This window comes from uncultured Thalassospira sp. (assembly GCF_963976115.1).
In the GTDB taxonomy this organism is placed as follows: domain Bacteria; phylum Pseudomonadota; class Alphaproteobacteria; order Rhodospirillales; family Thalassospiraceae; genus Thalassospira.
In genome coordinates this window covers 1-57,671 of the sequence record NZ_CAXBJJ010000013.1, presented here as the reverse complement: position 1 = coordinate 57,671, position 57,671 = coordinate 1, and the positions used below count along the sequence as shown (strand labels likewise).

50 protein-coding genes are annotated in these 57,671 nt (G+C 52.4%); 32 read left to right on the top strand and 18 right to left on the bottom strand.

Annotated elements, in window-relative coordinates; all coding sequences use genetic code 11:
• Positions 1-152 precede the first annotated feature (152 nt).
• Positions 153-851: a Tim44/TimA family putative adaptor protein gene (locus AAC086_RS17115; RefSeq protein ID WP_339780506.1), complete on the bottom strand. Its 699-nt coding sequence runs from the start codon at positions 849-851 to the stop codon at positions 153-155.
• A 294-nt stretch (positions 852-1,145) separates the two neighbouring features.
• On the opposite strand from AAC086_RS17115, the gene AAC086_RS17110 reads away from it, so the two are divergent.
• Both AAC086_RS17110 and secB read left to right on the top strand, forming a co-directional pair.
• The gene (locus AAC086_RS17110) at positions 1,146-1,745 is read left to right on the top strand and encodes an FxsA family protein (protein ID WP_339780504.1); all 600 of its coding nucleotides are present in this window, start codon (positions 1,146-1,148) and stop codon (positions 1,743-1,745) included.
• 415 nt (positions 1,746-2,160) lie between these two features.
• Positions 2,161-2,655, top strand: coding sequence for a protein-export chaperone SecB (secB, locus tag AAC086_RS17105; RefSeq protein ID WP_339780502.1), 495 nt, complete (start codon positions 2,161-2,163; stop codon positions 2,653-2,655).
• 226 nt (positions 2,656-2,881) lie between these two features.
• Here secB and hemJ read toward each other — a convergent pair whose 3' ends face one another.
• From hemJ to hemE, 3 genes are all read right to left on the bottom strand, one after another.
• Positions 2,882-3,310, bottom strand: a complete 429-nt coding sequence (hemJ, locus tag AAC086_RS17100) for a protoporphyrinogen oxidase HemJ (protein ID WP_339780500.1) — start codon at positions 3,308-3,310, stop codon at positions 2,882-2,884.
• A 36-nt stretch (positions 3,311-3,346) separates the two neighbouring features.
• Positions 3,347-4,441: a ferrochelatase gene (gene hemH / locus AAC086_RS17095; protein ID WP_339780498.1), complete on the bottom strand. Its 1,095-nt coding sequence runs from the start codon at positions 4,439-4,441 to the stop codon at positions 3,347-3,349.
• Between the two features lie 168 nt (positions 4,442-4,609).
• Positions 4,610-5,647 (bottom strand): uroporphyrinogen decarboxylase, encoded by a 1,038-nt coding sequence (gene hemE, locus AAC086_RS17090; RefSeq protein WP_339780496.1) that lies wholly within the window; start codon positions 5,645-5,647, stop codon positions 4,610-4,612.
• 529 nt (positions 5,648-6,176) lie between these two features.
• On the opposite strand from hemE, the gene AAC086_RS17085 reads away from it, so the two are divergent.
• From AAC086_RS17085 to AAC086_RS17015, 15 genes are all read left to right on the top strand, one after another.
• A complete protein-coding gene (locus tag AAC086_RS17085; RefSeq protein ID WP_339780494.1) occupies positions 6,177-7,007 on the top strand; it encodes a pyruvate, water dikinase regulatory protein in 831 nt (276 codons plus the stop codon).
• The gene (locus AAC086_RS17080; protein ID WP_339780492.1) at positions 7,004-7,600 is read left to right on the top strand and encodes a nucleoside triphosphate pyrophosphatase; all 597 of its coding nucleotides are present in this window, start codon (positions 7,004-7,006) and stop codon (positions 7,598-7,600) included. Before AAC086_RS17085 ends, AAC086_RS17080 begins: the two co-directional genes overlap by 4 nt.
• A gap of 50 nt (positions 7,601-7,650) precedes the next feature.
• Positions 7,651-8,517, top strand: a complete 867-nt coding sequence (locus AAC086_RS17075) for a shikimate dehydrogenase (protein WP_339780490.1) — start codon at positions 7,651-7,653, stop codon at positions 8,515-8,517.
• 20 nt (positions 8,518-8,537) lie between these two features.
• Positions 8,538-9,140 (top strand): dephospho-CoA kinase, encoded by a 603-nt coding sequence (gene coaE / locus AAC086_RS17070; protein ID WP_339780488.1) that lies wholly within the window; start codon positions 8,538-8,540, stop codon positions 9,138-9,140.
• 1 nt (position 9,141) lies between these two features.
• Positions 9,142-9,840 (top strand): DNA polymerase III subunit epsilon, encoded by a 699-nt coding sequence (dnaQ, locus tag AAC086_RS17065; RefSeq protein ID WP_339780486.1) that lies wholly within the window; start codon positions 9,142-9,144, stop codon positions 9,838-9,840.
• A gap of 21 nt (positions 9,841-9,861) precedes the next feature.
• Positions 9,862-10,728 (top strand): transporter substrate-binding domain-containing protein, encoded by an 867-nt coding sequence (locus tag AAC086_RS17060; protein WP_339780484.1) that lies wholly within the window; start codon positions 9,862-9,864, stop codon positions 10,726-10,728.
• A gap of 276 nt (positions 10,729-11,004) precedes the next feature.
• Complete coding sequence (locus tag AAC086_RS17055) at positions 11,005-11,793, top strand: (Fe-S)-binding protein (protein ID WP_339780482.1); 789 nt, start codon at positions 11,005-11,007, stop codon at positions 11,791-11,793.
• A 3-nt stretch (positions 11,794-11,796) separates the two neighbouring features.
• Positions 11,797-13,227, top strand: coding sequence for a LutB/LldF family L-lactate oxidation iron-sulfur protein (locus tag AAC086_RS17050; protein WP_339780481.1), 1,431 nt, complete (start codon positions 11,797-11,799; stop codon positions 13,225-13,227).
• Between the two features lie 15 nt (positions 13,228-13,242).
• The gene (locus tag AAC086_RS17045) at positions 13,243-13,980 is read left to right on the top strand and encodes an LUD domain-containing protein (protein ID WP_339780480.1); all 738 of its coding nucleotides are present in this window, start codon (positions 13,243-13,245) and stop codon (positions 13,978-13,980) included.
• A gap of 227 nt (positions 13,981-14,207) precedes the next feature.
• Positions 14,208-14,840 (top strand): Smr/MutS family protein, encoded by a 633-nt coding sequence (locus AAC086_RS17040; protein ID WP_339780479.1) that lies wholly within the window; start codon positions 14,208-14,210, stop codon positions 14,838-14,840.
• On the top strand, positions 14,837-15,196 hold the full coding sequence (locus AAC086_RS17035) for a helix-turn-helix domain-containing protein (protein WP_339780477.1): 360 nt from the start codon (positions 14,837-14,839) through the stop codon (positions 15,194-15,196). The genes AAC086_RS17040 and AAC086_RS17035 overlap by 4 nt, the downstream gene beginning before the upstream one ends.
• A 237-nt stretch (positions 15,197-15,433) precedes the next feature.
• Complete coding sequence (locus tag AAC086_RS17030; protein ID WP_339780475.1) at positions 15,434-17,491, top strand: nitrate- and nitrite sensing domain-containing protein; 2,058 nt, start codon at positions 15,434-15,436, stop codon at positions 17,489-17,491.
• Between the two features lie 59 nt (positions 17,492-17,550).
• The gene (locus AAC086_RS17025; RefSeq protein WP_339780473.1) at positions 17,551-17,679 is read left to right on the top strand and encodes a hypothetical protein; all 129 of its coding nucleotides are present in this window, start codon (positions 17,551-17,553) and stop codon (positions 17,677-17,679) included.
• A 262-nt stretch (positions 17,680-17,941) separates the two neighbouring features.
• Positions 17,942-19,207, top strand: a complete 1,266-nt coding sequence (gene rho / locus AAC086_RS17020; protein WP_339780471.1) for a transcription termination factor Rho — start codon at positions 17,942-17,944, stop codon at positions 19,205-19,207.
• Between the two features lie 275 nt (positions 19,208-19,482).
• On the top strand, positions 19,483-20,037 hold the full coding sequence (locus AAC086_RS17015) for an HD domain-containing protein (protein ID WP_339780470.1): 555 nt from the start codon (positions 19,483-19,485) through the stop codon (positions 20,035-20,037).
• A gap of 192 nt (positions 20,038-20,229) precedes the next feature.
• On the opposite strand, the gene AAC086_RS17010 is transcribed toward AAC086_RS17015, so the two are convergent.
• A complete protein-coding gene (locus AAC086_RS17010; protein WP_339780468.1) occupies positions 20,230-20,727 on the bottom strand; it encodes a methylated-DNA--[protein]-cysteine S-methyltransferase in 498 nt (165 codons plus the stop codon).
• 222 nt (positions 20,728-20,949) lie between these two features.
• Positions 20,950-23,004, bottom strand: coding sequence for a thioredoxin domain-containing protein (locus AAC086_RS17005; protein WP_339780466.1), 2,055 nt, complete (start codon positions 23,002-23,004; stop codon positions 20,950-20,952).
• A gap of 289 nt (positions 23,005-23,293) precedes the next feature.
• Here AAC086_RS17005 and AAC086_RS17000 point away from each other — a divergent pair, with 289 nt between their 5' ends.
• From AAC086_RS17000 to AAC086_RS16970, 7 genes are all read left to right on the top strand, one after another.
• Positions 23,294-23,542, top strand: a complete 249-nt coding sequence (locus AAC086_RS17000) for a DUF6489 family protein (RefSeq protein WP_339780465.1) — start codon at positions 23,294-23,296, stop codon at positions 23,540-23,542.
• A gap of 6 nt (positions 23,543-23,548) precedes the next feature.
• Positions 23,549-23,878, top strand: a complete 330-nt coding sequence (locus AAC086_RS16995) for a (2Fe-2S) ferredoxin domain-containing protein (protein WP_339780464.1) — start codon at positions 23,549-23,551, stop codon at positions 23,876-23,878.
• Positions 23,879-23,957: 79 nt separating this feature from the next.
• Positions 23,958-25,349 (top strand): tRNA uridine-5-carboxymethylaminomethyl(34) synthesis GTPase MnmE, encoded by a 1,392-nt coding sequence (mnmE, locus tag AAC086_RS16990; RefSeq protein ID WP_339780462.1) that lies wholly within the window; start codon positions 23,958-23,960, stop codon positions 25,347-25,349.
• Positions 25,350-25,507: 158 nt separating this feature from the next.
• Entirely contained in the window at positions 25,508-27,394 is a 1,887-nt protein-coding gene (mnmG, locus tag AAC086_RS16985) for a tRNA uridine-5-carboxymethylaminomethyl(34) synthesis enzyme MnmG (protein WP_339780461.1), read from the top strand.
• A gap of 208 nt (positions 27,395-27,602) precedes the next feature.
• Complete coding sequence (gene rsmG, locus AAC086_RS16980; protein WP_339780460.1) at positions 27,603-28,244, top strand: 16S rRNA (guanine(527)-N(7))-methyltransferase RsmG; 642 nt, start codon at positions 27,603-27,605, stop codon at positions 28,242-28,244.
• The gene (locus tag AAC086_RS16975; protein WP_339780458.1) at positions 28,241-29,056 is read left to right on the top strand and encodes a ParA family protein; all 816 of its coding nucleotides are present in this window, start codon (positions 28,241-28,243) and stop codon (positions 29,054-29,056) included. The genes rsmG and AAC086_RS16975 overlap by 4 nt, the downstream gene beginning before the upstream one ends.
• Positions 29,053-30,288 carry a ParB/RepB/Spo0J family partition protein gene (locus tag AAC086_RS16970; RefSeq protein ID WP_339780456.1) on the top strand — a complete coding sequence of 412 codons (1,236 nt, stop codon included), beginning with the start codon at positions 29,053-29,055 and terminating at the stop codon, positions 30,286-30,288. The genes AAC086_RS16975 and AAC086_RS16970 overlap by 4 nt, the downstream gene beginning before the upstream one ends.
• Positions 30,289-30,440: 152 nt before the next feature.
• Here AAC086_RS16970 and holA read toward each other — a convergent pair whose 3' ends face one another.
• The 4 genes from holA to AAC086_RS16950 form a co-directional block, all read right to left on the bottom strand.
• A complete protein-coding gene (gene holA, locus AAC086_RS16965; protein ID WP_339780454.1) occupies positions 30,441-31,472 on the bottom strand; it encodes a DNA polymerase III subunit delta in 1,032 nt (343 codons plus the stop codon).
• A gap of 18 nt (positions 31,473-31,490) precedes the next feature.
• Positions 31,491-32,000, bottom strand: coding sequence for a hypothetical protein (locus AAC086_RS16960; protein ID WP_339780452.1), 510 nt, complete (start codon positions 31,998-32,000; stop codon positions 31,491-31,493).
• 4 nt (positions 32,001-32,004) lie between these two features.
• A complete protein-coding gene (locus AAC086_RS16955) occupies positions 32,005-32,421 on the bottom strand; it encodes a hypothetical protein (RefSeq protein WP_339780450.1) in 417 nt (138 codons plus the stop codon).
• Positions 32,422-32,753: 332 nt separating this feature from the next.
• Complete coding sequence (locus AAC086_RS16950) at positions 32,754-33,317, bottom strand: DUF3576 domain-containing protein (protein ID WP_339780448.1); 564 nt, start codon at positions 33,315-33,317, stop codon at positions 32,754-32,756.
• A gap of 142 nt (positions 33,318-33,459) precedes the next feature.
• On the opposite strand from AAC086_RS16950, the gene AAC086_RS16945 reads away from it, so the two are divergent.
• Positions 33,460-34,638, top strand: coding sequence for a porin (locus tag AAC086_RS16945; RefSeq protein ID WP_339780446.1), 1,179 nt, complete (start codon positions 33,460-33,462; stop codon positions 34,636-34,638).
• 821 nt (positions 34,639-35,459) lie between these two features.
• On the top strand, positions 35,460-36,527 hold the full coding sequence (locus AAC086_RS16940) for a porin (protein ID WP_339780444.1): 1,068 nt from the start codon (positions 35,460-35,462) through the stop codon (positions 36,525-36,527).
• A gap of 84 nt (positions 36,528-36,611) precedes the next feature.
• Here AAC086_RS16940 and AAC086_RS16935 read toward each other — a convergent pair whose 3' ends face one another.
• Both AAC086_RS16935 and AAC086_RS16930 read right to left on the bottom strand, forming a co-directional pair.
• Entirely contained in the window at positions 36,612-37,856 is a 1,245-nt protein-coding gene (locus AAC086_RS16935; protein WP_339780443.1) for a lipopolysaccharide heptosyltransferase family protein, read from the bottom strand.
• A gap of 181 nt (positions 37,857-38,037) precedes the next feature.
• Positions 38,038-38,661 (bottom strand): thiamine phosphate synthase, encoded by a 624-nt coding sequence (locus AAC086_RS16930; protein WP_339780442.1) that lies wholly within the window; start codon positions 38,659-38,661, stop codon positions 38,038-38,040.
• 50 nt (positions 38,662-38,711) lie between these two features.
• Between AAC086_RS16930 and AAC086_RS16925 the strand changes: the two genes are divergently transcribed.
• Positions 38,712-39,425 carry a YggS family pyridoxal phosphate-dependent enzyme gene (locus AAC086_RS16925; RefSeq protein ID WP_339780440.1) on the top strand — a complete coding sequence of 238 codons (714 nt, stop codon included), beginning with the start codon at positions 38,712-38,714 and terminating at the stop codon, positions 39,423-39,425.
• A gap of 249 nt (positions 39,426-39,674) precedes the next feature.
• Here the strand turns inward: AAC086_RS16925 and AAC086_RS16920 are convergent, their stop codons facing one another.
• Positions 39,675-40,364, bottom strand: a complete 690-nt coding sequence (locus AAC086_RS16920) for a response regulator transcription factor (RefSeq protein WP_339780438.1) — start codon at positions 40,362-40,364, stop codon at positions 39,675-39,677.
• Between the two features lie 240 nt (positions 40,365-40,604).
• On the opposite strand from AAC086_RS16920, the gene ribA reads away from it, so the two are divergent.
• Entirely contained in the window at positions 40,605-41,741 is a 1,137-nt protein-coding gene (gene ribA / locus AAC086_RS16915; protein WP_339780436.1) for a GTP cyclohydrolase II, read from the top strand.
• Positions 41,742-41,944: 203 nt separating this feature from the next.
• Complete coding sequence (locus AAC086_RS16910) at positions 41,945-43,405, top strand: hypothetical protein (protein WP_339780434.1); 1,461 nt, start codon at positions 41,945-41,947, stop codon at positions 43,403-43,405.
• 81 nt (positions 43,406-43,486) lie between these two features.
• On the opposite strand, the gene trpS is transcribed toward AAC086_RS16910, so the two are convergent.
• From trpS to mutS, 4 genes are all read right to left on the bottom strand, one after another.
• Positions 43,487-44,488 (bottom strand): tryptophan--tRNA ligase, encoded by a 1,002-nt coding sequence (gene trpS / locus AAC086_RS16905; protein WP_339780432.1) that lies wholly within the window; start codon positions 44,486-44,488, stop codon positions 43,487-43,489.
• Positions 44,489-44,668: 180 nt separating this feature from the next.
• Positions 44,669-46,219, bottom strand: coding sequence for a murein biosynthesis integral membrane protein MurJ (murJ, locus tag AAC086_RS16900; RefSeq protein WP_339780430.1), 1,551 nt, complete (start codon positions 46,217-46,219; stop codon positions 44,669-44,671).
• Positions 46,220-46,622: 403 nt separating this feature from the next.
• On the bottom strand, positions 46,623-49,367 hold the full coding sequence (locus AAC086_RS16895) for a [protein-PII] uridylyltransferase (RefSeq protein WP_339780429.1): 2,745 nt from the start codon (positions 49,365-49,367) through the stop codon (positions 46,623-46,625).
• Positions 49,368-49,601: 234 nt separating this feature from the next.
• Positions 49,602-52,322, bottom strand: coding sequence for a DNA mismatch repair protein MutS (mutS, locus tag AAC086_RS16890; RefSeq protein WP_339780665.1), 2,721 nt, complete (start codon positions 52,320-52,322; stop codon positions 49,602-49,604).
• 137 nt (positions 52,323-52,459) lie between these two features.
• On the opposite strand from mutS, the gene AAC086_RS16885 reads away from it, so the two are divergent.
• From AAC086_RS16885 to AAC086_RS16875, 3 genes are all read left to right on the top strand, one after another.
• Positions 52,460-52,963, top strand: a complete 504-nt coding sequence (locus AAC086_RS16885) for a hypothetical protein (RefSeq protein ID WP_339780427.1) — start codon at positions 52,460-52,462, stop codon at positions 52,961-52,963.
• A gap of 332 nt (positions 52,964-53,295) precedes the next feature.
• Positions 53,296-55,563, top strand: coding sequence for an NADP-dependent malic enzyme (locus AAC086_RS16880; RefSeq protein WP_339780426.1), 2,268 nt, complete (start codon positions 53,296-53,298; stop codon positions 55,561-55,563).
• 154 nt (positions 55,564-55,717) lie between these two features.
• A complete protein-coding gene (locus AAC086_RS16875) occupies positions 55,718-56,170 on the top strand; it encodes a hypothetical protein (RefSeq protein WP_339780425.1) in 453 nt (150 codons plus the stop codon).
• A gap of 123 nt (positions 56,171-56,293) precedes the next feature.
• Here AAC086_RS16875 and AAC086_RS16870 read toward each other — a convergent pair whose 3' ends face one another.
• Positions 56,294-57,283, bottom strand: a complete 990-nt coding sequence (locus AAC086_RS16870; RefSeq protein ID WP_339780423.1) for a glucosaminidase domain-containing protein — start codon at positions 57,281-57,283, stop codon at positions 56,294-56,296.
• Positions 57,284-57,671 lie beyond the last annotated feature (388 nt).

Here is a 57,671-nt window from a genome sequence, read left to right as displayed (position 1 = left end):
ACACAGGCGCAAAGATCACAGTGTCGGTTAAAACGGTTAAAAAACCAGAAGCACGAGGTAAAGCATGTTTCCTTTAAACCGGCCCCCAAAAAAGGCGGTTTCACCTGCCGGGAAACCGCCTTTATATAATCTTGTCACCGCATAATGCGATATCAGCTTGCATCATCCGGTATTTCGGTAGCAACAAGCTGCCAGTTCGGATCCGAACTTTCCAGATTGCGGGCAAATGTCCACAAATCTTCGGCCTCGATCACGTTGTTTGGATCCCCCGAAATCACATCGCCCGCCTTGTTGCGCACAATTGAAACTTCCTCGGACACAAATTTAATCGTGATATAGGCGGTCCGTCCTTCCACCGTGGCATCATGAATTTCGGCAGTTTTAATGCCAACCAGGGTGGTTTCTTCATGTTCATCACGCGAGGCACGATCATCAATCGCTGTGGCGAAGTTTTTATAAACCTCGGTCGAGAGCAATGATTTCAGCGTGTCCTTGTCGCCCTTGGCAAAACTTTCGACGATCATTTCAAACGCCATGCGGGCCCCGTTAAGGAAATCCTGCTGGCTGAAAGATTTGTCGGCAAGCTGGATCTGCGTCAAGGCCGGTTTGGATACCGGATTTGCAGTTTCATTTGAGCGGCCGGAATCGGGCAGGCGATAAACATTGTCATCACCAGACGAAGCAGCCACTTCTTTCTGACCAGGACCGGACATATCGTCATGGGTACGCCGGCCGAAAACATCGGTTGGCCCCTGTTTTTCATTGCCGGTTTTGCGGCCCAGCACACTCCGCAGGCGCAAAATCAGAAAGACGGCGATCAACGCAAAAAGAATAATATCAAAATATTGCAATTCCGGACTCTTGTTTTGGGGTGTCGACGGACGGCAACCGCCACCATACAGCCTATGTTCGTGAAATGGTATGACCTTATCTGAATGCAAGGGCAACTATCGAACACAGAAAAATGTGATCAACTTCACCAGGACGCGTCCAAACATGTTAAAACCGGGCTGTGTCGCTGGCACGCTGCCGTATTTTCGTCCAGTTATGTCGGTATCGCACCAGCTTAATATCATTTGACGCAGAAATTCGCCTTTCGGCCAATTCTGTTTATTTACAAATAGCCAGCGCCAGACGGAGCAATTATGGGCTTTATTCTTTTTGGCATTTTTGTCGTAATGCCGATCATCGAAATCGCCGTCTTTATTCAGGCGGGGGAATTGATTGGTCTGTGGCCGACCATCGCAATTGTTGTTTTAACCGCAATTCTGGGCACATCGCTGATGCGTTCCCAGGGGTTAAAAACCCTGGCCCGTGCCCAACAGGAACTTGATCAGGGTAAAATGCCCATCGGACCGATGTTTGATGGGGTTTGCATCCTGGTTGCCGGGGTTTTGTTGCTGACCCCCGGTTTTGTGACCGATACAATGGGCTTTTTGCTGTTAATTCCACCACTGCGCCGCGTTGTTGGCGCCGGATTGATCCTGAAAATGATGAAATCGGGAAAAATGCGCATGTCTTTTGGCGCACGCAGTGCAAGACAAAGCTATCACCAAAATGATCCGTTCGGTGGGCCAGGCAATGGCAGCAAAGGTGCGTCTCGTGGTTCTGGTCGCGGCCCTGTCATCGATGGTGATTATGAAGATCTTGATCACCAAAAAAACACGACGGATCGTCATCCTGATACCGATGCGGATAGCAATACCAATGACGACAACAACCGCAATCTGCCGCCGCGCCGATAGGTCAATCGACGCCATCTTGTTTGAAAAATCCATCCAAAACCGCTTACACCTGTCAAAAGCCGGGGATATTTCGCCCGGCTTTTTGGTGCAAAACAGTCACAAGCAGACAAATATAAAATCAAACAACACCATGCAGGCTGGAAAAACCCGCCTTATCCCTGCAAATCCTGGGTAAAAATGATATGGCCGTTGCCTTGATCTTGCCCGCCTGTTCCATCCATGCTAGGCCATCAGGCGTTATTTTCGTGGTATCAAAACCCGGGAACCGAACCGCACGGTGTCAGAAAAAAGCCGCCTTCATTCAAAATTTCAGTGTGCCCAATCGGAAAAATTTTCGGCCACCGGCACCTGGTTTTATCCGGACTGAACGGCTTTTTCCTGACCAAATTCCAAGATCTTAGGGAGTTATCTTTTAATGGCTGAAAATACGACCGGTGCAGAAGGCACGGAAGCAGCGCAACAGCAAGCTGGCAATCCGATCACCATTCATGCCCAATATATCAAGGATTTGTCCTTCGAAAATCCGAATGCGCCGGAAAGCGTTGCCCTGCAACAACAGCCGAAAATCAACATTGATGTTGATGTCCAGGCCCGGACCACCGAAGACCAGCGTTTGCACGAAGTTGTTCTGAAAATTGACGTTAAAGCCGAAATTGCCGACAAAGTCGCCTTCGTCGTCGATCTGCAATATGGTGCCGTTGTAACGCTAAATGTTCCTGATGAACATCGTTTGCCGGTTCTGTTGATCGAAGTGCCGCGCCTGTTATTCCCCTATGCCCGCAAGATCGTTGCCGATCTGACAGCCGATGGCGGCTTCCCGCCCTTGATGATGCACCCGATCGATTTTGCCGATCTGTTCCGCAAAAAATATGCTCAGACTGCTGAAAGCACTCCGGCTGGAAACGCCTGATCATACAAGTTTATCTGATTTTAAAATCAGATGGATAACCTAATATCTAAAAACCCCGCCAAAATGGCGGGGTTTTTTTGTATTTTGGATAATATTAAAGATAATATCAAAAGCCGAATGAGGGCCTTGTTAAGTCCTTGGCAATCGCTTCACAGGCCACGCTGTGGCATCATGCGTAAAACCGGTTCTCGATAAGTTATTCTGATCAGGAACTGGCATTACAAGATCAAAACGGCTTTCCGATCACCATGAAAACAATGATGATCATGAGGATTGTCGGGACTTCGTTGAAAACCCGATAAAATTTTGCTGATTTGGTATTGGCACCTTCGGCAAAGCCCCGACGATATTTTGCCAGCATCATATGGGCAATGGTCATCAGAACCACACACAGAAGTTTCACATGAAACCAGCCTTCCATCATGGCACCGCTGGCGCTGATCAGATAGCCGCCAAAAATCCAGGTTGCGATCATTGCCGGGTTCATAATGGCGCGCAGCAGGCGCCGTTCCATGACCTTGAATTTCTCGTCTGCCTCGGAACCTGGCGTTACATCGCAATGATAAACGTAAAGCCGGGGCAGATACAGCAGACCCGCCATCCAGGCAATAACGCTGATGACGTGCAGGGATTTGACAATGCTATATAAATCCATCGATCTCTCGGTTGTGATTTTTAAAAAGCAGGCTGATCAGCGCGCAGAACCCGGTTGCAGGGCCGTTGCACAAACGTGATCATCGGGACACCACCAGCCACGGGTTTGAGCACTATCGTTATCAATACCGTTTTGGTCGAGTTCTCTCTGGGTTTCTTCAATCACATTTGCGAGACCGGCAATGAATTTTGAATGTGAACACACAGTTCGCACCCGTTCATAAACCGGAATTTTCAAATGGTCGGCAATTTCACGATATTCAATATCAAGTTCGACCAGTGTTTCGGAATGTTCGGTTACAAAGGCGATCGGAACAATCACCAAAGGCACGCCATCCTTGCCAGCTCGTTTAATTTCGTCTTCGGTTGATGGTCCGATCCATTCCATCGGCCCAACCTTACTTTGATAACAGACTATCCAGTCTAACCCGGGAATGGCCATTTTATCGACAACGGCCTGGGCCGATTTTTCAATTTGTGACTGGTAAGGGTCCTGGCGTTTGGTAATAACCGCCTTGGGCACACCATGAGCAGAAAACAAAAGGCGCGGGGCTCCTTTATTCTGATCCTGGGCGCGTTGATACCCTTCCTTCACCATATCGGCTGTTGCATCGATGAAGCCAGGATTGGTGGGGTAACAGCAGGCCGTTTTCATTGGCGTGGTTAAACCGATTTTACAACAGGCTTCTTTCCAGTCCCTGACCGATGACCCGCTGGTCGTGGTTGAAAATTGCGGGTAAAGCGGCAGCAAAATCATTTCATCAGCACCCCAGGATTTAACCTGTTTTGCTGTTTCATCGGCAAAGGGTTTCCAGTACCGCATGGCAATGAAACAGCGGTTTTCAAAACCATTGTCACTGTCATTCAGGGTGGTTTGCAGAGCATTGGCCTGATCCTGGGTCAATTCCAGCAAAGGAGATTTGCCACCAAGATGCGCATAAATTTCCTGGGCAACCGGTGCCCGGCGCGATGAAATCAGTTTTGCCAGCAAATACCGAAACGGATTCGGCAGGCTGATAATGGCCGGATCATTAAAAAGATTGAATAAAAACGGTTTTACAGCATCGGGACCATCAGGACCGCCAAGGTTGAACAAGATGATGGCACGTTTCTTTTTAACTTGATCGGACATCGAAAAATCCTTTTGGCATTCCAGAAAACCGGAAAACACATCTGAGTCGTAAATCACAAAATCCGTCCCGTCCCTGTGGTTAAGGATGACGGGGGAAAACCCTAAAAGCAATGAAGTTAACCTTCATTACGAATTGATTTTTCCAATGGATTTCATAGATGAAAGAAATCATTCACCCTTGCGAATGAAATCAACCAGCTTTCCGACATTTTCCGGCGGTGTTTCCGGCGTAATCCCGTGACCAAGATTGAAAATAAACGGACCATTGCCCAGCGTGGTTAAAATCCGGCGCGTTTCAGCCAGCATTTCATCACCACCGGTAATCAGATACATCGGATCAAGATTGCCCTGAACCGGACCCAGTTTTTGCAGATTTTCTGCCACCCATTTAAGGGGAACGCCACTATCAAGCCCCACCGCATCGACACCGGTCAGATTTTTAAAATCCAGTAAATGCAAACCGGCTCCCCTTGGAAAGCCAATAATCGGCATATCCGGGTATTCAGCCTTGATGTTTTGAACGATTTTGCGGGTTGGTTCTATCACCCAGCGATGAAAACCGTTTTCAGACAAAACCCCGCCCCAGGTTTCAAACAGCTGAATGGTTTCAGCCCCGGCCTTGATCTGGGCCAGCAGATATTGGCTGGTTGCTTCGACCAGAATGTCGATCAATGTTGAAAAGCCTTCGGGGTCGCCATAGGCAAACCGGCGAATATTGGCAAAATCCTTGCTGCCTTTGCCTTCGACCATATAGGTCGCAACCGTCCAGGGGGCACCGGCAAAACCGATAAGTGTGGTATGATCGGGAATGGCAGAAGACAGTTTGGCAACCGTTTCGTAAATTGGCCCCAGCACATCGTGAATATTATCGATATTCAGGCGTGTAAGGCCAGCCTGATCACGTATGGGGTCCAATTGGGGGCCTTCCCCCTGCTTGAATGCTAAATGCTGCCCCAGCGCTTGTGGGATGACCAGAATGTCGGAAAACAAAATGGCAGCATCAAAGTCATAGCGGCGCAAAGGTTGCAGGGTAACTTCGCAGGCAAGATCGGGGTTATAGCAAAGATCGAGGAATGAACCTGCTTTGGTACGGGTTGCCCGATATTCGGGTAAATAGCGACCAGCCTGACGCATAAGCCAGATCGGTGGCGTTGGCAGGGTTTCACCGGCTAACGCACGCAGAAACAGTTTTTTTTGATGAGGCATATATCTGTCCAGTTCCTGTTTTTCGATCCCCGGTCCACGGTGCCCAAAATGGGTCGTGGCCTATCCATGCGTTTTTTCCACCGTCTCTCTAACAAAACCACTTTAAATAAAAAAGGATGTTGTTTGTTAGTGGATGCCTGTGGATAACCGGGATTAAATTTGGTGCACATCTTATCCACATTGCGACTCGGATAATTTGATCCGTCGCAATCGATCTTGGGGAAAACTGGGGACGACTCCGAACGACTCTCAGAGTCTGCCTTGGGAAAAGACGATTTTGCATAATGGGGATAACGGGGATTAAACTGGTTCTGTGCTCGTTATCCCTGCTATCAGGAAAAAAATTTTCCGGTTATCCATAGCGGGACAAGTAGTTTGAGGAAAATTGTAAAGGGTTGAGGATAAAATTCGTCTGATGAATTTTGCCGGAGTCGCACCCGTTATGCACATTTATCCACAGGCGCGACTCCTGATTTGAAAAAAGCGATTTTTAAGTGCGTAAAAAACAGGCATTTCCAACGGAGCAGATATGAGCGACCAAACCAGTATTTTTCATCTGCACCTTGTTTCTGATTCCACAGGTGAAACGGTAGACGGGGTTGCAAGAGCCTGTGTTGCGCAGTTTCCCGACGTTCATGCCCATGAACATGTCTGGCCGCTGATCAGAACCGATGCCCAGCTGGCACGTGTCCTTGCCGATATTGAACGCCATCCGGGAATTGTTCTTTATACAGTTTTTAACAGTGAAATTCGCCGCAAGCTGGAAGAAGGGTGCCGACGCATGCAGGTTCCGCACAGTCATGTGCTTGATACCACCATCACCATGATGGCGGGCTATCTGGGCCAGCAATCACGGGGGCGCATTGGTGCCCTTCATAAAATGGACGAGGATTATTTTAATCGCATCGAAGCGATTGATTATGCCCTTAGCCATGATGATGGACAGGCGACCTGGGATTTGGAAGAGGCTGATGTGGTGATTGTCGGGGTATCGCGGACGTCAAAAACGCCGACATCGGTTTATCTGGCCAATCGCGGCATTAAGGCGGCGAATATTCCGTTTGTGCCAAGCTGCCCGTTACCCCCGGAACTTGATCAGTTAAAAAATCCGCTGGTGATTGGATTGATCAAAGATGTCGATCAGCTGGTATCTATTCGTAAAAATCGTTTACGTCAGATAGAACGGGGCGAGGGGGGCGATTATGTTGACCCGGTTGCGGTTCGGGCCGAGGTTTTTCAGGCGCGGCGGTATTTTACCGAACGCAACTGGAAAATTATCAACGTCACCCGCAGATCGATTGAAGAAACAGCAGCAATGATCATGGCAACATTGAATGATCGCCGGGAGGAAAAAGAATGAACCGTCTTATTTTGGCATCAAGCAGCAAGGCCCGGCAGCAAATGTTGCAAAATGCCGGTATTGAATGCGAAGCCGTTGCCTCGATGATTGATGAAGACGGATATAAACAGGCGATGAAATCTGAAGGGGCATCGGCGATGGAAGCTGCCGAAACCCTGGCGGAAATGAAGGCCTTGCGCATGTATCGCCAACGTCCCGAAGCCATCGTGATTGCTGCCGACCAAATGCTGGAATGCAATGGTGTATGGTTTGACAAACCGGTGGATCGTGATCAGACACGGGCGCAATTGCGGGCCTTGCGGGGCAAGCGCCACCAGTTGGTATCGGCGGCGGTTGTCTATAAGGAAGGATCGCGGATTTGGGGCAAAATTGATACAGCCCATTTAACCATGCGCAATTTTAGCGATGAATGGCTGGAATGGTATCTTGACCAGGCAGGAGAAGACATTTTCCACTGCGTTGGCGGATATCAGCTTGAAGGATTGGGCGCGCAATTGTTTACCGAGGTTAAAGGTGATTATTTCACCGTTCTGGGGATGCCGCTTTTGCCCCTGATCGGCTTTTTACGCGATCACGGGGTATTAAAAGCGTAGTTAGATATATCTGATTACCTGAATTTGCCAAAAACAGCGGAAATTGATTTATGAGCAATCTGGTTGCTATTCATACATTGTCCGGGACATCGCGATTGGCCGGTGTGATGGGCTGGCCTGTTTCCCATTCAAAATCCCCGCGGTTACAGGGCTATTGGCTGGCGAAATACGGGGTGGATGGCAGTTATATGCCCCTGCCTGTGGCACCCGAAAATTTCGCAGCATCGGTGCGTGCCTTGCGCGATCTGGGATTTGCCGGGGTTAATGTAACCATTCCGTTCAAACAGGCTGTTTTTGCCGTTTGTGACGAATTAAGCGACCGGGCAAAACGCATCGGGGCGGTAAATACCGTTACATTTTCGGCAGATGGTAAAATTCTGGGCGATAATACCGATGGATTTGGTTTTATCGAAAATTTGCGCCAATCTGTGCCCGATATTGATTTTTCATCAGGCCCGGCCGTTATTTTGGGGGCCGGTGGTGCATCGCGGGCGGTGATTGTTGCGTTGTTAGACGAAAATTGCCCGCAAATACGCCTGATCAATCGCACAGCCAAGCGCGCACACGACCTTGCCGATGAAATTGGCGATGACCGCATTACGGTGGTTAACGGGCCAATTGGCGATGCTGATCTTTGTGATGCCTCACTGCTGGTGAATACCACCAGTTTGGGCATGATCGGCCAACCGGCGCTGGAAATTGATTTGGCCGGGATGGCGCAAAACACCATCGTCACCGATATTGTCTATGCGCCGCTTAAAACCGATTTTCTGCTTCAGGCCGAAGCACGGGGAAACCAGGTGGTGGATGGCTTGGGCATGTTGCTGCATCAGGCAAGGCCGGGTTTTCATAAATGGTTTGGTATTGATCCTGTTGTGACATCTGCGTTGCGTGAATTTGTTCTTTCGCCGGTTTAAGGATAAAGGTTATTTCCAAAATGGATATTCTTGGCCTTACCGGATCTATCGGAATGGGGAAATCGACGGCGGCGGGCATGTTTCGTTATCTTGGGGTGCCGGTTTATGATGCCGATGCCGATGCCCATTCCCTGACAGCACCGGGTGGGGCGGCGTTTGACGATATTGCTACCGTCTTTCCCGATGTGATTGTGAAGGGTAAAATTGACCGGCAATTGTTAGGTGAACAGGTTTTTGGTGACAGGGTGGCGCTGGCCCGGCTGGAAGGTATTTTGCATCCGCTTATCCGGGCGAAGCGCGATGACTTTATCCGTAATTGCCGACGGGCAAAATACCGTGTTGTGGTGCTTGATGTACCATTATTGTTTGAAACCGGTGGTGACAAACAATGTGATTATGTTGCGGTGGTATCTGCCCCGGCCTTTATCCAGCGCCAGCGTGTATTGCGGCGTGCGGGCATGAGCGAACAGAAATTTGCCGGGATTTTGCAAAAACAGCTGCCTGACTTTGAAAAACGCCGCCGGGCGGATTTTATTATTCCCACCGGGCTGGGTCGTGCGGTGACATTCAGGGCGATTCAGTCCATTATCAAACAATTGAACAATCGGAATAAACGGATCTGAAATGCGCGAAATCGTTCTCGATACAGAAACCACTGGCCTTGACCCTTATGCCGATCATCGGCTGGTTGAAATTGGTTGTATCGAACTGATCAATCATATGGCGACGGGCGAGCACTATCACCAATATATCAATCCGCAGCGCAGTATGCCCAAGGAAGCCTTTGATGTGCATGGGTTGGGCGATGAATTTTTGGCAAAGCAACCGGTTTTTGCCGAAGTGGTCGATGATTTTATTAAATTTATCGGCGATGATTCAAAATTGATCATTCACAATGCCGCATTCGATATGAAGTTTCTGAATGCAGAGCTGGGATGGTTAAACAAACCGTTGATCGCCAAAGACCGCGCGATTGATACAGTACAAATGGCGCGCAAAAAATTTCCCGGCTCGCCGGTCAGCCTTGATGCGTTGTGCCGTCGCTTCAAGATCGACAATTCCAATCGTACCTTGCACGGCGCCTTGCTTGACTCGGATTTGTTGGCACTGGTTTATCTGGAATTGTTAGGTGGGCGCCAGCACGGGTTGATCCTTGATCCCAATGCGCAGGCGCAGTCTGACAAAGACCAGGCTGTGCGGGCAGGGCAATCATCCAAACCGTTTCGGGCACCACGTCCTCATGTGGCAAAACCCGAAGAAATTGCCGCGCATCAGGCCTATATTTCTGAAAAAATTACAGATGCGCTCTGGTTAAAAGAATAAACATCAGTCGGGGTGGCGTTGATGGGGCAGAAAAAAGGACCGTTGTTCTGTCTGACAAAATGGATGTGTTGTGGTCTTGTTCTTGGTGCATTTGGGATCGGCGACAGGGCCAGGGCCGGAACACCGCCGGTATCAGCCACCACACCTTATATATTGCATCAAAGTTACCCGAAAAATGGTGAAGAAGGCCGACCCGAACAGCTGTTTTTTGACGCGTTGACGCGGTTACTTTTTAAAAAGGCCGGATTACGGTTTACAGAGCAGGTTCAACAACCCTGGAAACGTGCCTATCAGGAAACCCTGTATGGTCCCCGGCATGTTCTTTATCCCACCACCCGAACGGCGGCCCGTGAAGATCAGTTAAAATGGGTTGGCCCCATTAGCCGGACGGTGTGGAATTTATATGGCATAAAAAATGCCGGTTGGGCAGGTCGGAAACTGGGCGATATTTTTGCATCTGCCCGTATCGGTGTGGCGATGGGATCGGCCCGCGAGGATTATCTCAAATTACGCGGTGCAAAAAATATCGTTGCTGTTCAACACGATGATCAGCTTTTGGCGATGTTGCTAAGTGACCGGTTAGATGTTGTCGCCATGGGGGCTGCACCATTAGGCGCAGCTGTCAGCAATAATGATGTCAGAGACGGTGTTAAAGATGTTGGCCGCCTTGCCAGTTACCGGGTGTGTTATCTTTATTTTGCGCTGAGCAAGGATAGCCCGCAAAGCGATGTGGCAAAATTGCAAACCAGCCTGGAAGAGCTGTATCGCGACGGGCAGTTTTTAGAGTTGCGCCGTGATTTTAGCCTGAATGCCGACCCGGAGAGCGATTTTATTTCGTCATTACATGACCCGGCAAACCATAATGTTGGCTGTGTCGATATGAATTGATGGATAATCCCAAAACAGGATTATTTGCTGATATCTATATACAGATAACTCTTGAAAATTGATCCCATCGCCTTGCTCTGCCGTCAAGGGGATGGGTGAAATCAATCAATATCGTGCGGCGATTGTTTGGGGTCGTTAAAGATATCGGTCCCCTCAATCATCAAATACTGGACCATGGTTTTTAAAATTGGTAATACCAGTTAGATATTTTTGGCAAAAGAGCAGACATATCCCGCAAATCCATGTCTGCCAGCGCCTATCAGAGAGGGAACCAGGATGTCTTTCGCGCCGTCGTCCACGTCCAAACCACGGGTTGGTCTGTTTGTGACCTGTCTGGTTGATATGTTTCGCCCAACGGTCGGTTTTTCGGCGGTCAAGCTGCTTGAGGAAGCCGGTTGTGTTGTTGATGTGCCGATGGAACAGGTTTGTTGTGGCCAGCCTGCTTTTAATGCCGGTGATCTGGCATCGGCGCGCAAGGTGGCAAAGCCCCTGATCGCGATGTTTGCCGACCATGATTATGTGGTTGCACCGAGTGGTTCATGTGCGGGTATGATGATCAGGCATTTTCCCGAACTGTTTGCCAATGACCCTGAACTGGGCGAACCGGTAAAGGCGCTGGCGGAAAAAACCTGGGAACTGGTATCGTTTTTGACCGATGTTATGAAACTCGAAGGGGTTGCCGCCGCCTTTGATGGCAGCATCACTTATCATGACAGCTGTTCGGGCCTGCGCGAATTAAAGGTTAAGGACCAGCCGCGTAAATTGCTGCGTTCCGTCAAGGGACTGTCGATTAATGAATTGCAGGAAGCCGAAACCTGTTGTGGTTTTGGTGGTACTTTTTGCGTCAAATATCCTGAAATTTCGGGGAAAATGGTGGGCGACAAAACCACCGATATTAAAAACAGCGGTGCCGATATGCTGCTGGCCGGGGATATGGGCTGTTTGATGAATATGGCTGGCAAGCTGCGCCGTGAAGGGTCGGATATCGAAGTTCGCCATGTGGCCGAGGTTTTGGCCGATATGACAATGGCGGCCCCGGGCATTGCCGGATCGGAAAAGGGGTAAGTCATGGAACATTCGACATCGCCCAATTTCAAACAAAACGCCCATGATGCCTTAAACGATGCCAGTTTGCAGCGCGCCCTTGGCCGTTTGAAAACCGGATTTAAGGATAAACGGACTGCCGCCATTGCCCAAATGCCGGAGTTTGAGCAATTACGTGATGCAGCGCGCGATATTAAAAACCATACCCTGGCCAATCTCGACCATTATTTAACGGCGTTTGAAGCCAATGTTATTGCCAATGGCGGCCATGTGCATTGGTGTGCCGATGCCGAGGAAGCCCGGCAAACGGTTTTGAAAATTTGCCAGGATAAGGATGCCAAATCGGTTCTTAAGGGCAAGTCGATGATTTCCGAGGAAATCGGCCTGAATGCCTTTTTGGAAAAGCAGGATTTGAAGGTCGTTGAAACCGATCTTGGTGAATATATCATTCAGCTGCGCCATGAACCGCCCAGCCATATTATTGCCCCGGCCATTCATGTTCATAAAGAACAGGTCGCCGAGAGCTTTCGCCAGACCCATAAAGGGCGCGATATTAACCGCCCGCTTGATGAACCGCGCGAATTGCTTGATGAAGCCCGCGAAGTCATGCGCGAGCATTTTTTTGCCGCCGATATTGGCATAACCGGGGCCAATTTTCTGATCGCGGAAACCGGCACCTCGGTGATTGTCACTAATGAGGGAAATGGCGATTTAACCCAGACCCTTTCGAAGGTGCATATCGCGATTGCCAGCCTGGAAAAGGTGGTGCCAACCCTTGAAGATGCTTCGACAATTTTGCGGGTTCTCGCACGGTCGGCCACCGGGCAGGAAATGTCATCTTATACCACATTTTCAACCGGTCCCCGCCGGAGTGAAGACCTTGACGGGCCAGAAGAATATCATGTGATTTTGCTTGACAATGGCCGGTCCAACATGTTGGGCACTGAATTTCAGGACATGTTGCGCTGTATTCGCTGTGCCGCCTGTATGAACCATTGCCCGGTTTACGGGGCGGTGGGCGGTCATGCCTATGGCTGGGTGTATCCGGGGCCGATGGGGTCGGTTTTAACACCGTCGCTGATCGGGGTGGAAGAAGCCGGGCATTTGCCCAATGCATCGACCTTTTGTGGCAAATGCGAAGAAGTGTGCCCGATGCGCATTCCTTTGCCGAAAATGATGCGCCATTGGCGCGAACGCGAATTTGAAAAACATCTGGGTCCGCAATCGATGCGGTTCGGGATTCAGGCCTGGGCCTGGATGGCCAGCCGACCAAAACTGTATCAGTTTGCCACCGGTTTTGCCGCCAGGGTTCTAAAATCAATCGGCGGGCGCAAGCGGGCCATTCATAAATTGCCGCTGGCCCGTGGCTGGACTGATATTCGCGATTTGCCCGCCCCGCAGGGTAAAACATTCAAACAGCTTTGGGCGGAACAGCAAGCCGCGAAAAAAGCCTGATCCCGGAGCGTTAAAATGACCCAGTCATCCTCGTCGTCATCCCCGTCGCGAAATGCGATTTTGGGGCGTATTCGTAAAAATCTGGGCCGGGATTCCGGCCCGCAGGATGCCCCGGCCGAAATTGTTGCCCGGCTTGGCAATCCGCCGCGCAATGTTATTCCCGCCCGGGCACAAATCCCCCATGATCAGCAGGTAAACCTGTTTGTCAAAATGGCCGAAGACGTGAATGCCAGTGTTCGCCGGATTGACAATAACGATGCCATTGTTGGCGAAGTATCGCGCTATCTTGCCGAGCATAATCAGCCTGCGGTGGTGCGCCTGGCATCGGATTCGTTTATTGCCGGGCTGGATTGGAATAAAACGACGCTGGAAATATCAACGGGCATTGCCAGGCCGCAGGATCTGGTCAGTGTGACGCCGGCATTTGCCGGTGTGGCCGAAACCGGCAGTCTGATGCTGCGATCCGGCCCGGAGCAGCCCTATACGCTTAATATGCTGCCTGACACCCATATTGTGGTTATCCGTGCCAGCCAGATTGTTGGCACCTATGAAGACGTGTGGGGGTTGCAACGGCAAAGCCAGGGCCGGGGCACCATGCCCCGCACGTTTTTGTGGGTGACCGGCCCCTCGCGGACGGGCGATATTGAACAGACCTTGCAGCTGGGGGCGCATGGCCCGCGCCGTCTGCATATTATTCTGGTTGATGATGCCGGGAATGTTACGGCGGAAAAGGCGGTTGACAAGCCGGTTTAACGGATCTTTGCCTGTTCGTGTCTGATGCCGGTATTTATCCAGGCCGGTGCCAGATTTTAAGGGCCGGGGGCCTTGCGCCTCCGGTTTTTTATTGGATGTGGGCTGTTTTGATCGGATTTTTGGTAAATTTCGCATGATTTACCTGTTTCCCGGCGGTGCATTTTTAAATCAATGCGGCTATATGTTAGCCAATGACAGATCGAAAAAACCACCGAAAGCGCCGCGCTGTGACAGACTCGGAGAAAGCCCTTTGGCAGGCTTTCACGCAGGATGTCGTGCCTTTGCGCGCGCGTCGTAAAGGTTGGCGTGATGAAGATGCCCAGGCGTTTGAGGATGGGCTTGGCAGAGATGCCCCCATATCGGGGGGTGAAACGGCCTTGCCGCCAACGGCATCGCTGGGCGATGAAATTGCCCGCTCCGAGGCGGCCCGTCTGGCGCGTAATTTGCCATCTGCCCGCGATGCCGACCGTAAACCCGGTGCCAAGGCCAAGGGTCTGGAAGAATTACAAACCGGCAAAACCGCCGGGATTGATAAATCGACCGCCGATAAATTTAAAAAAGGCCGCATGGCGATTGAAGGCCGGATCGATTTGCATGGCATGACCCAGGAAGTGGCCCACCACGCCCTGAATTCTTTTATTGAGATGGCGTGGCGCAGTGACAAGCGTTGCGTTCTGGTCATTACTGGCAAAGGCAGCCGCGCAGATGAATATGGCCGCACCGGCCTTTTGCGGCAGCGTTTGCCACAATGGTTAAGTGCACCGCGTTTGCGCCCGCATATATTGGCAGTAAGCCAGGCGCAGATCGGGCATGGCGGGGCCGGTGCCTTTTATGTTTTGTTGAAACGGAGACGCGTGTGACACCTTTTGGCAATCGTATTCGCGAATTGCGAACGCGCCAGAATGTAACCCTGACCGAAATGGCAAATGCCCTGCAATTGTCGCCTGCCTATCTTTCGGCATTGGAGCATGGGCACCGGGGGCGGCCAAGCCCCGGTCTTGTGCAGCAGATTTGCGGTTATTTTAACCTGGCATGGGACGAGGTGGACGAAATCAAACGTCTTGCCCAGCTTTCTCATCCAAAAGTTACTGTTGATACCGCAGGGCTTGATCCGGAAGCCACCGAATTGGCCAATCTGTTGGCCGAACGCATTGCCGGGTTAAGTGATGATCAACTTACTCGTATGCTCAATATCATTCGCGAATATCCAGAATAATCGCGTTCCGGCAATGATAAATCGTAATCGGGTCTAAACACAAAAATAGGTTCATGTCTGCTTGATTGATAATTTTGCATCATAATATTTATTTCACACCGCTTTATGGTGTTAGATCAAATACATAGAATTTTAATAATTATATAAAGGCTATCGGAACCGGCTTGCCTTGCCGGGCGGCAGCGATTTTCGCTGTCTGATTTATAATCAATATTATTTTCGTTCTGGGGAAATAAGATGTTTAGCGACATTCGTATCGGATCGAAACTTGCCATTTCACTGGTGCCGCCAGTAATCGCCCTGTTGGTATTGTCGTTGTTTGTGATTGGTGCGCGTTACCAGGAAATGAACGAACTGAGTAAAATTCGCGGGCTGGCTTCGTTGGCTGGTGAAATCGGAGAGACGGTTCATGAATTGCAAAAAGAACGCGGTGCGTCGGCTGGTTTTATCGGCTCGCGTGGGCAAGAATTCGGCCTCCAGCTCAAAGAGCAGCGTAATCTTTCGGATCAGAAAATCGACGCCTTGCATGATGCCCTTTCTGATTTCGACATGGACCGTTACGATTCTGAATTTAGATCAAAAATTACGGCCTTTTCCCGGCTGATAGATCAGATTCCCAAAACACGAAGTGCAGTTGATGGTCTTGATCTTCAGGTGCCTGATGCCGTTCGCTTTTACTCTGGGATCATCACGAGCATGCTGGCAACTGTCAATGCTGCCGGGCAGCTTAGCAATGACCCTGAAATTCTGCGTTTTATTGCTGCCTATAATAATTTCATGCAGGCTAAGGAACGTGCGGGGCTGGAACGTGCAACCGGTGCGGTCGGCTTTGGCATGGGGAAATTCGAATCGACCTTGTATCGCCACTTTGTTGAATTGATTACCTTACAAAATGGTTATCTGTCGGTGTTCAAGGAATTCGCCAATCCCGAACTGAGCAGTTTTTATAATAAGACGATGGATGATCCGGCGGTTGCAAAGGTAGCCGATTTGCGTGCTGTTGCCCTGGATTATCCGGTGACAGCTACGACAAATGGCATTTCCGGCTCCGACTGGTTTGCCACTATTACTCGGAAGATTAATCTTTACAAGACAGTAGAATATCATATTGCGAGCCAGCTCGTGCTACGTGCGGATGATAAGCTTGCCATCGCGCAAACCTTTTTTTATGCGACACTGGCTGGTCTTTTTCTGGTCGTCGCGCTTGCCTGCGGGTTGGTATTTGCTGTGGGGCGCAGCGTTACAATTCCAATCCGGGATATGATAGAATGCATGACTGCTCTTACTGCCGGTAACCTTAGCCAGAAAGTTACCGGCCAGGATCGGGGCGATGAAGTTGGCGATATGGCGCGTTCGGTCGAATTCTTTCGCGTAAATCTTGAAGAAAACCGCGACATGGTTCGTCAACGTGAAGCTGAACAGGCCGCGCGACACGCTCATGCCGCACGAATTGAAAGCCTGACCGGTGCTTTCCACACCAACGTTGATAGCCTGCTTGGTGCGGTTGGGCAGGCAAGTAATGATTTGCGCGCTACATCAATCGAAATGAACAACGCCGTTTCTCAAACTCGTGACCGGGCTGTTATGGTTGCCAGCAACGCTGAAGAAGCCTCAAGCAACGTTTCGGCGGTCTCCGCTGCGACCGAGGAACTTGCGAATTCGATCCTTGAAATCTCTCGCCAGATTGAAGCTGCTTCCAGCGCGACGTCCGAGGCAGCCAAGGATGCGCGTGATGCCGATGGCATTGCCAATACGCTCAGGGAAGCGGCTAATAGAATTGGCGAAGTCATCGGCCTAATTGGAGATATTGCCAATCAGACCAATTTGCTGGCGCTGAATGCAACGATTGAGGCTGCTCGTGCGGGCGAGGCCGGCAAGGGTTTTGCGGTGGTTGCTGGCGAGGTTAAAAATCTTGCTAGTCAGACGTCAAAGGCTACTGGCGAAATCACTGGTCATATCAGCAGTTTGCAAGCTGCAACCGAAGACGCTATCAGCGCTTTTCACCGTATCGGATCACGGATTGAAGAACTTGATACCACCTCTGCTTCGCTGTCGGCTGCGGTCAATGAACAACAGGCTGCCACATCTGAAATTGCTTGCAATGTTGAACGCGCTGCGAGCGGCACAGGTGAGGTCTCGCGCAATATCGCCGATGTCAGTGCCGCAACCGAACAGGCTGATCTTGCGGTAAAGAACCTTATGCGGGCATGTGAAAGTGTGACAGGTGTCTCGACTGACCTGCGCACCGAGATTGAGGGATTTCTTAAATCTGTAGCTGAGGACAAAGTTGTTTGATCCTTTCGCAATCGATCGGAAATCTGATATTGGGACAGGGCAAGGGGCCCTTTCCCAAGGTGACAGTTGATAGTCCTGGTCGTGAACCCGTAGCGACCGAACTTGCCAATTTGCGGGTCGAACGCATTGCGGGATTAAATCAGGATCAAGTGACGCGTATTTTGCGAATTATGCAGGAACGCGGTTGAAAAAGTCCGTCAATGTGACCTCAATCACATTGACAACGGGTGTTTTGCTCAAACCGGTTTGACTAATCGTTGAATCGGCGTTATCAGTTTCTCGTGTTTCAGTATTCTTGCACGAAACATTCCTACCTTACGCAATCAGCGGTTTATTTTCGGTCTCTCAACGGCGTATTTTTTAATACGTCACAGGAAACTGCACTCAAAAATCGCCCCTCCTGACCCATTCGCCCTTATCCCCGGCAATCACAGATCATCATACGCACATATGCATCTCCAGGACCTGAAACTTAAATCTCCGACCGAGCTTCTTGCCCTTTCGGAAGAGCTCGAAATCGAAAATGCCAGCACCTTGCGTAAGCAGGAGCTGATGTTTGCCATTCTCAAGCAGCTTGCAGAAAACGACCATGCCATTTATGGCGAGGGCGTTCTGGAAGTATTGCCTGATGGTTTTGGCTTTTTGCGGAGCCCGGAAGCCAATTATCTGGCCGGACCGGATGATATTTATGTCTCACCAAGTCAGGTTCGCCGGTTTGCTCTGCGCACCGGTGACACGGTGGAAGGGCAGATCCGGTCCCCGAAAGAGGGCGAGCGTTATTTTGCCCTGCTGAAAGTCGACAAGGTCAATTTTGATGCGCCGGAAAAAGTCCGTCATCGCATCAATTTTGATAATCTGACCCCGCTTTACCCTGATCAGCCCCTGAAAATGGAGCGTAATGTCGATCAGGACGGCAATAACAGGGACATCACCAACCGGGTGATCGAACTTGTGTCGCCGTTGGGTAAAGGTCAGCGTGCCCTGATCGTGGCACCGCCGCGCACCGGTAAAACCGTGATGCTGCAAAATATTGCCCACGCGATCGAGGAAAACCATCCGGAAGCCTATCTGATCGTTCTTCTGATTGACGAACGCCCGGAAGAAGTGACCGACATGGACCGGTCGGTAAAAGGCGAAGTGATCAGCTCGACCTTTGACGAACCGGCACAGCGCCACGTTCAGGTGACCGAAATGGTCCTGGAAAAGGCCAAGCGCCTGGTTGAGCACAAGCATGATGTTGTCATCCTGCTCGATTCGATTACCCGTCTGGCGCGTGCATACAACACCGTTGTGCCTAGCTCAGGCAAGGTTTTGACCGGTGGTGTCGATGCAAATGCCTTGCAACGGCCAAAACGTTTCTTTGGTGCTGCGCGTAACATCGAAGAAGGTGGATCGCTGACGATTATTGCAACCGCCCTGATCGATACCGGCTCGCGCATGGATGAAGTCATCTTTGAAGAGTTTAAAGGTACGGGGAACTCCGAACTTATTCTCGATCGCAAACTGGCGGATAAACGTATCTTCCCGGCGATTGATATCCTTAAATCGGGTACCCGTAAGGAAGAATTGCTGGTTGGCAAAAGCGAATTGTCCAAAATGTGGGTTCTGCGCCGTATCCTCAACCCGATGGGTCCGCAGGACGCGATGGAATTCCTGCTTGGTAAACTTAAATCGACCAAGAATAACGACGATTTCTTCGATTCAATGAACGGGTAAACCGGTGGGGCTGGAATATCCGGCCTGTTGATCAGAATGAATTAAAACGGGGTCTGGTTTGGGCCCCGTTTTTTTATGTCTGGATTTTGGCAAATTGTTTCACGGGAAACATTTTGCGATGTGATCCGCCAGGTTACAATGTCAAAGGTCATAGTTTAAGGACAGGGTGAGGGGGATTATAAGCGGTATTGCGTTGCGCACGCAGATCGGCACTTGCAGCATTTTAAAAGTCGTGGGACGTTAACAGCTATGTATTCACAATGACCGTCAGGACGATGCAGCTTCTTTTAAAATCTGTTGACTTTGCCGCCCGTGCTCATCGCGATCAGCGACGCAAGGGGCCGGCCCGGGAACCCTATATCAACCATCCGATTGAAGTGTCGCGTTTGATCGTTGAATGCGAACCAGCTACCGCCGAAGATGTGCTATGTGCTGCCATATTACATGACGTGATCGAGGATTGTGGCGCGACGCACGGCGAAATTTTGGCCTGTTTTAATGAAAACATCGCAAATATCGTTTTGGAAGTTAGTGATGATAAAGCCCTGCCGCGTGATGAGCGCAAGGCGATGCAAATTCAAATGGCACCGAAACTTAGCAACGATGCCAAGCTGGTCCGTTTGGCCGATAAAATTGCCAATGTGGGTGCGATGTTGACCGATACGCCGATTGGTTGGGATCGGTCACAGATTTTGCAATATGCCGACTGGGCTGAAAATGTTGTTGCCCCGTGTCGCAGTGTCAGTCAGGGGTTAAGCGACCGCTTTGATGCGATCATTCGCGATGTGCGGGCATGGCATGCGGGCGAGGCCGAAAGAACTGGTTCTTAAGGTGGTGAAAGGGAACGGGCTTGGTAAAAGCCCGTTTACGCGCTGAAGATGGCGGTTGTGGCGGTTACAGTTTCTGACTAATGAAATTTGGCATTAGATGTCTATATATGATCAAATTTAGCCAAAACTGCTTGAAACCGACGTGCTATATTGCTTTTTAAGCCAAAACAGGCTGCTTCAAAATTAGCCGCATCAAAGGTCAAAGGCGGTTTGTTTGCTGGTTTTTGATGCGGGATAAAGATCAACCCCTTCAAGTTTAAGCAACATTTCCTTGGTTTCCAGCCCGCCATCGCCGGAATATCCCCCCGGTTTCCCCCCGGCTGCCAGCACACGATGGCAGGGGATGAGAATGGGGATGGGGTTTTTGCCACAGGCCATGCCGACTGCGCGAAATCCCTTTGGTGATCCGGCAGCACGGGCCAGATCCTGATAGGTGGCCGTTTGGCCCAGCGGAATGTCGCACATCGCCGCCCAAACGGCGGCTTGAAAAGCGGTGCCACCCGGGGCCAGAGGCAAGTCAAAACGCAGCAGTTTTTTGGCAAAATAGGCGTTGATCTGCGATTTTGCCTCGTCGAGCACCGGGCTGGTTTCCATCTCTTCGACAAAACCCCAGTCCAGCGACACAATCTGATCGTCAAATTCAAAGACGGTCAGTGCACCGACCGGGCTATTGATGGAAATCTGGGGCATTGTTGTGGCTCCTGTCGGTTGAAAATCAGGGCATTCAAGTCACTGTGATCCCATTTATATGCCGTTTTTAAGATCGGCCTTGCAAGCGATTTGCGATGGTTATGCCCAATTACGACCACTGGTATGATCTGGCCTTTTGCAGCTCAAAAATTTTCTGTGGCAGTTGCAGAAAATTACCGGATTTAAGAAAATCCGGTAATCTGTAATCGTAAAAAAACCAATTTATTTGCCTTGGTCTTTGCCTTTGGCGATATCATTTAGATGATTTACCAATGCATCTATATCGGTAATCGGGGCGGAGCAAACCGACCCCTGGCAGATATAGGCGGTTGCTTGGTTATCAATTCGGGTTTTACCAAAGGCAGGATGGCTTTGGGGCAGGTTGTTATCTTCACCCAGAAGGGTTAATGCCCGGTTTGGCAGATAGGTGGCAAAGACGGCCCGGCGCATTTCATATAAATCGGCACTGCCAATGGGGGCCAAAATAACGATCTGGACCGGGTTTTGCAGCATTTCTGCGCCAAGCAGCAGCCCTGGCATCGAGGGGAACTGGTCGCGCAGGCGGCCGCCAAAGCAGGCCAGGGTGGTTTCAGCCCGGGTTTGATAGCGGGTATCACCGGTTAGCGCATAAAGCCGCGCCAGATTTTGCACCATAATGCCATTGCCCGAAGGAACCGCACCATCCGTAACCGGTTTGCCGCGCACAACCAGATCATTGCTGTTGGCCGCAGACTGGAAATAGCCCCCTTGTTTTTTGTCGGCAAACTGGTTTTCGACCTGTTCGCTCCAGCTGATGGCGTCGTGCAGACAGGATGCGGAACCTGAAATTTCATAAAGTCGCAAGGCCGCGCGGATCATATGGGCATAGTCTTCGAGCATTCCGGCATGTTGCGCTCGGCCAGCCCGATAGCTGTGTAATAATCCGTCCTCATTGCCAAGGGTTTGCTTGATAAAATTATAGGCCAGTTTGGCATAATCCAGCCAGTCGGCACGTCGAAATGTCATTGCCGCTTCGCACAGGGCGGCAATCGTCATTGCGTTCCAGTCCGTCAGGACCTTGTCATCCCACCCCGGACGAATGCGTTTGGCGCGGCTTGCCAGCAGGGTTTGGCGCATTTTGGCAAGGGCCGTTTCGGTTTCGTCATCGGCCAGCGTTAATCCCGATGCCGTGCGGTTGAGGATGGTGTGTCCTTCCCAGTTGCCTGCGTCGCTGACATCGTAATAGCGATTAAACAGGGACGCTTCCTGTGCGCCGAGCAGATTTTCGATGTCGGATACGTCCCAGACATAAAACTTGCCTTCTTCGCCTTCGCTATCGGCATCAAGGCTGGCGGCAAAGGCCCCGCCCGAAACCCGCATTTCGCGCAGAATCCAGCTTATCGTTTCCTCGATCCGGCGCGCATAAAGCGGATTGGCCGTAATACGCCAGGCATCGCACAGCATTTCGATCAGCAGGGCGTTGTCATACAGCATCTTTTCAAAATGCGGCACCAGCCATTGGTCATCGACGCTATAGCGGGCATAACCGCCGCCCAGATGGTCGTAAATGCCCCCTTGCGACATGCGATCCAGCGTCAGGGTGACGGCATTTTGCAGGTTTTCGTCGCCGGTGCGCGAAGCGATACGCCATAAAAACGCCAGCAGGGTCGGTTGGGGAAATTTGGGTGCGCCTTTGGTGCCACCATTTTCCAGATCCATCAGCTGCAGGCTGCTTTTACCAAATTCGTCGATGGTTTCAAGCAGAGGAACGTCGCCGCTACGTGTGTTGTTCAGGCGTAAAAGGGCGGTATTGATCTGCTTGACGTTATGGGTGACGTTGTCAGGCTCGCTGGTATAGATATTGGCGACGGATTTTAAAACATTGTCAAATCCCGGGCGCCCATATTTGGCCTGCTTGGGAAAATAGGTTCCCCCCCAAAAGGGGTCGCCTTTGGGGGTCAGGAACATGGTGAGCGGCCATCCGCCCTGTTGTCCCAGCAATGCCAGTGCATTTTGATACAGGGCATCAAGGTCTGGCCGTTCTTCACGGTCAAGTTTGATATTGATGAACAGGTCGTTCATCAGCGCGGCGATGTCGGGGTCCTCGAAACTTTCGTGGGCCATGACATGGCACCAGTGGCAGGCGGCATAGCCAACCGATAGCAGGATCGGTTTATTGGCGGCTTGTGCGGCGGCAAGGACCTGTTCGGACCAGGGTTGCCAATGAACCGGATTTGTCTGGTGTTGCAAAAGATAGGGACTGGTTTCCTGCCCCAGATTGTTGCGTCCAATATCCATAATCACGCGCTGTCCCAAGCTGTTCGGATTGCGTTTAGCGTTCCTTCGCACGATGGCGGCGATGTGGCGATGTCGCGCCGGAAAGGTTAAATTCGCAAATTCTTATTTTCATAAAATAGGGCCAAAACTATTGAAAAGAAAGGAAAATGCTATGCACAATTGCCATATAAGACAAATGCGACGAAGATGAAGGATGCTGAAAGCCGGGGAATGCAGAAATAATGCGGCTTTCACGATTTATACAGCAGCAGTGTCATAGAATAAAAACGACCAATCAGGAGGTTTGGATATGAAAATTTCAGTTGATATCGATTGCAGTCCGGAAGAGTTGCGCACATTTTTTGGGCTGCCGGATGTTCAACCCATGCAGCAGGCCCTGATGAAGGAAATTGAAGACCGGATGCGGGTCAACCTGCAGGCGATGGACCCGGAAACCATGTTAAAAACCTGGCTGCCACAGGGGATGCAAAACTGGGAACAGATGCAAAAGGCATTCTGGAACCAGTTTAACAATGGTGGCCCCATGAAAAAGGATTGATCGAGCTTGAGCGACACAGAACATTTTTATCAGTCCCATATTTTTGTTTGCCAAAATGAACGCCCGGAGGGACATCCGCGCGGATGTTGCCAGGCCGCCGGGGCAACCCGGTTGCGCAATTATATGAAGGTGCGGGTCAAGGAACTGGGCTTGCCCGAAACCAGGGTGAATACCGCAGGCTGCCTGGACCGGTGCGAACTGGGACCGGTGATGGTCATTTATCCGCAGGGAACCTGGTACCGGTATGAAAATCAGGATGATATTGAAGAAATTCTTCAGACCCATCTGATAGAAGGCCGGGTGGTTGACCGGTTGCAATTGCAACCTGATCAGTAAGATTTACCAAGGCCGCCCGTCAGGCGGCCATTTTTACACTGCCAATATACGGAATATGGTTTTGCACGGTCCCACTCATATGATTGATACGATATTTGCCTTGTCCAGCGGTGCAGGGCGCGCAGGCGTTGCGGTTATTCGCCTGTCGGGTCCACAGGCGTTGCCGGTCTTATGTGCGCTTCTGGGCCGTAAAACGCCGCCTAAACCGCGTGTGGCTGTTTATGCGCCCATTGCCGATCCGCAAAGTGGCGAACGGCTGGATGATGCCATTGCCTTGTATTTTGTCGGCCCGGCCAGCTTTACCGGCGAAGATGTGGTTGAACTGCATGTGCATGGCGGACGGGCCGTGATTGAGGGGGTGCTGGAATGCCTTGGCCGTCAACCGGGTTTGCGATTGGCTGAGCCGGGGGAATATAGCCGCCGTGCCTTTCAGAACGGTAAAATGGACCTGACCGAAGCCGAAGGCATTGCCGATTTGATTGATGCCGAAACCGCCGCCCAGCGCCGACAGGCCGTGCGGCAAATGGCCGGGGAACTGGGCCAGCTTTATGAAGACTGGCGCTTGCGTCTGATGCGGGCCCTGGCCCATATCGAGGCCGATATTGATTTTCCCGACGAAGATCTGCCCGATGGCATTGTTGCGGTTTTGCGCGGCGATCTGGATCGGATCGGCGGTGAAATTGCTTCGCATCTGGCCGATAACCGCCGTGGGGAGCGGCTGCGTGAAGGGTTCCAGATTGTTATTCTTGGCGCACCCAATGCCGGAAAATCCAGTTTGTTAAACCGTTTGGCCCGGCGTGATGCGGCGATTGTTTCTGACATAGCTGGTACCACGCGCGATGCGATTGAAATCCATCTCGATCTGGGAGGCTTCCCGGTGACAATGGTGGATACGGCAGGCCTGCGCGAAACCGGCGACGCGATTGAAACCGAAGGTGTGCGCCGGGCGACCGAGCGGGCGGAAAACGCCGACCTCCGGCTGGTGGTTGTTGCCCGTGGCGATTGGCCGAACATAGACGCCGAGGCCGCACGGTTGCTTGATCGCAACACGGTTATTCTGATCAACAAGGCGGATCAGGATGCGGACGTTATCATCGCCGCCCCGTCACAGGATCAGCCCGCCGGACATGTATGGTCGGGTGTGGACGCTGCGGGGGCGGCGCTGGAGCTACCGGTTTTGGCGATATCGGCTATGACCGGGGCGGGGATGGAAAGCCTCTTGCAACTGCTGGAAAGTCGCGTAAAAGAGGGGCTCGATTTTGCCGGGCCTGTCCCGCTGACGCGGATGCGTCATCGTCGCGCCCTTGAACAGGCGTTGTCCCATCTTCAACGAGGTTTGGGGACCGATATTGCCGAACTGGCTGCCGAGGATATTCGCCTGGCAGTGCGGGAAATCGGAAAGATTACCGGACGTGTAGATGTTGAAGATTTGCTCGATATCATCTTTGGTGATTTCTGCATTGGCAAATAATTATCTGGCAATAGGTTTAATCGATTATGTTTCACGTGAAACAGTATCGATTCCAATGCCAGAAAAATACTTGATTAAGTTGACCGTAAAAGCAATCCGGAAAATTCGTTCTATGGATTGCATCGCTGGAAACCGCCCGTTGCGGGCATGAGGAACTGATGTCGCAGAACCGTTTTGATGTGATTGTGGTCGGTGGCGGCCACGCCGGATGCGAGGCCGCCGCGGCGGCGGCGCGCATGGGGGCTAAAACGGCCCTGGTCACGCATCGTGCCGACCGTATTGGCGAAATGTCCTGTAACCCGGCAATTGGCGGGTTGGGCAAGGGTCATATGGTGCGCGAGGTGGATGCGCTTGATGGCGTGATGGGCCGTGCGATTGACCGTGCCGGTATTCAGTTTCGGATGCTTAACCGCTCCAAGGGGCCTGCTGTACGCGGCCCGCGCGCACAGGCCGACCGCAAGCTGTATCGCAATGCTGTACAGGATATTCTGGCCGGGCAGGAAAACCTGATGGTCATTGAAGCGGCAGTTGAAGATTTGGTTATTGATGAACATAACCGGGTCGGCGGCGTTATTACCGGTGAAGGAACACCTTATCTGGCCGGGGCGGTTGTGTTGACGACCGGGACGTTTTTACGCGGTATAATTCATATTGGCGAAGAAACCATGGCGGCGGGCCGTATGGGCGATGCCCCGTCTATGGGCCTGTCCGATACGCTTGCCAAATACGAATTTGCCTTGGGCCGTCTTAAAACCGGGACACCGGCCCGGCTGGATGGCCGGACGATTGACTGGAAACGGCTGATTGAACAGCCTGGCGATAACCCGCCAGAACCGTTTTCGTTTCTGAATGACACGATCACGGTGCCGCAAATTTCGTGTTATATGACGCACACCACCGAAGAAACACACAAAATCATTCGCGATAATCTTCATCGTGCGCCCATGTATAGCGGCCAGATCAGCAGCAGCGGTCCGCGTTATTGCCCGTCGATCGAGGATAAGGTGGTTCGGTTTGCGGATAAATCCGAGCACCAGATTTTCCTTGAACCCGAAGGGTTGGACGACCCGACGGTGTATCCCAACGGGATTTCAACATCACTGCCAAAGGATGTTCAACTGGCGTTGTTGGCCAGCATCCCCGGGCTGGAAAAGGTCGAAATTTTCCGTCCCGGCTATGCGGTCGAATATGATTTTGTCGACCCGCGCGAGCTGCGCCATACCCTTGAAACCAAGAAAGTTGCCGGGCTGTTTTTTGCCGGGCAGATCAATGGCACCACGGGCTATGAAGAGGCCGCAGGGCAGGGACTGATCGCCGGGGTTAATGCGGCCCTGGTGGCGGATGGCGGTGATCAGCAATTTGTTCTCGACCGGGCTGATGCTTATATTGGCGTGATGATTGACGATCTGGTGACCCAGGGCACGCGCGAACCTTACCGGATGTTTACCTCCCGCGCGGAATATCGTTTGATGTTAAGGGCCGATAATGCCGACCAGCGTTTGACCGGGATGGGCATGGCGATTGGCTGCGTCGCATCGTCACGTCAACATGCGTGGACGGATAAGCGCGATGCCTTGGCAACTGCCAAGCAGCGGATTGGCGATTTGGCCGAAACCCCCAATCAATTGATCAAACACGGGATTAGAGTTAACCAGGACGGTGTGCGCCGCAGTGCCTTTGACCTGCTGGCCTACCCGGATATTTCCTATGATCAACTGGCTGACGTTTGGCCGGAGCTTCGCGATGTTGCCCCGGCGATCCGCGATCAGCTTGCCATTGACGCGCAGTATAAAGGTTATCTTGATCGCCAGGCCGCAGATGTCGCGGCGTTCCGTCGTGATGAAGAACTACGCTTGCCGCGAAACCTGGATTATACGCGGATCGGTGGGCTGTCGACCGAGATCAGGTTGAAGCTTCAGCAGATCATGCCGGAAACTATTGGTGCCGCGTCGCGCATTCCCGGTGTGACCCCGGCGGCGGTCACCGCTTTGCTGGGGCATATTCGATCACACCGTCATCAGGCGATTAATCAAAAATCTGCTTGATCGCTTATAAAAAGACTGGTTCAGGGTAGGGCGCGGCCATCGATACCCGGAATAAGAGGCCATCTGGCGCATAGAAATTAAGCCGCCCATGTTTCACGTGAAACATAGGCGGCTTTTTTTATGGAAAAATTTGGAAATAAATGCGTTAAACCCGCGTTTGTTAAAAACAACGCTGGCGTGGCGACCCATCCGGATTTATAAGCAATTTATGCAAACAAATACTGAATCCGTCAAAAAGTGGTTTGAGACCGAACTTCATGTTTCACGTGAAACACTGTCTCACCTCGAGCATTATGCCGATCTGGTGGTGAAGTGGCAGCCAAGCATTAATATTGTGGGCGCCAGCACTGCCGAAGACGTTTGGGCACGTCATTTACAGGATTCGGCGCAAATTTGGCCGCATCTTGCCGATATTGCCCAAAAACCCGATGCGAAAATTGTTGATTTTGGTTCCGGCGCCGGATTTCCGGGTGTGGTTTTGTCCATTTTGGGCGCAAGTCATGTAACCATGATGGAAAGCGTTACCAAAAAAACGGTCTTTCTGAGCGAAGCCTGCCGGGTTTGCGGTTGCCTGGGGAAAACGCGTGTTGCCCGGGAGCGAATCGAATCTGCAAAGCCGGAAAACGCCGATATTATTACTGCCCGGGCTTTTGCGCCTTTGCCAAAATTGCTGGAAATGGGGCAGCGCCATTTAAAACCGGGTGGAAAATATGTGCTGCTCAAAGGACGTGCCTTCGAAAGTGAACTGGCCGACGCGCGGGATGCCGGATGGCGTTTTTCTGTAACAACCTTTCCGGGACTTGTTGATCCGGAAGGCGTGGTGATGATCCTTGAGGGAGTGGTGCGATGACAGATGTGATTGACTTGCCCGTAAATACCGGTGGAAAACGCCCCCGTATTATTGCCATTGCCAACCAGAAAGGCGGGGTGGGGAAAACCACCACCACCATCAATTTGGCAACGGCGCTGGCGGCTGTCGATCAGCGTGTTCTGATTGTCGACCTTGACCCGCAGGGCAATGCCAGCACTGGTTTGGGGTTGCGGCCATCGGAACGCGATATCAGTTCTTATGACGTGCTGATTAACGGCGCCAGTTTGATGGAAGCCCGGCGGCCAACTGCCATCCCGCGGCTGAATATTGTGCCATCCGGCATGGATTTGTCCGGGGCCGAGATTGAGCTGGTTGATTTTGAACGCCGGGAAATGCAGCTTAAAGAATCTTTGTCGCGTCTGCCGCAAGATGTTGATTATGTGCTGATCGATTGCCCGCCGTCTTTGGGGTTGTTAACGCTTAATGCCCTGGTGGCATCTGATGCTGTTTTGGTACCGTTGCAATGCGAGTTTTTTGCGCTGGAAGGGATCAGCCATCTGGTGCGGACCATCAAGCGGGTCAAAAAGGCGTTTAATCCCAAGCTGGAAATTCAGGGCATCGTGCTGACGATGTATGACAAGCGCAATAATTTGTCGGCGCAGGTAGCCAAAGATGTCCGCGATTATTTTGGCGATGTGGTTTATCGAACCGTTATTCCCCGCAATGTGCGTGTTTCCGAAGCACCCAGTCACGGGGCACCGGTTCTTGTCTATGACATTAAATGCCCCGGTTCGAAGGCATATCTGAATTTGGCAAGTGAAGTCCTGAAACGCGAAGGAGTGAAGGCATGAGTGAGATAAAAAAACGCGGTTTGGGACGGGGCCTTTCTGCTTTGTTGGGCGAGGAAGACGAGGAAGTGGGGGCTGCGGTGAGTGGTGGCGATGCCGCGCCAAGCGAACCTGTGCATCCCGGCCCTGGCGGGACGACGCAACTGGTTGCGATTAGCGATTTAGCGCCGTCACCGTTTCAGCCGCGCAGCAATTTTGATGACGAGGCCATTGACGATCTGGCGGCATCTATCCGCCAGAAAGGGATTATCCAGCCGATTTTGGTGCGCGCATCTTCGACCGGTGCGACGGTTTATGAAATTATTGCCGGTGAACGGCGCTGGCGTGCGGCTCAGCGGGCCCAGTTGCACGAAGTGCCGGTCTTGGTGCGGGAGTTTGACGACCGCGAAACGGCTGAAATTGCCCTGATCGAAAACCTGCAACGTCAGGATTTGTCCGCCCTGGAAGAGGCCGAGGGCTATAACCGCTTAATGGCGGAATTTTCACATACCCAGGAAGCTCTGGGGCAAGCGCTGGGTAAAAGCCGTAGCCACATTGCCAACAGCTTGCGGTTATTGTCGTTGCCATCGCCAATCAAACAAATGCTGTCGGACAAGGTGTTAAGTGCAGGGCATGCACGCGCGTTGCTCGGTGCTGATAACGCGGTTGAGCTGGCAACCCAGATTGTTAAAAAGGGCCTTAATGTTCGCCAGACCGAAAAGCTGGTTAAAACGGACGGCGGCAAGGCATCGCGGCCCAAGCGGGAAAAAGGTGCATCCGGCCCGCAGAAAGATCCCGATACGGTTTCGCTGGAACGTGACCTGAGCAATATGCTGGGTCTTGCTGTCAGCATTGATTTTGACGGGGCGGGCGGCCGCCTGTCGGTTCGTTACGATACGCTTGAGCAGCTTGACGATATTCTTCAGCGCTTGACGCATGGTCGTGCGGAGAGTGTTTCTGCAAACGATGGCGCTATCGTTTCAGGCGATTCCGATACGGGCGACAACGAATTCGACTCGATGTTTATGGATGATTCGGGTGATGTCGAAGAAACCGGTCAGGCCGAAGATGACATTACCAAAGAGCTCGAGTCGATTGCGGATACATCCGGGATCTCGCTTGATCTTAGCAAAGATGATGACGAGAGCGAAGATTACGCGGCAGCACCGGAGGCTGATGCCCCCATGTCTCGCGAGGAAGTGGACGAGGCCGTTTTTGCTGACGTTGTTTCCGAGCGCAACAAGGCTGGTTCGTAACTGCAAAATAAAAATGCTGCACTGCAATAAAGCCGGTATTCCTCGGGGATCCGGCTTTATTTTATTCAGATCCGTAACGTGGCAGGCAGGTCATATCTGGATGTTTTGGCAACATGCGAAAGCAGGCTCGAAAAGCATTCGACATTCGATGTTTAGCGTCGCCCTTGTTTCTGCCGGGCGACAGTCACCTTGATCATGGCGCGGTGTGCCAGTGTTTCGGGAATGGCCAGGCCGCTTTTGCAATCTTTTTCGGCTTCAAGAAAAATTTGCAAGGCCCGCTGGATATGGGGCAGCGGCCAATAGGATAAATTGGCGCGAAACTGGTCTGCTGCCTTAAAAAATAACGGCGGGCGCAGGGCTTTCATGGCCTGTTCAACCGACGTGCCCTGGGTGATCTGGCCCTTGACCAGATGTAATTTCTGAAAATAACCGATCATCATGCGCAGGGCGCCGACGGGGTTTAGGCCTTCTTCGACCAAACGTGTCAGGGCCGTATCCAGATTGGCGACATTGCCGGCCGAAACGGCCTGAAGCACATCATCATAATGGCGGGCGGAACTGTCACCAATGCAGGCCATGGCATCGGCCAGCGACACCCGTTGTTGTTTTAAGGCATAGAGGGCGAGCTTTTGCAGTTCGTTACGTGAAATCATTCTGTCGCTGCCGAGATTGGCAATCAGATAGCGCACGGCATCGCGTTCGATCTGAAGGTTATGCTCGTCCATAACCGATTTGATCAACCCTTCCAGATCCCGGCCCGAGTCGGCATAGCAGGGCAGGGCCATGCCATTGCCGGCCTTTTCAACTGCCTGACGCAGCTTTGAGCGGGAAGGCAGGCCGCCAGCCTCACATACGATCAAGGCGTCGCCAGCGGGGTATTGCAGGAAGTCTGCGATGGTGGCGGCCTGGGCATCGCCAATATCGCGCAGTCGCACCACACGCCGTCCGCCGCCAAAGCTGATGGCAGCGGCTTCATCGCGCAACCGTCCACCGTCTTCTTTTAACTGTGCCGGGCCAAGTTCAACAACACGAAAGGGATCTTTGAGATCTTCGACAACGGTTTTCGCCAGCGTGGCACCGCGTTCGCGCACCAGCCCTTCATCCTCGCCATAGATCAGGATGATCTGTGCCTTGGCATCGGGGGAACGTAAAAACGAATCGACCTGGGCTGCTTTGAGTTTCATAGAATTTCAGTACTGAAATTAATCAGCATTGTTGACGCCAATCGCAACCTGGTTTGCGATTTGCCGTGCAAGATTGCGCGCAGCATCTTCGCGGGCGGCGGATTTTGCTTCAAGGCTGGCGAAATCGGATTGGACAATGTTGAAACTGGTGCGTGCACGCAAGGTACCGCTGCGCATTGTTTTGGTATCGGAAATCCGGATCAGTTTGTAATTGCCAGATAGAATGTAGTCAGAAATGGTTGCTTCGTTTTGTTTGGTGAAGCCCAGATCCGTGGTGCTTTCGTTTAGCTCTACGACCAGTTCATATTCTGCATTTGTCGGTGACCCTTTTGGGGTCAGGTTTTCCAGCAAAACATTTCGGGTCAATTGGCCGACTCGATTTTCAATCAGGTCAATTTTCACCTTGGACAAGGCATCAGATGTCGCTTCGCCTGCGTTATTTTGTCCATATAATGGATGAAATCCGCAAGCACCCAGGGATGGCACTGCCAGACAAAGAAATAGCGACATGATAGGGCGCAGCAACATCGTTTCAGGACTCCGGTTGGTCAGGCTGGTCGACTAATCCATAGCGATACAATAATTCATGCCCGATGTAAGGGCAAAACAAACACAACAGGTGCAGAAACTGCAATTGTGCCTGACAATGACGGTTGGCGGGCGTTTTTCTTATGTCCTGAAACAATGTACGCATTTCGGCTATGGCGATGTTATAGCGCGATTGGCGGATGTTCTGAACAATGCCCGCGCTGTTTGCGATAGCAGGATCGATTTTAACGCGTGCGCGCGTCGCACAGCTATCTTCGACCTCGCAGGAAAACTGCCATATCTGCCTTAACCAGCGCCAGTGGCTGACCAGATCCTCAAGTTCAAGTCGGCGCGGTCTGTGCAAAGGTACGTCTGAGAGGACAGACAGTGCCACAATATCGAGGCCGACCTCGTCTATCAAGGTTGGCAGGTCCGATATACCATCTTGTAAAATGATCGGGCCGACGCAATTTTTATCGGGTTTAATCGTTTCAAAGGACCCGTTTTCAGTTTGGGTGTCACGGGGCAGACCGAGAATTGTCGGCAGGTTATTTTGGATGCAGTGATCAAGATGTGTGCGAAAGCCCGGCGTTTTGCCGTCTTCTTTTAAACAGGCCGACATCGCGACATTGCGACCCGATAAAAACAACCCCCATCGGCGTTTCAGCGAATGGGGATTGTATGTTGGCGAGCCATATCGGGTGTTGGCACCGGTTAAGCACATGGGCAATATTATTGGCTGTTGGTACTGTGTTATTGGCTGTTGGCACTGTCGATACGTAATTGGCGAGCCCGTGTCAGAATGGAATCTTCCATTTCGGTCACCGTTTTCGGATCAACGACAGCATCGGCCCATTCATTTCCACCCGCGCGGACTTGACGGAAAATGGAGACTTTGACCGCGTCCGAGCGCAATGCGGTGCCAAGGATGTAGCCGGTAATTTTGAAACGTTCATTCGGGGTTTCAGCCGGGCTGTACCAGTCGGTAATGATGACACCGCCAAATGGATCGGCTGAATTAAGCGGCATGAAAGACAGCGTATCAAGGGTGGCGCGCCACAAATAGCTGTTTACGCCAATGCCTGTGCCACCTTGCTGCTTTTTACTGTCGCTGCCAAAAATGTTCAGGCCTTCGTCACCAAAAACACTTCCCTGTTTTTTCATGTCAGCCCGGGTTGCCGAACGGCCCAGAATGCGTTCGTTGCCAGGTGCTGAGCCGGGGTAATTGTCATAGTCTGATTGCGACGCACCGCTGCAGGCAGCAAGTGCTAAAACCAGGGTGGAAGCGGCAATCAATTTTAATTTGGAAACAGTCACTTTGTGCGGCCTTCTGATCAGTCAATGGCAATGCTGCGCGCACTATAAGCAGCATTTGGCGGGAGGGCAAAGGAAACAAGTGTGCTATTTTCGCCACGGTGCGCGAAAAATGTTACATTGTCGCCACAGTTTGGTTGACGGGATGGCAAAATGCTGGCTCCATAACGTCGAACCGGGCGACGGGATAATCGTCGTTCATACTTCAAATAACCGCTTAAGCGGGTTGAAGAAGACGTTGAGGGAAAAGATGAAAAAGATTCTTATCGCGACCAGCGCACTCGTCGCTGTTGCAGTTGCAGGCCAGGCACAGGCCTCTGAAAAAATTAAACTGTCGGTTGGCGGTTACATGGAACAGTGGGCAGGCATTGCTTCCCAGGACGACAAGTACGACAACATCAATGCTTTCCAGTCTGACACCGAAGTTTATTTCACTGGTTCAACCACCCTTGATAACGGCATCGAAGTTGGCGCTGTTATCCAGCTTGAAGGCGAAACATCTCAGGACCAGATTGACGAACAGTACCTGTACATTAACGGTTCTTTTGGTCAGGTTCGTATGGGTGAAGGCGACGGCGCTGCTGGTGCCATGGGCATCACTGCTCCGGCCGTTGGCCCGGTTGGCGTAAATGACGGTGACCTGTCAAACTGGGTTCAGATTGCTGCAATGCCGGACACTGTCTGGGATGATGGTGATGCTCCCAAAGTCACCTACTACACCCCGATTATGGGTGGCTTCCGTGCCGGTGTTTCTTACACCGATAGCGACACCTCGAAAAACAATGGTTCTGCTGGCACGACAGCTTCCCCGAAGACTGCTGGTCAGAATACGACCACTGGTATGCCGATAGTATCCCTTGGTGTTGAATATAACGGTGATTTCGATGGTTTCAGCATCGGTCTTGCCGCTGTTGGCGAGCACAAAGGTAGCGGTGAATGGTTCAGCGTTGGTACCAACATTGGTTTTGGTAACTTTACCGTTGGTGGTTCTTACGGTGTAAAAGCTGACGATTACGGCCTGACCGAAACCGACACTGCCAAAGCTGACGACACCACTGGTTTTGACATCGGCATTGCATATAAAATGGATGCAGCTTCGATTTCCCTGTCATATGCAAATGGTGATATTGTTACCAATACCGCTGGTGCAGCTTCGACCGGTTCAGAAATCGATACCGTTGATCTCGGTCTGGCATATGCCCTTGGCGCTGGCGTTGATTGGAAGACCTCGATCTTCTGGTTCAACAACGACGACAAAGCCGCTGGTGGTGCTGGCGATAATGATGGCTTTGGTGCCGTTACCGGTATCAAATTGTCCTTCTAATCTTTCGATTAGATCTACGCCTTGGGAAGGGAGCGTTTTTCGCTCCCTTCTTTTTTTTGGTGCGCCCGGCATAGGCGCATTCTTGAGGGTGGAGTCCCTCCGTAAGCTGGTCACAGTGAGCGGAGTGAAGCGCAACTGCATGAGGCTGACCGAGTGTGGGGAGGAAGCGTGGATCGAAGCTGCGGGCCGATGGACAAGAACCGGATAAGAGGCGGTGCCAACCGCTCGCGACAGACTTAACCGGACAAAGGGAAACCTCAACGCTTCGAACCGCCCGGTGCGGACCTGCATACCGGGGGGTGTGGGAGGGAATCTGTTAGCGTTGACCGGCCCCCTATCCCGATTAAAGTGGGCCGAATTTTGCCCTGTAGACCCCCCCCCTAAAATCATCGGGGAACAGTTTCGCTATGCTGCCTGGAATAGCACGAAAATCGCGACTCCTGATATTGAGGGCCTTACGTGGATGGAACCGATTCTGTCTTTAGGTTTTCACTGCGGCTTGTTGCGATGATGGATCAAGTAAAATGGATTTCGCGCTTAAATATGGCCAAAAAATGACCTGTGGTCATCTAATGAACTCATTCCGTTCTTTGTTACGCGCTACAGGTGATGTGGAATGGCACAAAGCGTGATTTAAACAGCCGAAATTTGACGCAAGAAAGTTAAAGTGTGATTTTTTTGTCACTGATCTGGTAAAAACATCACGTGCACCATCTCTTTTAATTGACCCGAGGTCATTTGTTGGATTAGGTAGTTCTCAGCAAACAGAAAAATGTTCTGCTAACCAACGCCAACAGCGTTTGTTTTCAATGAGGGAAAAGATGAAAAAGATTCTTGTTGCGACCACGGCTCTTGTCGCCGTTTCCGGTTTCGCCGTTTCTGCCAGTGCATCCGAAAAAATCAAACTTTCGGTTGGCGGTTACATGGAACAGTGGGCAGGCATCACCTCGCAGGATGACGCATTTGATAACAAAAATGCCTTCCAGTCGGACACCGAAATTCATTTCAAAGGTTCCACCACTCTTGATAACGGCATTGAAGTTGGTGCCGCTGTTGAACTTGAAGGTGAAACCTCAACCGACCAGATCGACGAACAGTATCTCTACATCAATGGTTCGTTCGGTCAGATCAAACTGGGCGAAGACGACAGCGCTGCTGACGATATGGGCATCACTGCACCGGCAGTTGGCCCGGTTGGCGTGAACGATGGCGATTTGACCAACTGGGTTGACGCATATCTGCCCGATACCGTCCCGAGCTCTGGTGATAATCCCAAGGTGACCTATTTCACCCCGGTTATGGGTGGCTTCCGTGCTGGTGTTTCTTACACGGATAGCAACGAATCCAAAAATAACCTGTCTGGTGGTGTTAACAACCGTCAGAGCACGACCGAAGGCAAGCCTGTTGTTTCTGCCGGTTTGACTTTCGACCATGATTTTGACGGTGTCGCACTTGGCCTGTCCGCCGTTGGCGAACATGCTGGTGAAGGTAACTGGTACGGCCTTGGTGCAAATGTTGGTTTTGGCAATTTCACCGTTGGTGGTTCCTGGGGTCACATTGAAGACGACTACAACCTGACCTCCAGAGATCCGTCAGGCAACAAAACCGACACCTATGACATTGGCGTTGCGTACTCGATGAATGCCGCCAAGGTTTCCTTGACCTATGCATATTCTGATTACGGCAATCGTTCTACCAAAGCTATGAGCAACGGCATTGCTCCGGCTTCGACTGGCGAAATGAACACTGTTGATCTGGGTCTGGCTTACCAGCTTGGTGCCGGCGTTGCATGGAAATCGTCTGTCTTCTGGTTTAATGATGACAACGACAACTCTGCTGCTGACAATGACGGCTACGGCGCTGTTACCGGTCTGCGCCTCGACTTCTAATCAGGTTGACGATCAGCAATCGCAAGAAAGAGGGTGCCTGTGGTACCCTCTTTTTTTTGCGAGCCGATTGTATACAGCCGGATCTTAAGTTCTTGCCGTGGTTTTCGGTCGCGCGCGGGTCGCGATATCGCTTTGTACAAACTTTTCAAAGGCTGCAAAATTTGTCGTGAGATGCCGAACACAAGGAACGGGTTCGACCGTTGACAGGCGTTGCACCAGAGCCGAGTCGCGACGTGTCGGCAGAGAGACCAGCCTGTCCCGGCTGACAGACAGACTGCCCATACAGCCAATGTCACCTTCTTGCGTGGCGTGCAGCTTTGCAAGTCCACATGGTGCGTGGCAATAATCACCTTGATAATCGCTTTGCCAGGCCCTGATATTGGTAAAACGGCCGTGTAAAACGGTTGCTGAGGCAGATGTATAAACACCTGTACCGGGCACACCCGACAGTTTGGTGATATGTGCGGGGCCACTATCAGCGACAATCACGTAATCGCGACTGGAAATAAAGGCAATTAGCTCGCCAATGGTTTTAAACCCGTCAATCAGCGTAATATTGCCAGGCAAGGCACCAATTGCCGTTTTATAGGCTTCCTTTACCCCCTGATAGGCATTGAGAACAACAGTGACACTGCTGGCTTGCCCGCAAAGTGCTAATGCCGTTTGGGCCACAAATTGCGGTGGCAGGGTGCGCAGGGGCGACGATGCCATTGGCAAAATGGCAATATGCAAATCATCCGTCTTATGGCGTGACGTGTCGGGCAGGGGAACCGGCGAAATAGCAAAATGTCGGCACAGCCCCCCTTCGCAATCAACCGGGGCGGTTGCAATATCTTCCCATCCCTCCATTTCCGACAGATCAATGACCGTATCGAACCGCCTTAACTGATTGGCGGAAACAAACAGTTGGAAAATCTCGACATCCTTGAGGGTCGCGAAGATATCGCTGGCCCTGCCGGTATTTAACAACCCGATTTTGCAGGATGGATAAGCGGCCTGAAAGGCACGTAAAAACATTGCCATGCCAACGCAATCGCCGAGCGCATCTGCCGGAATTAAAAACAGAATGCGTTTGCGATGAAAGGGCTGTTGCCAGTGGGGTTTGGCCAGGACATCGAGGTGGATGGTATCGGATACAATTTTAACCGATGCTGCCGTTGGCAATATTTGCTGGCGCAAAAGCGACGATACCCGGGTGAGGTAGCTGGCACTGCCATCGGATTGCTGGGCGATATTCGCCGCAACATTGGGCAAGCCAAAGCTGAAAGGCTGCTTGGTTTTAAAGCGGGTAAAGCGGGCACGCGACAGATGCAGGGAGTTTGACGCCAAAGCAGTATCCTTTGGAAGGCGGGCAGGGCCGGAAAAATGCCGGTAACGTGGGAAATATTTGTTTATCGCAATTTATATCAAATTTCTATGACCCTGCCTTATGGGATCTGGTTCGCGGTTATTGCGCGATGTCGCTTCATGCCCTGGGGCGGTGGCATTGCCTCTGATCAAGACGGATACTCTAAGTGGCAAAGCTGATCCCGGCAATGCCGCAGACTGGCGCGGATTTAATTTGCTGTAAATGATCAAAATTGATGCCGCCAAGTGCATAAACCACAATGCCATTGTGCCGGGCCAGGGCTGCCAGATGGCGAAAAGTGGTTCGCTTCATACACCCGGCCCCGGGGTGGCTTTGGGTGGCAAATACCGGCGACAGGATCACGGCATCCAGATCGTTGGCAAAGGGGCGCAGATGACGAAACTGCGCCAGACTATGCAAAGACGCGCTTATGGCCAGGTTGTTCCTGGAAGCCAGATCAACACTGTTGGCAAGGTGTTTTTGCCCGTGATCAGGCAAGTGGATACCATCCGCGCCAAGACGGCTGGCCAGCATAATATCGCCCGCAACAAAAAACAGATGGCCATATTTGCGACAGGCACGATGAACCTGGTGTGCAATGTGGGCGCGCTTTGGATGGTGATAATGGCGAAAAATAACCATGCTGCGGTGTGGCAACCGGGCAAGGGCCGGGCATGGATCGGGCAGGCGCTGATCATCTGTCATGACGATAATCGCAGGTAAGGACGAGCGTGGTGCGTTACGCAAATTGAGTTGCCGGGCAAGCTTTGCTAGTTTGGGCTCCATTGCGTTGTAACGTCCTTTCTTTTGGGCACTTAACCGGGATCTGGCACATCATGAACGATCATAGCGTTTCGTCTGGCGATGTCGATATCGCTGCCAACCTTGCCGTTATTCAGAAAAATATCGACCAGGCAGCAACAGCAGTGGGGCGCGACAGCAGTGACGTGACCCTTGTTTGTGTCAGCAAAACCCATGATGCAGACCATGTGCGCGGCGCGCTGGAGGCTGGGCGCCGTATTTTTGGCGAAAACCGGGTGCAGGAAGCGGGTGAAAAATGGCCGCTTTTGAAACAGGATTATGAAGGTGTGAAATTGCATCTGATTGGCCCGCTGCAAAGCAACAAGGCCCGCGAGGCGATGGCCCTGTTTGACGTGATCGAAACCCTGGATCGCCCCAAACTGGCCAGGACATTTGCCCGTCTACGCGATGAAACGGGTCAATGTCCCGAGCTTTACATTCAGATCAATATCGGCTGTGAGCCGCAAAAAGCCGGTATTGCCCCCGAGGATGCCGATGACTTTATCCGCGATTGTCTTGAAAATTTGAAATTACCAGTAACGGGGTTGATGTGCATTCCGCCGGTTGACGAAGAACCCGCGCCGCATTTTGCCCTGTTGGGAAAAATCGCCGATCGCCATAATTTGAAAGTGCGCAGCATGGGCATGAGCGGCGATTACGAAACGGCAATCCGCCTTGGTGCCACGCATATTCGGGTTGGGACCGCTATTTTTGGCCATCGCGCCTATCATATTGATCAAAATGGCTGAATTTTGCGTGATTTGGCGCAATTCCCCGATTTTTTGAGGAAAACCCCTTAAAATCATCCGGGTTTTGACGGTTTTGCTGTTTTTTGCGGCGATAAAGAACGTTGAAAGGCCGTGCCCGCTACAAAATAATCATTGTTATCCGGCACGGCGTTGAACGACGGAGGTGTGTGGTAAAACATCGCTCACCAGCAGCCAGATCGGTTAAAGGCCGCTGGTCTGTTCTCTGGGGGCAGGTACCGTTGTTACCGCTCAGGGGACCAGCTTATAGCCACCGGGTTCGGTTACCAGAATTATTGCGTTTGACGGGTCTTTTTCGATTTTTTGCCTTAATCGGTAAACATGGGTTTCCAGCGTGTGGGTGGTGACCCCGGCATTATATCCCCAAACTTCATCAAGCAGCGTTTCACGTGAAACCGGTTTATCACCGGCCCGGAACAGAAATTTCAGGATCGAGGTTTCCTTTTCCGTCAGGCGAATTTTCTTTTCGGTCGTGGTTTCAACCAGAATTTTGGCGCTGGGCTGGAAACTGTAGGGACCAATGACAAAAACGGCATCTTCGCTTTGTTCATGCTGGCGAATATGGGCCCTGATCCGGGCCAGCAACACATTTAAGCGGAACGGTTTGGTGACATAATCATTCGCACCCGATTCCAGCCCCAGAATGGTATCAGAATCGCTATTCGCACCTGTCAGCATGATTACGGGCGATTTTACCCCGGCGCGACGCATCAGTTTGCAAACATCGCGGCCATCAATATCGGGCAGGCCGACATCAAGCAGAATGACGTCAAAATAGTTGTTTTTAACGGCCTCAAGCGCTTCCTGGCCACTATGGGCAACAACGCAATCAAATTCTTCATGCAGGCGAAGTTGCTCGGTCAGTGACTGGCTTAACGCTGCGTCGTCTTCAACCACTAAAACCTGTTTTCCTGTCGTCATTGCCATCCCTTGCTGGTCCCTAAATTCGGTCTATATTCAGGCCTTGTTCTTTTTTGTGGCAATCAGCTGTGCATTGCCTGTCTGCACTATAAACAAGTCTCACACTCTAATCGTCACTTTTTCAAGAACAAACTGTTTTGGCTTTAGACATTGACGAACGAATGATCCAGCCCCATACCGGCCTGATCGCGATGTTGTGATCGCTTTGGCCCTAAATCGGTATTAAAATTAAGTATGACGATGACCACGCCCAACAGTTTTTCGGCACGACCCGAAATTTCAACAACCGAGCTTATTTCGGTTTCCCGTGCCGTTGCCGATTTGCGCCGTGGCGAAATGATCCTGATCCGATCAGCAAACAGCGCAATTGCCGCCATCGCAACCGAACCCTTGTCCGATAGCGGACTGGAACGTTTGCGGGCGATTGCCCTGAATGCCGCCGATATCGCGCTGGTCTTGCCGCGCGTGCGTGCCCGTGCCCTTGGTCATGCCGATGTGCAAAGCGGTTTTTGTGCCCTGCAACCGCAAAATCATGCCGATGTCGATTGTTTGACATTGGGGGTTTGGGCCAATCCGTTGCTTGATATGGTTGAAAAGCCCATCGCAACCTGGCGCACCACCCAAACCGACGAAGATGCTGCCATTCGGCTGGCAAAGCTGGCGCGCCTGTTACCGGCCATTGTTACCGTACCGGTTGATCTGGCAAAAATAGACGATTTTGCGACCCGCGAAAACCTGCTGATTCTGGCCGCCGAATCGGTGAATGGCTATGAAGATGCCGCTGCCGGGTCGCTGCGCCAGGTCAGCGAAGCCCGCGTGCCGCTGGAAAATGCCGAAAACACTCGCGTTGTGGCCTTTCGCCCGGCGGATGGCGGGCAGGAACATATTGCGATTATCATTGATGAACCGGCTGCCGACGTGCCGGTATTAGTGCGGTTGCATTCCGAATGTTTTACCGGCGATCTGATCGGATCGTTGCGTTGTGACTGTGGCCCGCAATTACGCGGTGCTATTGCCGAAATCTCGGCCAGCGGCAAAGGTGGCATTGTTTTGTATCTGCGTCAGGAAGGGCGCGGTATTGGTTTGGTCAATAAATTGCGGGCCTATGCCTTGCAGGACCGGGGCTTTGATACGCTTGATGCGAATGAAGAACTGGGCTTTGATGCCGATGAACGGGTTTATCGCCCGGCTGCCGAAATGCTGCGCCAGCTTGGTTTTTCATCGGTACGGATTTTAACCAACAACCCGGAAAAATTGCGGGGGCTGGAAAGCTGGGGCGTTAAGGTCAGCGAGCGTGTGCCGCATAAGTTTCCCTCTAACGGCCATAACGCATTTTACCTGCAAACCAAAAAAGAACGGGCCGGGCATTTGTTTTAAAGCATGTTTCACCCGGTATTCTCGGGTGTGTGCAGTGTTTGAAAAGACAGTTTTTTGTCCCGGCAGCTTCTGCCGGGATATTTGTTAGTACAGGTGTTTTGCTTTGTGATCTGCTCTGGCTTTGGGCGCTCCTTTAAAAAATAATGCTGCAAATCGTAATTTGGCATCAGGGTTGCATATCTTCCGCCAAGAGGAGGATCGCGATGTCGATAGGTGCAGATTGGCGGCAAATATCGCCCGGTGCAGGGGCACAAACGGCAAATGGCGCACAGCAAAGTGCTGCCAAAACCGGTGCAACGGCGCAAAAAGCAGAGCAAGACGGTGAATCCGGCGGGTTTGCCAGTTTTCTGTTTGGCGATGATGGCTTTGATTTTGGTGACATCATTGATGTGATTAATCCGCTGCAACATATTCCTGTTGTTGGCGCGCTGTATCGTGAATTGACGGGCGATCAGATGGGCAATGCCGCCCGCGTTGTCGGTGGGGGCCTGTTTGGTGGCATTTTTGGCCTGGCCGGGGCGGCAATTGATGCCGTTGTCGAAGGCACTACCGGTTCAGACACCGGCGAACATGTTTTGGCCCTGTTTGAAGGGGGCGACAGTGACGTTGACCCGGCCGCCTCAACAGCAGTGGTACAAAATAACAACGGCTCTGGCACAGTTAAAAACGGTGTTGACGGGGCATTGGCCGGGCAGGGTGCATCATCAGGTGCAAATGGTCTGGTTCTGCCGTGGTCGGTAGGCGATACATCGATGGCATCGGTAATGGCCGATCGTCAGCCCGGCGCACGACAGGTCGATAATCAGGCATTTCCCTTTGGTCAGGCATCCCCCGTGGTTGAAAATACGGGCCAAAATACCGGCGCGACACCGGTATCGGCTGCCAGCCAGGCGGCATTTTCTGCCGGGATGCCGTTTTCCGGGGCAAATAATGCGGCGGCAGCAGTCCAAAACCCCAATTCCGCCTCGTCCTTTGAAGATGCAGCAACCCGGGCGGCCAAAACCGCCGACCCGGCAGAACTTGCCGTTACACTGGCCCGGGCAGGGCACAGCGATTATGCCTCGAAACTGGTGGCACAGCGCGACCCTGTTACATCATCGGCACACCTGTCGAGCAATGTTCATGTCAATCGTGAAAAGGGTGCCACGGTGTGGCAGCGGGCCGGAAATACCGGCCGTGTTGCCGACCCGGTATATGGAAATGAAATTCAGGGTGAACTGATCAGGGCGCGATCACAACAAAACGCGCAACAAAGCACGTTTTCAGACAATGTAAACCCGGCAATGATGACCGATGCCGTCGCCAGCGACGGCCAGGAGAGCGGCCCTGTATTGTCCGCCGCCGAAATGGCTGCCCGGTTTAATTCGGCCCTGGGATTGGGGCAGATGGCCGATGCAGGCCATGATGCGGGCGGAAATACTGGTTCTGCATCACGGTCGCGCACTGACAGCCGCCCGGTTGCCGGTCAAAGCCAGCCTGCAAATAGTTCGCAAATGACAGCGACACACGCCGATCGGGTTGCTGAACATCCGCTGGTGCAAGAAGCCGAACAACATCATGCTGGCGAGGCCCCGGTTGGGGCATGGTTTAGTCAGACGATGATGGATGGTTTGCAAAAATACCAAGCCATGCAAAAGCAGCAAAAGTCCTCAGGTTCAATCTGAGTGACCCGTCATACAAAAGGCCCGGTCCCCCTATGCAGGGATCGGGCCTTCTGGTTACGCTCAATACCGTTAGGTAAAAGATCAGCTATTGAGAAAGCCGACAATTTCCTTAACGTCGCGCAGGATCGGTTGCGCAATGGCGTTGGCGCGTTCTGCACCTTTGGCCAATGCGGCATCGATATAGGCGGTATCGTTTTTCAGCCGCGCCATTTCCTGGGTGATCGGGGCCAGTTTTTCCACCACCACATCGGTCAGGGCCTGCTTGAAACCGGAAAACTGCGTGCCGCCATGGTCGGCCAGCACATCGGCAACCGGTTTGTCGAGCAGGGCCGCATAGATCGTTACCAGATTGCGGGCTTCGGGGCGCCCGTCGAGACCTTCTGCCTCGGAAGGCAGCGGTTCGGCATCGGTTTTGGCCTTGCGGATTTTTTTCGCCAGCGTATCGGCATCGTCCGTCATGTTGATACGGGCCATATCCGAGGTATCGGATTTGGACATTTTTTTTGTACCGTCGCGCAGAGACATCACCCGCGTTGCTGGGCCCAGAATAAGCGGTTCCGGTGTGGGAAAGAATCCTTCGGCATTGAAGTCATTGTTGAATTTGATCGCGATATCGCGGGTCAGTTCAAGATGCTGCTTCTGGTCTTCGCCAACCGGCACATGGGTGGCCTTATAGGCCAGAATGTCAGCCGCCATCAGGCTGGGATAGGCATACAGGCCCAGCGATGCATTTTCGCGGTGCTTGCCAGCCTTTTCCTTGAACTGGGTCATACGGTTTAACCAGCCGATCCGCGCCACACAGTTAAAAATCCATGCCAGTTCGGCATGAGCGGAAACCTGGCTTTGGTTAAACAGAATGTGTTTTTCCGGATCAATGCCCGACGCAATCATGCTGGCGGCGAGTTCGCGGATGTTGGAGCGCAATTCGGTCGGGTCTTGCCACACGGTGATGGCATGCATATCGACGACGCAATAAATGCACTCAAAGTCGTTCTGAAGGGAAACCCAGTTACGGATCGCGCCAAGATAGTTGCCAAGATGAAGATTGCCGGTGGGCTGTGCGCCCGAAAAAACACGTTGCATGTGTATATCGCCCGTTTCAGGAAGGTTCAAAAAAGGTCCGCTTGCTCCGCCAGGTTGTGGACACCCGCCGGCGGACGAGCAAACGAACAGAGCGCGGAGTTAAGCCCTCCGGCGCAGACAGGTCAAGCGGCTTGTCGCCAATCGGGGAAAAATGCGTCCTGCCGGGGGGATAGCGGCTTTTCAGGCAGGATTGCCACGCCGCAGGGTTGATTTTAATTCGCGAAAACTGGCTGCACCGCTTAATTGGGCGATCACGGCGTAAATCACCATGCCGGTCATCACGATTCCGGCCATGGTCATCATGCGGATTATCGCGCTGCTTTGTGCATCCCACAGGGTGAAAATGGCGGCCCACAATGTGACGCCCATGAGTGCGGATGACAGGAAAATAAGCGGAATACGGCGTTTTAACCGGGGGTCAAGGACCAGATGTTTGCGTTTATGCAGGGTAATGCCCAGCGACACCGCATTGATCCAGGATGACACCGCCGTGGCTGCCGCAATGCCCAAATGGCCAAAGAACGGCATTAAAACAACGATCATGCCAATATTAAGCACCATGCAGGTAATGCCGATGCGGATCGGGGTTTTGGTATCTTCACGGGCAAAAAAGCCAGGGGCCAAGACCTTGACCAGCACCGATGCCGGCAAGCCACAGGCAAAAATGGTAAGTGCCATACCGGTCGCGCTGGTTTCACTGGCGGTAAAGGCGCCGCGCTGAAACAGAACATTAATGATCGGAATGCCCATAACCGCCAGGGCAACCGCCGCGGGCAATGTCAGCAACAGGGCAATTTCAATGCCACGGTTCTGGCTATACATCGCAACAGACGGGTCTTTGCCCTGTAACTGGCGCGACAGGGTGGGCAGCATGGCGGTGCCAATGGCAATGCCAATAACCCCTAGCGGCAATTGATGAACCCGATCCGCATAATAAAGCCAGGAAACCGCGCCGTCCGATACCATCGAGGCCAGCATGGTATCAACCAGCAAATTCAGCTGGTACACACCAACCCCGATCATGCCCGGTATCATGCGTTTGCCCAGCAATTTTACCTTGTCGTCAAGCCGTGGCATTTGCAGGCGAATGGCAAATCCGGCCCGTTTGCACGCAATGACCAGCCACACAAACTGGCCAATCCCGGCCATCATCACCCCCCATGCCAGCGCATGGGACGGTGTTTGCGTGATCGGGCTTAGGCCTAACAAGGCACCAATCATGAAAATATTTAAAACCACCGGTGCGGCGGCGGCGGCGGCATAGCGATGCAAGGTATTTAAAATGCCCGACATCAGGGCGACGGCTGAAATAAATGCCAGATAGGGAAACGTGATGCGCGCCAATTCGATGGAAAGGTGGAATTTTTCCGGGTCCTCGGAAAAGCCCGGCGCAAATACCAGCATCGCCCACGGCATGATGATTTCAATAATCGCCACGAGAAACCCGGTAATCACCACCATAATCGACAGGGCATTGGCAGCAAAATCGCGGGCTTCTTCAATGCCGCGTTTTTCAATATCCCCGGCCAATAACGGAATGAAGGCAACTGAAAAGGCACCTTCACCAAACAGGCGGCGAAACAGGTTGGGAAATTTGAAGGCGACAAAAAACGCATCGGCCATACCGCCAGCACCCAGCATTGCGGCGATCAGAATGTCGCGGGCAAACCCCAGCAAACGTGACAGCAGGGTAAAGCCACTGACGGTAGCAATTGAACGAACAAGCGACATGGTGTTCTAAATCCAACGGTTCCTGGAGGTCTGGGTTCTATTAAAGGAAACATGCTCGGCGGGGAATGACCACGCGTTTCAGCCGCGACAGTGCCACTGGAAGGTGAATGAAACGGTAATTTTCCGGGCGATGGCAACAGGTCACCATAAATATTTATGTCTTGTGATGGCTGTCACAGGTTACCTTGCCGGTTTTGTTGTATTTTAATAATTCTAGGTTTAGTTGGGACACGAGCACTTGGAATTTTCAGTGACGAGAGCAAAAAACAGGGACCCTCGACCTGTTGGCTTTGAGCAAGTCTAATCCGTAAACTGCGGATATCGGTTGGTGGTGATACCCTTGCTCTCGTCATGTGCTCGCGTTATCGCGTTATCTCGTTTCGTGTCGGCCTGTCACGAAACCTTATTGATAATCGCTTTTCAGAATGTCTGTCAGGGTTTCCTTGATCTGGACAAACTTGTTCCGGCTATCGATTTTCAGGCCGAAAATATCTTTTACGTAAAAAACGTCTACGGCGCGCTCGCCAAATGTTGAAATGCGGGCCGAGGCAATTTGCAGGGACAAGTCCCGCAGGGCCCGGGTGATGTCATAGAGCAATCCTTGTCGATCGCGCGCGGTGATTTCGATAACCGTGTGGGTACGACTGGCCTTGTTATCAATGATGACGTTGGGTTCCACCGTGAATACGGCTGTGCGCGCCTTGTTATCAACAACCTGGCGTTTTTTGATTTCGCTACTGGGGCGCAATTGCCCGGAAATAACCTCTTCCAGGGTTTTGCGCAGTTTTGCGATGCGGCCTTTGTCGTTAAAGGCTTCGCCATTGGCATCCTGAATCCAGAAGGTATCAAGCGCCATGCCGTCGCTAAGGGTCAGGATTTTTGCATCGACAATGCTGGCACCACATACCGCCATTGCCCCGGCAATTTGCGAAAACAGGCCGGGATGGTCGGTGGTATGCACCGTGATTTCGGTGGCATCCATGTCGGTTTCAATGCGGGTATTAATGGTAATTTCCGCGCCTGATTTTTTGGCATCACGGGTTAGTTCAGCGTGGCGCACCTGGGTTTCGGTATCAAAGCTCAGCCAGTAGGACGGATAGCCGCGCTCGATGAAATCCTCGATATCCTGTGCGTCCCAGCCTGTCAGGGCTTCGCGGACCTTGTTTTGGGCGCGCGCCACCCGCGAATCGCGGTTGTCGGCATTCAGCCCGCCCGATAACAAATCATCGGTGGCGTAATAAAGCTCGCGCAGAAGGCTTGCCTTCCAGCCATTCCAGATATTGGGGCCCACGGCGCGAATGTCGGCCACTGTCAGGCATAGCAACAAACGCAGGCGTTCTTGCGACTGCACCAGGTCGCCAAAGGCCCGAATGGTGGTAGGGTCGTTTAAATCGCGTTTAAATGCGGTGGCACTCATCCATAAATGCGCCTTGACCAGCCACGCCACTGTTTCGGTATCGGCCGGGCTAAGCCCCAGGCGCGGACACAGCCTTTCGGCGACCTCGGCCCCCAGTTCGGAGTGATCGCCCCCGCGGCCCTTGGCAATATCGTGCAACAGCACGGCAACATAAAGAACCTGACGGGAAATCACTTTGTGAATGACCGATGTTGCCACCGGGGCTTCTTCGGCAAGGTCGCCACATTCGATCTGATTAAGGATCCCAATGGCACGGATGGTGTGCTCGTCCACGGTGTAGGTATGGTACATGTCGTACTGCATTTGCGCGACGACTCGGCCAAAATCGGGGACAAAGCGGCCCAAAACACCAGCTTCGTTCATTTTGCGCAGGGGGATGTCGGGTGTGATCTTGTGGGTCAGGATTTTCAGGAAAACGGCATTGGCTGCCGGGTCCCTTTGCAAATTCTGGTCAATCAGCTGCAAATTTTGCGTCACCCAGCGCAGGCTTTCGGGATGAATGCCGACACCGTTTTGATGGGCCACCAGAAAAAGCTGCAACATTTGGATCGGGTCATCGCGAAAGACATCGCGGCTTTCAACGGCGAGGCGGTCATTGCGTAATTGAAAGCCTTCAATTTCCTTGTTGCCAAAAAAGCGGGACGGAAACCGGATCAGCGGGCGGCGTTGATGGCGTTCTTCCAGGGCAGCACAGAAAATGCGCGTCAGATTGCCCACATGTTTGACCATCAGGTAATAGTGTTTCATAAAGCGTTCAACGCCACTGGCACCGGCGTGGTCGGTATAGCCAAGATGGGCGGCAATTTCGCTTTGCATGTCAAATGTCAGGCGGTCTTCGGGGCGGTCCGAGAGGTAATGCAACCAGCAGCGCACCGACCATAAAAAGTTTTGCGCCTTTAAAAACCCCTGGGCTTCTTTTTTGGTCAGAACCCGTTGATCCACCAGTTCCATCGGTGTGTTGACACGATACAGATATTTGCCAATCCAGAACAATGTATGCAGGTCGCGCAGCCCGCCTTTGCCATCCTTGACGTTGGGTTCAACCACATAACGCGAATCGCCCATGCGAATATGGCGATCATCGCGTTCATTCAGTTTGGCTTCAATAAATTCAATGCCGCTGCTTTTGACCAGTTCGTCCATGAAACGGGTACGGAACTGGTCATAAATGGCCTCATCGCCCCAAACATACCGGCTTTCGAGCAGGTTGGTCCGAATGGTGATGTCCTGCCTGGCCATGCGCAGGCAATCCTCGACCGACCGGGTGGCATGGCCAACCTTCAGCCCCAGATCCCACAGCATATAAAGGATATATTCAACAACCTGTTCGCCGTGCGCGGTTTGTTTGTAGGGAAACAAAAACAGGATATCGACATCGGAATGCGGCGCCATATCCCCCCGGCCATAACCGCCCACGGCGACAACCGACATGCGTTGTTCCTTGGTCGGGTTATGCAGCGGATAAACAAATTCCACGGCGTAATCATGGATCAGACGCACGATCTGATCGATCAGAAAACTATAGGAAAAGACCGCATTGTGCCCGGAATTGCTGGCTTCAAAGCGCGCACGGATTTCATCGCGGCCATGTTGCAGCGTGTCTTTCAGACAGCGCAAAATAGCCGCCCGTTGCTTGACCTGTTTTAAATCGCTGTCCCGGCTAATATCGCCAAGTTTGCTGTAAACGGTGCGGCGGTCGATAATATCACGCTGGTTTTTAACTTTTAGCATAATGGAATGCGGTGTCCTTGGTCCGGGGTCCGGGCTTGCAGATAACAGGCTCGATTTTGGTGCAGGGCAGGCACGTTTTTGGCCGTAGGGAAGCAATATCGGGGCGATATTTGCGTGCCATGCCCCGTATTACCAGCAAAATATTTGGCAGTTTGCCCTTTTATATATCTGGCAAAAAACCGTTTTTTCCAGTGTTTGCCGGTAAAACAATTGTGCGCTCGCAGGTTGCCCCGATCAGGAGGTCGTCTGTTTTTGCAAGTCGCGCAACCGGTAAAGGGCATCTAGCGCATCGCGCGGCGACATATTGTCGGGGTCCATATCCTGGACTGCCCCTAACAGGGCCTTTTGCGGTTCTGACAGGGCCGGGGCCGATGCTTTTTCTTCTTTTTCCACCTGGGCCATGGCGGCGGCAAACAGCGGTAAATCGTCGGCCAGTTTGGCAACGCCGCTGCCTTGCTGCCCTTTTTCCAGGGTTTTAAGCACCTGTTCGGCCCGTTTGATCACGGCCTTGGGCAACCCGGCCAACTGGGCCACATGAATCCCATAGGACCGATCGGCACTGCCCGGCCCAACTTCATGCAAAAACACCACTTCACCCTGCCATTCCTTGATCAGCATGGTGTGGCACGATAAATGGTCCAGCTTGGCGGCAAGGGCAGTCAGTTCGTGATAATGGGTGGCAAAAAGCCCCCGACATTTGTTAACTTCATGCAGGTTTTCCACCACCGCCCAAGCGATAGACAGCCCGTCAAAGGTGGATGTTCCCCGACCAATTTCGTCCAAAATCACCAGAGACCGGTCGGTTGCCTGATTGATGATGGCGGCGGTTTCAACCATTTCGACCATAAAGGTAGATCGCCCGCGCGCTAAATCATCGGCAGCGCCGACACGCGAAAATAACCGGTCGATGGCACCGATACGGGCGGATTGCGCAGGCACAAAAGCCCCAATTTGCGCCATCACGGCGATTAACGCATTTTGCCGCAAAAAGGTCGATTTACCCGCCATGTTGGGGCCGGTAATCAGCCACAGTTTTTGTTCGTCTTCCAGCCGGCAATCGTTGGCAACAAAGGGCGATTCGCCTGCATTGCGCAAGGCGGCCTCGACCACCGGGTGCCGACCGGCGCAAATATCAAACGACAGGCTGTTATCAATGACCGGGCGCACACAATTCTGGTCCCGGGCCAGTTCTGCCAGGGATGATGATACATCCAGCCCGGCCAATGCCTGGGCACAGCGGGCAATCGGGTCGGCATGGGCCAGAACCGACGTCACCAGATCGGCAAACAGGTCCAGCTCCAGCGCCATCGCCTGATCACCGGCCTTGGAAACCTTGCTTTCAAGTTCTGACAGGGCAACGGTGGTAAACCGCACCGCATTGGCCATGGTCTGGCGATGAATAAATTCATCGACCTCCATCATTTTGTCGCCCTGCTTGGCCGGAACCTCGATAAAATAGCCCAGAACGTTATTGTGTTTGACCTTCAGGCTGCTAATCGCGGTTTGTTCGGTATAGCGGGCCTGCAAATTGGCGATCAGCTTTTTGCTTTCGCTTGAAAGCATACGCAATTCATCAAGCGGCGGGTGATAGCCCGCCGCGATAAAGCCGCCATCGCGTGCCATCAGGGGCAGGCTTTCGGCCAGTGCCCGGCGCAGCAAATCGACCAGATCGCTGTGATGCCCCATTTCCGATAAATGGTCGTTCAGTGACGCGGGCAGGGTATCAAGGCTGTTGCCTGCCGGATGATCCAGCAAATTGCGAATCGCAAAGGCACAGGCCAATCCATCGCGTAAGGATGCCAGATCACGCGGGCCCCCCCGGCCAATTGACAGGCGTGAAAGCGCACGTTCAATATCGGGGCATTCGGCCAGGGCCGCACGCAAATCGGTGCGCAAATCATCGTGGTCATGAAAATAGCTGACCAGATCAAGGCGGCGATTGATGCTGTCGGCCTCGGTCAACGGGGCGGATAAGCGGGCGGCCAGCAACCGTGCCCCGGCCCCGGTGCGGGTGCGATCAATCACCGATAACAGCGATCCCTTGCGCTCGCCGGTTTGGGTCTGGGTCAGTTCCAGGCTGCGCCGGGTCGCGGCATCAATTTCCATCGCTGCCCCCTGTGCCATCCGTGTCGGCGGCGACAGGCGTGGCATCTGGCCTTTCTGGGTCAGCTCAATATAGTCAATGAGCGCACCGGCCGCCGAAAGTTCGGCGGTTTCAAATCCGCCAAAGGCATCAAGGGCGGCCACATCATAGAGTTTTTTCAGGCGCAATTCGGCATTGGCCGGGTCAAACCGGGCGGCGGGCTGCGGGGTGATGATGTTTTTATAGTCGTTATACAGGTCGAATATTTCCGGGCGGTTCAATAACCGGTCGGAAATCAGAACTTCGCCGGGGTCAAGCCGGGCAAGGGCAGCCCCCAAACCGGCCAGGGTGCAGGGCTGAACAAAAAAATCACCGGTCGAAATATCCAGCCAGGCCACCCCCATTTTGCCGCGCACATCGGCAATGGCAGCCAGGTAATTATGGCGCCGCGCATCAAGCAGGCTGTCTTCGGTCAGGGTGCCAGGCGTGATCAGGCGCACCACATCGCGTTTGACCACCGATTTTGCGCCGCGCTTTTTGGCTTCGGCGGGGTCTTCCATCTGTTCGCACACGGCGACGCGAAACCCCTTGCGGATCAAACGCTGCAAATAGGTTTCATGGCTATGAACCGGAACCCCGGCCATGGGAATATCGTTTCCCTGATGTTTTCCCCGTTTTGTCAGGGCAATATCAAGGGCTTCGGCGGCTTTGACGGCATCGTCAAAAAACAGCTCGTAAAAGTCGCCCATACGATAAAACAGCAGGCAATCCTGATATTGTTCCTTCAGTTCAAGGAACTGAACCATCATCGGGGTTGCGCCATCGCGGTTAAAATCGGGTGCGGTCATGGTTTTGTCGGTTGATCCGGGCATCTTGTTCATGGAAGCCTTGATAGCAAACCCGGCCGGACTTGGCGAGGGGGGCCGTTATTTTGCCCTAAAGTTTTGCAATATATGATAAAATACTTGTATGAATTTCTATCGGACCAGTGACCCAGGAGAAAATATCAATGTCTGAAGAACACATCACGGCCCAGGTGCCGGAACTGGTCGGCCTGTTTAATACCAAAGAATCGTTTGATGCAGCCGTACGTGCCCTGACCGAAGCCGGATTTTCCCATATCGATCTGTCAGCTCTTAGCACGCATGAAACAATCGATGTGGCAGGCAAAGAAGGGCAGTCATGGTCAGACGTGTTGACGGCCATGTTTGGCGAAGTCAAATACGAGGTGCCCTTGGTGGCATCGGGGGCGATTGCCCTGTTTGGCGGGGCGGCAACCGCCGCCCTGGCACTGGCGATTGGCGCGGGTGTTGGCACCATGGCCCTGACCGATTTTATCGGCGAAGTCACCTCGACCCCGCATACCGAGGATTTCGCCAAAGCCCTTGAAGCCGGTGCCGTCGCCCTTTGGGTGCGACTGGACCCGGAACATGCTGCCGCCGAAGCCAAAGCCCGCGAGATTTTCGCCCGGAATGGTGCGAAGGATGTTCATATTCATAAGGCCGAAGAATAACCAGGCCAGGATTTGCCTTGATGGCGCTTTGAATTTGCCCTGATATCAGGATATTGGGGCGGATATCCAAACCATCGTAATAAACAGGCAAAGGCGTTTCGCGGGTCGGAACGCCTTTTTCTATGGGAAACCGGCGGATACCGGACCGGGTTTCCCCAAAATGCTGCGGCGCAACATATGGAAAAGATTGGGAAAATTTGATTTTTCATCAACTGGTCCTTTGACCAGCGTGCGGAACCCTGATTTATTAGATGGTTCCCTCAGGCAGTCCCACAATCTGTTTGCGGGTTCACAGCTTTCCTCACCCACCATGCAAGCATCAGTGAAGACATATGGAAGAAAAAGAAATCAAGGTTCGTGACCGTGAAGCGCTGCTGTTTCATTCAAGTGGCCGCCCCGGAAAAATCGAAATTACCGCCTCCAAACCGCTGACCACCCAGCGAGATTTGTCTTTGGCATATTCGCCCGGCGTTGCCGTGCCCTGTCTGGAAATTGCCAAAAACCCGGCCACCGCCTACGACTACACATCCAAGGGCAACCTGGTTGCCGTCATTTCCAACGGCACAGCCGTTCTTGGGCTTGGCAATCTGGGTGCATTGGCGTCCAAGCCGGTGATGGAAGGCAAGGCGGTTTTGTTTAAACGCTTTGCCGACGTTGACGGGATGGACCTGGAAGTGTCGACCGAAGACGTCGACGAGTTCGTTAATTGCGTGCGGTTTTTAGGGGCAACATTTGGCGGAATTAACCTTGAAGACATCAAGGCACCCGAATGTTTCATCATTGAAAGCCGCCTGCGCGAGATTATGGATATTCCGGTTTTCCATGATGATCAGCACGGCACGGCGATTATTGCCGCATCGGGCCTTATCAATGCCTGCGATCTGACGGGGCGTAACCTGGCTGATATCAAGCTGGTGGTGAACGGTGCCGGTGCGGCCGCCATTGCCGTGGCAGCCCTGGTCAAAAGCATGGGGGTGACGCCGGATAATGTTATCATGTGTGATTCACGCGGTGTCATTTACAAGGGCCGCGAAGATGGCATGAACCAGTGGAAATCGGCCCATGCCGCCGATACTGATGCCCGGACCCTGGAAGATGCCATGCAAGGGGCGGATGCCGTATTTGGCCTGTCGGTCAAAGGGGCGATTACGCCTTCCATGGTCAAAAGCATGGCCAAACAGCCGATTATCTTTGCCATGGCCAATCCGGACCCGGAAATTTCGCCCGAAGATGTCGCCGCCATTCGCAGCGATGCCATTTGTGCCACGGGCCGGTCCGATTACCCCAACCAGATCAATAATGTGTTGGGTTTTCCCTATATTTTCCGGGGTGCGCTTGATGTTCAGGCATCGACCATCAACGAGGAAATGAAAATTGCGGCCGCCAATGCCGTGGCCGCATTGGCACGCGAGGATGTGCCCGATGAAGTGGCTGCAGCCTATTCGGGGCGTCGTTTGCAATATGGCCCGGAATATATCATTCCGGCCCCGTTTGATCCGCGCCTGATCATTGCGATCCCCAAGGCCGTTGCCCAGGCCGCGATGGATAGTGGCGTTGCCCGCAAGCCGATTTTTGATATGGGCGAGTATGAAAACCAGTTGCGCAGCCGTCTTGACCCGACAGCGGCCCATTTGCAGCTGATTTCTGATTATGTGCGTGCACATCCCAAACGGATCGCCTTTGCCGAAGGCGAAGAAGAAACCGTTATTCGTGCTGCTGCCGCGTTCCGCAATTCCGGTTATGGCACTCCTGTTCTGGTGGGGCGTGAAGACCGTATTCTGGAAACCGCGAAACTGTTGGGCATTGAAAGCCTGGACGGGGTTGAAATTACCAACGCGGCCCTGATCAATGACAATCGTAAATATGCTGAATTTTTATATCAGCGTTTGCAGCGCAAGGGCTATTTGTGGCGCGATTGTCAACGCATGGTAAACCAGAAACGCAACGTGTTTGCGGCGGCCATGGTGGCGATGGGGCAGGCCGATGGCATGATTACCGGGCTGACGCGGAATTTTAACCGCAGCTTTGCTGATATCAGTACCGTGATTGATGCCAAGGACGGTGAAATTCCGATGGGCCTGTCGATTGCGATTGCCAAGGGCCGGACGGTGTTTATTGCCGATACCCGCGTTCATGACGAGCCTGATGCCGAACAACTGGCTGAAATTGCCATTCAGGCCGCCAAGAAAGCCCGTCAGCTGGGCCATGAACCGCGTGTGGCGATGATTTCGCATTCCACATTCGGCAATCCCTGGACCAAGGATACCGACCGTATTCGCGAGGCCGTGTCGATTCTGGAAAATTCGGATGTCGATTTCGAATTTGACGGCGATATGAGCGTCGATGTTGCGCTTGATACCGAGCTTTTGAAGCTTTATCCGTTCTGCCGTTTGTCCGGCCCGGCCAATGTTCTGGTGATGCCGGCCCTGCATGCGGCGACCACGGCGTCCAAATTGCTGGGTAAACTTGGCGGTGGTACGGTGATTGGCCCGGTCATGATCGGTCTGGCCAAGCCAGCCCAGATCACCCAGATGGGGGCGACAGTGAATGACCTTGTCAATATGGCGGCCCTTGCTGCGCATGAAGCCGAACATGGCTAAGGCCTGATCCATGTGCCTTGCCGCCTTACAGGCTGTGCGGGGCGAAAAAGATGTGCTTTGATATGGCGGAAATTGGCGAAATCCGATTTCTGCCATATCTGTTTGATAGATAGATGTTACAAATCGCGGACAAAATAAGGAAGGACCAAACCGGATGCAGCGTTTTGCCCGTATTTTTGCATTTTTACTGATTTTCCCGGCGCTGGCGGGATGCAATAACGATGTCAAAGCCGAACCTGGCCCCGATGAAATTACCACGGCGGTGATTGAACGTTTTCGCAACGATCCCTATGCCCGGGTCGCCCATGTTGAAAATGTCCATAAAACCAACAGTGTCAGCACAGGTGATGGCGTGGTGACCGTTATGGTCAGCTATGACATGGTTTTTGATCGCAGCATTTCGGAATTTGCCGATGATGTGGTTAAACAAGGCAAACAGGCCGAAAACCTTGATGCGGCGGGGGCGGCTGCCCGTGATGCGGTGGATGTGTTGAAAATGAAGATGCTGGCCCTTAAGGAAGGGGGCTTCACCGTGGGCGACCGGCGCGGTGTCAGCAACGAGATCCGTTTGGTGAAGTCTGAAAAAGGCTGGATCTATCGGCCATAATGTTTTGGGCAATGCCGGAGGCATGGTCCGTTCAAGAAAGCTTTTTTGCCCGTTTTATCACTAACGAGGTGCCCTGTCTGGCACCCCGTTAGTGGTTTGTGTCGTTCTGTTTTTTGACGCCATTTAACCTTGCAGTGATGCCAGCAAATTGGGCGGCGGCGGTACATCGTCCACCGCGAATTTCATGCCATCAAGCGTATCAAGGTCATTGGCCTTCATGATCAAGTGCAGCGACTGAACGTAATCTTCGCCGCGTTCGGAATATTTGATCAGGGTTTTGGCAAGTTCCCAACCGGTAATATCACTTCCCTGGGCCCGAAGGTTGGCGCGATCTTCACGCAGGGCTTCGTAGGCGGGGTGGGAATTGATATTAACGGCATAGGCCCGGACCGAATCCATCAGCGTATCAAACGCCTTGATGACATGGGTTTTACCCATTTCGCGGCCTTCGGGAACAATGCCTTCTTCCTCGTTATAGGCCCACTGGCCAAACAGGGCATTGCCTTTGCGCACAAACCGCGATGTTCCCCAGCCACTTTCTTCGGCCGATTGCGCCAGAATAAGCGAAGGCGGAATAATGTCGATGCGTTCAAGCAGGGCGGCAATGCCACCGCCGTCAACGCGATACCGTTTCATCATTTTCTCGACCCATTTTTGCTGGGTCGGGGTGGCGGGCACACCGGCATATTCGTTGCTTTGAATGGATAACAGCCGGTCGCGGCGTGCCGCAATTTCCTCGTTTACCCGCAAGGCAAGCGGCAGGATGATGCGCAAAAAGATCTGTTTGCGTTCCGCAACCGAGCTCAGATCGCGCAGGCCCTTGGGCACGCGTTTGATATAGACCCGCGGAATGTTCTCGGCGGTACCGAGTTTGTAATCAATGCTTTTGAAATACTGATCCAGGGCGACCACTTCAGGGTCGCGCTGATAAAGTTTTTTGACCTTGGGTTTTTCCGGTTTCACCGGCACCACAACCGAGGCATCAATCACCATACTTGCCGGTTTGGGGGCGATATCGACACCGCCAAACATCAGCACATACTGCAACCCCACCGCGCCAACAATCGTCGCAAGTGCAATTTTATTGAATGTACCTTGATTTGCGCTATTCATTCATCTCTCTCCAGGATCATTGAACCTGTCCGTTTTCTGCGCGTTAATATCTATGACCGGACCACGGTATCGACGCAATCCGAAAAAACACACACGCCAGAAACCCCTGCGAATGCTTGCGTTGCGTCCCGGGACAACAACACATTGCGGGCGAAAAAGATCGCCAGCGGGGCTGAAATAGTTACGAATCGGTTAATGACGGATGTTTTCATCCTGTTTTTATCGGGTCAAAACACTCTGTTTTGTGCCCGGTGCCTGTCTGGCTACCAGTCGTGGTGTGGTTATTCATACACCATAAAGCATGTTTCCTTTAATATGACCCATTTTGTTTGTTTTTGGCGTGTCGTTTGGCAAGGCACAGCGCGCTGCGCGATGCGGTGCATCGGGC

Coding starts and splice junctions, on each gene's coding strand:
- AAC086_RS17110 (WP_339780504.1), top strand. CDS start 1,146: ATGGGCTTTATTCTTTTTGGCATTTTTGTCGTAATGCCGATCATCGAA.
- secB (WP_339780502.1), top strand. CDS start 2,161: ATGGCTGAAAATACGACCGGTGCAGAAGGCACGGAAGCAGCGCAACAG.
- hemJ (WP_339780500.1), bottom strand. CDS start 3,310: ATGGATTTATATAGCATTGTCAAATCCCTGCACGTCATCAGCGTTATT.
- hemH (WP_339780498.1), bottom strand. CDS start 4,441: ATGTCCGATCAAGTTAAAAAGAAACGTGCCATCATCTTGTTCAACCTT.
- hemE (WP_339780496.1), bottom strand. CDS start 5,647: ATGCCTCATCAAAAAAAACTGTTTCTGCGTGCGTTAGCCGGTGAAACC.
- AAC086_RS17085 (WP_339780494.1), top strand. CDS start 6,177: ATGAGCGACCAAACCAGTATTTTTCATCTGCACCTTGTTTCTGATTCC.
- AAC086_RS17080 (WP_339780492.1), top strand. CDS start 7,004: ATGAACCGTCTTATTTTGGCATCAAGCAGCAAGGCCCGGCAGCAAATG.
- AAC086_RS17075 (WP_339780490.1), top strand. CDS start 7,651: ATGAGCAATCTGGTTGCTATTCATACATTGTCCGGGACATCGCGATTG.
- coaE (WP_339780488.1), top strand. CDS start 8,538: ATGGATATTCTTGGCCTTACCGGATCTATCGGAATGGGGAAATCGACG.
- dnaQ (WP_339780486.1), top strand. CDS start 9,142: ATGCGCGAAATCGTTCTCGATACAGAAACCACTGGCCTTGACCCTTAT.
- AAC086_RS17060 (WP_339780484.1), top strand. CDS start 9,862: ATGGGGCAGAAAAAAGGACCGTTGTTCTGTCTGACAAAATGGATGTGT.
- AAC086_RS17055 (WP_339780482.1), top strand. CDS start 11,005: ATGTCTTTCGCGCCGTCGTCCACGTCCAAACCACGGGTTGGTCTGTTT.
- AAC086_RS17050 (WP_339780481.1), top strand. CDS start 11,797: ATGGAACATTCGACATCGCCCAATTTCAAACAAAACGCCCATGATGCC.
- AAC086_RS17045 (WP_339780480.1), top strand. CDS start 13,243: ATGACCCAGTCATCCTCGTCGTCATCCCCGTCGCGAAATGCGATTTTG.
- AAC086_RS17030 (WP_339780475.1), top strand. CDS start 15,434: ATGTTTAGCGACATTCGTATCGGATCGAAACTTGCCATTTCACTGGTG.
- rho (WP_339780471.1), top strand. CDS start 17,942: ATGCATCTCCAGGACCTGAAACTTAAATCTCCGACCGAGCTTCTTGCC.
- AAC086_RS17015 (WP_339780470.1), top strand. CDS start 19,483: ATGCAGCTTCTTTTAAAATCTGTTGACTTTGCCGCCCGTGCTCATCGC.
- AAC086_RS17010 (WP_339780468.1), bottom strand. CDS start 20,727: ATGCCCCAGATTTCCATCAATAGCCCGGTCGGTGCACTGACCGTCTTT.
- AAC086_RS17005 (WP_339780466.1), bottom strand. CDS start 23,004: ATGGATATTGGACGCAACAATCTGGGGCAGGAAACCAGTCCCTATCTT.
- AAC086_RS17000 (WP_339780465.1), top strand. CDS start 23,294: ATGAAAATTTCAGTTGATATCGATTGCAGTCCGGAAGAGTTGCGCACA.
- mnmE (WP_339780462.1), top strand. CDS start 23,958: ATGATTGATACGATATTTGCCTTGTCCAGCGGTGCAGGGCGCGCAGGC.
- mnmG (WP_339780461.1), top strand. CDS start 25,508: ATGTCGCAGAACCGTTTTGATGTGATTGTGGTCGGTGGCGGCCACGCC.
- rsmG (WP_339780460.1), top strand. CDS start 27,603: ATGCAAACAAATACTGAATCCGTCAAAAAGTGGTTTGAGACCGAACTT.
- AAC086_RS16975 (WP_339780458.1), top strand. CDS start 28,241: ATGACAGATGTGATTGACTTGCCCGTAAATACCGGTGGAAAACGCCCC.
- AAC086_RS16970 (WP_339780456.1), top strand. CDS start 29,053: ATGAGTGAGATAAAAAAACGCGGTTTGGGACGGGGCCTTTCTGCTTTG.
- holA (WP_339780454.1), bottom strand. CDS start 31,472: ATGAAACTCAAAGCAGCCCAGGTCGATTCGTTTTTACGTTCCCCCGAT.
- AAC086_RS16960 (WP_339780452.1), bottom strand. CDS start 32,000: ATGTTGCTGCGCCCTATCATGTCGCTATTTCTTTGTCTGGCAGTGCCA.
- AAC086_RS16945 (WP_339780446.1), top strand. CDS start 33,460: ATGGCAAAATGCTGGCTCCATAACGTCGAACCGGGCGACGGGATAATC.
- AAC086_RS16940 (WP_339780444.1), top strand. CDS start 35,460: ATGAAAAAGATTCTTGTTGCGACCACGGCTCTTGTCGCCGTTTCCGGT.
- AAC086_RS16930 (WP_339780442.1), bottom strand. CDS start 38,661: ATGGAGCCCAAACTAGCAAAGCTTGCCCGGCAACTCAATTTGCGTAAC.
- AAC086_RS16925 (WP_339780440.1), top strand. CDS start 38,712: ATGAACGATCATAGCGTTTCGTCTGGCGATGTCGATATCGCTGCCAAC.
- AAC086_RS16920 (WP_339780438.1), bottom strand. CDS start 40,364: ATGACGACAGGAAAACAGGTTTTAGTGGTTGAAGACGACGCAGCGTTA.
- ribA (WP_339780436.1), top strand. CDS start 40,605: ATGACCACGCCCAACAGTTTTTCGGCACGACCCGAAATTTCAACAACC.
- AAC086_RS16910 (WP_339780434.1), top strand. CDS start 41,945: ATGTCGATAGGTGCAGATTGGCGGCAAATATCGCCCGGTGCAGGGGCA.
- trpS (WP_339780432.1), bottom strand. CDS start 44,488: ATGCAACGTGTTTTTTCGGGCGCACAGCCCACCGGCAATCTTCATCTT.
- murJ (WP_339780430.1), bottom strand. CDS start 46,219: ATGTCGCTTGTTCGTTCAATTGCTACCGTCAGTGGCTTTACCCTGCTG.
- AAC086_RS16895 (WP_339780429.1), bottom strand. CDS start 49,367: ATGCTAAAAGTTAAAAACCAGCGTGATATTATCGACCGCCGCACCGTT.
- mutS (WP_339780665.1), bottom strand. CDS start 52,322: ATGCCCGGATCAACCGACAAAACCATGACCGCACCCGATTTTAACCGC.
- AAC086_RS16885 (WP_339780427.1), top strand. CDS start 52,460: ATGTCTGAAGAACACATCACGGCCCAGGTGCCGGAACTGGTCGGCCTG.
- AAC086_RS16880 (WP_339780426.1), top strand. CDS start 53,296: ATGGAAGAAAAAGAAATCAAGGTTCGTGACCGTGAAGCGCTGCTGTTT.
- AAC086_RS16875 (WP_339780425.1), top strand. CDS start 55,718: ATGCAGCGTTTTGCCCGTATTTTTGCATTTTTACTGATTTTCCCGGCG.
- AAC086_RS16870 (WP_339780423.1), bottom strand. CDS start 57,283: ATGAATAGCGCAAATCAAGGTACATTCAATAAAATTGCACTTGCGACG.